Source organism: Nocardia sp. NPDC049526 (genome assembly GCF_044465765.1).
GTDB lineage: Bacteria > Actinomycetota > Actinomycetes > Mycobacteriales > Mycobacteriaceae > Nocardia.
Map to the genome: position 1 here is coordinate 1 of NZ_JBITMA010000023.1, position 57,671 is coordinate 57,671.

Sequence of the window (57,671 nt, forward strand, 5' to 3'; positions counted from 1 at the left end):
AATGTCGCCACGTCCGCATGAACACGCACCTAAGATCGGCTGTTACACAAGGGAATTCGACTGTACCCCCGCATTCGTGCCGGTACTGTGGATTCGGGGATGTTTCCGGCCCGTGTTCAGCACTGACGTCCGGAGGGGGTACTGCATACTCCGGCGTTTCGGCCAACGCAGGTGCGCACCTGTCGATGTCTCGAATCCAAGGTTTCAAGACGGCCGGGCACGGGCGCCGGGACGGATCGGGTGTCAGGCTGGAGGAGGGGCCGGTCGGAGAGGAGTGTGTGATGTCGAAGCCGAAGATCTTGTTCATCGTGAGCGGGGCCACGTACTGGGTGCTCGAGGACGGCACGAGGTACGCGACCGGTTACTGGGCCGAGGAGTTCGCGAACCCCTACAAGATGCTTACTGACGCAGGCTACGAAGTCGTCGTCGCCACTCCGGGCGGCACCACACCGAACGTCGACATGATGAGCCTGCGCCCCGCGATGGCAGGGGGCGAACAGGGCGCGCTGGACCTGGAGGCGATCATCCGCGACGCGGAGGCCATACGTCGGCCGCTCGAGCTGTCGGACGTGCGCCTGGAGGACTATGTGGCGGTCTACTTGCCCGGCGGCCACGGCCCCATGGCCGACCTGGCGTTCGACGCCGATGCGGGCCGCCTGCTCACGGCGCAGCTGGAGTCGGGCAACCCGCTGTTCATCGTGTGCCACGCGCCGGCCGCGATGCTGGCCACCAGGATCCACGGCGTCTCGCCCTTCCAGGGCTACAACGTCACCGGCTTCTCCAACGAGGAGGAAGAGGCCGTCGGCCTCGCCTCACGGGCCACGTGGCTGCTGGAGACGGACCTGAAGGAGAAGGTCAAGGTCAACTACAGCCGCGGCCCCATCTGGGAGCCCTACATGGTCGAGGACCGTAACCTCGTCACCGGCCAGAACCCCCACTCCGCCGCGGTTCTGGGAGGGCGGATGCTCGAAATCCTCGAGTAGGAACGCGGACCCGCCGCGCGGCCACCCCACCACCTCATCGACCTGCTCCTGTGATACTTCGGATTGCCCGAGAGCATCTCAGCCGAGTTATCGGTCGATGCGCGACCGGACCGGCATTACGACGCCGAAGGCACTGCGCTCGTTCACTTTTCGTACGAGAAGTGGCCTCTCTGGTTCGCTACTGCTCTCGCGGTTCATCGGGCCGAAGACCTCCACACCGTGCGCTGCCGATCGCCGCTACGGGGTGGCGGGGGCCTGCCGTCAGTGTGCGTACACGTTGGAACACTCTGCGGGGCAGTCGCATTTGGAGCGATGCCCTCCGGCCGTGGTTGTCAAGGTCCCGTCGCGCCGGTCTGCGCGAGCGAAGCGGAATTCGGTCTGCCCACTACGAGATGGAGGTATTGAGCAGACTGAACGCCCATGCGTCGACCACGTGCGTGTCGGTGGGGATCGGTAGCGTCGGGTGCTGTGGACACTGGGGAACGTATCCAAGAGCTCGCGGAGCGCATTGTGGTGCTGCGCGACGCCTACTATCAGGGCTCGCCGCTGGTAGCGGACGCCGAGTACGACGCGATCGAGGACGAGCTACGTGGCCTGATCGAGGCGCACCCCGACCTCACGCCCGACCCGAATCCGCTGGAGCAGGTCGGCGCGCCCGCAGTGCTGCACGCCCCGATCCGGCACTCGCGGCCGATGCTGTCACTCGAGAAGGTGACCAAGCCTGAGCAGGTCGCGGCGTTCTTCGATCGCTTTGCCGGCCAGTCGGTGGTGGTGATGCCGAAGCTCGACGGCTTGTCCCTGGCCCTGGTCTTCGAGGACGGACGGCTGGTGCGTGCGGCGACCCGAGGTGATGGCACCACTGGGGACGACGTGACCGTGCTGGTCCGCGCGTTGGTCGATGGTGTTCCTGAGCGAATTGACGTCCCGGGGCGGGTGGAGGTGCGTGGTGAGGCGGTGATGCTGCGTTCGACCTTTCTCGCCTACAACACGGCACATCCGGACAAGCCGCTGATCAATCCGCGCAACGCCGCGGCGGGCACGCTGCGGGCGAAGGACCCGGCCGCGGTCTCCGAGCGCCGCCTGCGGTTCTTCGGCTTCGACTTGGATACCTCTGCCGGCGGCGGTGCGGTCGACCTGGGGGAGGGGCTGCGGGCAGTGGGGGTCGCAGGTGCGCAGATGCGGCTTTGCGCCGACGCCGAGCAGGCGCAGGCGGCGATCGCCGCGATCGAACAAGATCGCAATGAGTTGGATTACGACCTCGACGGCGCGGTGCTGCGGCTGGCCGACCGTGATGCCTACGCGGCGGCCGGGACTCGGTCGAACTCGCCACGTGGCGCGCTGGCGTTCAAGTTCGCCGCCGAGGAGAAGACCACTTTGCTGGCCGAGGTGGTCTGGGACGTCGGCAAGACAGGCAAGATCGTCCCGGTCGCGTGGCTGGAGCCGGTGTTCGTGGGCGGAACGACGGTCACGAAGGCCACGCTGGCCAACCAAGAGGTGATCCGCGCCCGCGACATCAAGGTCGGTGACACGGTACTGGTGCGCCGCGCGGGCGACGTGATTCCGTTCGTGGCGGGAGTGCTCGATGCCTCCAAACGCACGGGCTCCGAGCGCGAGATCGTGCCGCCCACCGTGTGCCCCTCATGCGAGCAACCGGTGACCGAGCAGGGCAACAGCCGGGAGTTGTTCTGCACCAACGTATCCTGCCCCGCGCAGACGGTGCGCAGGCTCATCCACTGGGCGTCGCGGGCGGCGGCCGACATCGATGCCATCGGGCAGGTGTGGATCGAACGCCTGGCCGAGGCGGGCATCCTGGAGCGCCCGTCGGACTTCTACGCGCTGACAAAGGAACGCCTGCTCGGGTTCGACCGCATCGGCGAGGTCTCGGCCGCGCGCATGATCGACTCGATCGATGCCAGCCGCCAGGTCGGCCTGCGCCGCGCGCTGATCGGCCTGGCGATCCCGATGGCCTCCGACGGCACCGCCGCTCGCCTGGCCCGGGCGGGATTCGGCTCCCTGGAGGAGATCGCCGACGCGGGCGAGGAACGGCTCGTGGCGGTGGAGGATGTCGGACCGAAAGTCGCTGCCTCCCTGGTCGCGCACCTGGATCGCCTACGTCCAGAACTGGAGCGGCTGCGAGAGGCGGGCGTCTGCCTGGACGTGCGCGAGGAGGACCTCCCCCCGGTCATTGCGGCCGGCGCGCCCCTGGCAGGCAAGACGGTGGTAATCACCGGCGCTATCAGCGACCCGCGCTCCGGCGAGAAGGTCGCCCGCCCGACGTTCCAACGCCTGTGTGAGAAGGCAGGCGCGACGGCAGCATCCTCGGTCTCGGCGAACACCGACCTGCTCATCACCGGAGCGGGAGTCGGTGAGAGCAAGCTGACCAAGGCGGAGAAGCTCGGCATCGAGGTCATCGACCAGGGCGAGATCTGGAACCTCCTGATCGCCGCCAAGGTCATCTAGACTCGGCGCGCCCGGCCGCACCGACCGGAACATGCCGAAATGACTCGTGGCTGACATCGTGCCCACGTGTTCTCGCCAGGGCCGTTTCGGCCACAAGCCTCACCGATCTCCATACAGCCGATAGTTCCGCGCCGAACTGGGCAAGAACTCGAGATCCACGCACTCATCGGCATCGTGGTGCGTTCCCAATTTGCACGGTCAGTCGCTTTCCATGCCGACTGGCCCGCTCGCGAGCGAGCGGAGTTCGACTGTCCCGCAACTGATTTACCTGTACCCGGCGGTCGCCGAGGACAACGGTGCCCGATCGCAGATGGTCCGACAGCAGTCGCAGCGACCGTTCGTCCAGCGGGCCCCAGATTCGGGGCAGGGTCCTCAGCCATGGCTGAGAAACGTCGATCTCGAAGACGGACTGCGTGTTCCGCAGGATTCGCACCAGCCGTTCCAGATCACGGTGGTTGCTCCATCGGATTGCTCCCACTCCTCGTTGCCGGTGTCGGCCAGCGCCGCGCCGACCATCGCGGTGACAATCCGATCGCGCGTCGATTCCGGAGCGCCCAGGTAGGCGCGGATGTCGTCGACGAACAGGTCGGGAACTTCGAACGCGGGGAGATGCCCGCCTTCGGTGTGCTCCCGGAAGAAGGCAACGCTGTGGTCCTGTGTGCTGGTGTTCGGCCTGATCTTGATATCTCGGGTGCGGGGCGGAGGTCAGACCAGGTTGATCGAGTCGAGGAAGTGTTCGGCGAGTTCGGTGTCGCCGGTGATGGCGACGCTATGGGATCGCCAGGGCGTGCGGGTTGTCGCCCAGGACGGGAAATCCATCGCAGCACTGGTAATTTGCGCGGCGGTCTGGTCATCGGAGCCGACCACCACGCGCAGCCGTCCGTGCCCGATGGGCTCGAGTCGCCATGTGCCGCCGCCGGTTCCGGTCAGCGTCAACCCGATCGGCCGGTCGAGCCAGTTCCTGTCGTTCGCACCGAAGTCGGCCAATAGAGCCAACATCCATTCCAGTATCGAACTCATCCGGTCGGTGTCGGTGGCGGGGATCTGTTTGTCGAGTGCGGGCGCGATGTCGTGGCGCAGGTGCGTGTGGAAGTCGAAGGTCAGCAGCGACGGTAGCAAACGCAGTGGGTAGGAACCGAGTTCGCCGATCGGAATGCGGATCGATGCAAGCGGCCACCGTTGGGTCGTGCAAGCCGCGGTGGCGATCCGCGAACTCCATCTCGCCATTTCCCCGACCACGCGATCGTTGTCCCAGTCGGCGCGTCGGGCGACGAAATCGTCGTTGAGTCGCTCGATATTTCGGGAGCGTAGGACCTTGACCAGATCCGGGGTGAAGTTCAGGTGGCACTCCGACCCGAGATGGGCGATGACATCGCGTACCCGCCAGCCCGCGGCCCGGCTCGGCGCCGCCCATTCCGCTGGCGTGAGCTGGGCGCAGAAGTCCAAAACGGTATCCCGCTCGCGACGGAACGCCGCGATATGGTTGGTCACCCCCGTGATGCTGCCACGTGCGCAAACCTCTGTCACCGATCAGCCGAATCCGCGCGTTTTGCGTCGTCGCGGGTTGGGAGTTCGGTCAGCTCTGGTCTTGGACGAGGTTGTGGTGGTGCGAGTCGAGCGCTCCGTCGTCCGGGACATGACGGTCCAACGAACAGTTGCCGTTCCATATGGTGTTCGGCTACATGATCGTGCAGCGGCTGCTCATCTTGGTCCGTGTGTTCGGGCGGCTGCTCGATCCTGTAGGGCGCGGCTTCGCCCGAGTCCTCAATGCGGCGACACCACTATTCCATGCGATCAACTACTAGGGTTCCTGCCTGGCCGCGCGCGTCTATTACCGTCGGCGGCTGGGCGCCGAGTTCGACCGGGTGATCGGCTCGTTGCTGCGATCACTGAACGGTCAGCGCGACAGCGACTTTCAGCGCGGAATGCACTATCCCACGCGGTGGGATCCTTATTTCGCTGACTACGTGACACTCGCCGATATCCACCGCTATCCGGGGCAGCACTACGACCACCACCGCGCGCAACTGAACCTTGTGGCCTGACTCGTACCTGCCGAGGGTGCTTCATGCCGAATAGACGGATCAGCGCACGGGGCCGCGGCGTTCGAGCAGGACCGTGTCCCGCCAGACCTCGTCGAGTCGGGCGATGCGCTTGCGCGCGCCGATGGCGCGGTAGCTCATCGACGCACTCGGCGATATCTCAGTCGGTCCTCGCCGCAAGCCCGGATCCGACAAGGCAGACCTCTACCAGAACCTGCAATTTCACATACAGTTTCGGCCCTCGTCGCGAACTGCTTTCGGCGTGCGCGCCAACGCACTTGTGCCAGGATTCATCGGCACCACGCACGTCACCGACGCGGCGTTCGACGGGAACACCCTGGGCCCCGCAGTGATCGAAAACACACCGCCGCCACAACGGATCTCGCGCGGCGTCGCTGTCCGCCGAGCGCAGCAGCGCCGACAGAATGGCGTACGAAGATGTCGTCGTCGTGTCGTCGATCAGCCGGCTCAACCGGTCCCGGTCAGCCGGATCGCAGCCGTAGGCCGGCCGACTTGATATTTCCGCGCCGTTATTGCCGGGTATTTCCATACCGCGAAACCCTCAGGGTATTCAGCAATTCCCGCGTGACCCGACGTGGGACATCTGGTTCGAAGGAATGTGCCAGGCCAGGCCGGTCCGCGCTACAGATAGACGGCGACCCACGGCTGGGAAGAGCTCCGTGAGCACATCTCCAGTTGTCGTGACAGGATGCGCCTGTCCACGGAGCCATCCGGCCGCCTCGACACCCCAACGCAGCTTCGACACAACGCAGGGCAGCTATGACCAACCACAAGACACTTAACTGGGTTCGTGATCTTGTGCCTGGTATCCGGCAGCGAGCCGAGCAGGCCGAACAGCAACGGCGCGTACCGGAACAGACGATTCGTGACCTGGTCGAAGCGGGCGTCTTCCGCATGTTGCGGCCCGGGAATTCGGCCGCGACAAATCGTCACCGGTGGAATTCTTCGAGATCGTTCGGACCATCTCGGCGGCATGCCCGTCCACCGGGGTCGCCGCGCCCGCACTCGGCGCCGCGCAGGGCGCCTATGTGGCCTTCGTCGAGCGGATGCGGGAGCGGACCGTCGCGGTGCGCCTTGCCCGCGCCGCCTCGGAGATCGACGCCGCGATCCTGCAGATGGATCGCAATCTGTCCGAGGAACTGCGCTATGCCGAAGCGGGCGAGGACATTCCGCTCGAACTGCGGCTACGCGCCCGCCGCGACCAGGTCCGAGCCACCGAGCGCGCGATGGACGCGGTCGAGATGTCAACCCGGATCGCCGGTGGTCGCTCGGCCCGGACTCCCGGTGTGCTGGAACGACATTGGCGTGACGTGCATACGGCCGACCGGCCCGCATCTGGCCAACGCCGCCGAGCACGCGCTGGCGAACTTCGGCCATGGCGAACTCGACATGGCCGTGGAAGACCGGATTCTCTGAGTGGACGCCGCCGACCGGCGCCGGTAGCCGTGGATAGAGGTAGTACAGCATGATCACCACCGTGATAGATCCCCACCAGCCATCGGGGCCAGTGTGCGGCACCGCGCCGGGTTCGGCAGCGCGAGGCACACCATATTGAGCGCAGCGTTGGCTGCTATGCGGATATTCCTGTCCGGTACGGCGGATGTTTCGATACATACCACGCCATAGCATCCGTATACAGGTCGAAGCTCGATACACCACGAGCCGAAACCCCTGCGCACAGTGAATCCCGCTAGAGCTTTGGGGCCGCATCATGACAACTCCGCATACTGGTCCGAACCAGTCCGGCCAGGAGAGGCCGCGGCCCATTCCGTGACGCTGTCTCGATCTTGACCCGGCCCTCTCCCAGCGGAATCGCCCATCACCCGCTTCGGCCGTCGAATACAACGAAACGGTCGGCGTCCTATCGGTGCACCCGCGCGACGTCGCCAGTTGGTTCGCGAAAGTCTGCCGAATTCGTGCCGGGGCCAGAAATAGGTACGTCGTATAAGTTTCACAGTGCTGTCCCGGAAACCATGCGAAGAATAGTGACGCCGATCGCTGCCAGTTTGCTGTGATAGCAGGGTGGAATTGCTGGTTCAGAATGACTGCAGGTCGTTTTGGTCATCGCACGGTTACAATTCCAAAAGCATTATGATATGTGCGTAAATATCACGTTCATCGGTAGAGGCCGTTCCCTCCGCGGCATTATATTCGACCCACCAGGCGCTGGCGCCGGACGTTCGTGCGCTTGCCGGACACGGCTGGATGGAATGGGCTGAAAGAAGGAGGTGGATGTCGATTCGATGGATAATGCCAGGTGACAGCGGCATGTAAGGCGAATCGCCGATTTTCTTCGTGACGAGTGACGTTTCGTCGTGCATTTGTGGAGCGACGATTGACAGTGATACCGGATTCGCATCGACAGCGCTCGCGTCCGGTGTGAACGCGACGCTGTTTCCGGCGTGACTGCGACAGGTTGTCGGCCTGACCACGGCCGTCTGACCGCCGAATATAGCCGATAGAAGAAGCGTCAACAAAAAGGTCGCCCATCGGTTGCGAGAACCTGACCAGGCTGGCAGGCTACTGGACGAGCGAGTTGCTCGGCGGCTACTCGAGCACAATTCGAGGGGCCGGCCTAGCGAGAAGAGATGTCGAGTGAGTACTGATTTCATTGTCGGGGTGGGGGATGTAGGCCGCTGGTCGCGGGTGTCGAGTGTGCTGATACCGACGGCGTCGTCGCGAGCTCACCTTTCACCGCGGTAGAGGGAAGCGTTCGCATGGACTACGTTTTGGTAGCAGTCGAGCACCCTGTGCCTGCTGAAACGCGCTTTCGAGCCGTCATCCACCAGGGACTGTCGGAAATAACAGAGCTCGCCACCGAGGGGCTTCACGTATCGGATACCGTCCGATCTGCGGGAGTGAATCCTCGACACGTCGCCCTGCTCGCGCAATTACCCGGACCGCCGCCGCCGATTGTCGTGCATCGCGCCACCATGACGGTGATCGATGGCGTCCACCGCCTGATGGCCGCGCGTCGGCGGCAGGCGGCCACGATCAACGCCGTCTTTTTCGACGGTGAACCGCGCGAAGCGTTCGTACTCGCCGTCGAACTCAACAGCGCCCGCGGTCTCCCCTTGTCGCTGGCGGATCGAAAGGCCGCGGCCGCACGGATGCTCGTCGATTTTCCCGAATGGTCGAATAGGCGGCTCGGGGCAGTCGCCGGGCTCTCGGATAAGACCGTCGCAGCGCTGCGACGGCGGCCGGGTGCGGAAATTCCGCACCCGCCCATGCGGCGGATCGGACGCGCCGGCGCACCGTTTCCGGTCGACGCCGGGGAGCGCCGCCGTCGGGCGCGCGAGTTCCTGCAAGCGAATCCGACCGCCTCGACCAGGGAAATCGCGTCGGCCGCAGGGGTATCACCGACCACCGCCAAGGACGTGCGGCGGTGTTTGCGAACGGAATCGGCTGCCCTGCCCCACGATCGACGGCACGATCGTGTGACGTCCGGGCCGGCCGCGCCCGCATCCGCGGGTTCGTCCCCCGATCTCACGACATCGGTGCGCCGACTGCGCGCCGATCCGTCGCTGCGCTTCACCGAGTCCGGTCGAAAGCTGTTGCGATTGTTGGAGTTCTCTGGACCCGACGCGGTCGACTGGCCATCGATGGCCGAAAGTCTGCCGACGCACTGCGCACCCGCGGTGGCCGAGCTGGCGAGACATTACGCAGCGAACTGGCTGTCGCTGGCTGACTCGTTGAGTCGCCGCGTCCGCACCGACCTCTGACCGAACCCTGACGGTAGCGCATTGAGCCCGTGTCGCCGCTCGCGACACCGGGTTCCTTTGTCAACCTCGAAATACCTGGATGTGACACGTGGACACAAGCACTGGCGATTCGTCCGATCGCATGTTGGAGTACCTGAAAAAGGTCACTGTCGAGCTCATGACGACGCGCGACGATCTGACGCAGCTGCGGGAGAAGATCGACGAGCCGATCGCCATCGTGGGCATGAGCTGTCGCTATCCGGGCGGTATCGAATCACCGGAACAGCTATGGGATCTGGTCGCCTCGGGTGCGGATGCCGTCGGCGAGTTTCCGCTGGACCGGGGTTGGGACGTGGAAGGGCTGTTCGATCCCGACCCGGACCGGTTCGGGAAGGTCTACACGCGCGAGGGCGGCTTCCTGCGCGGTGTCGGGGATTTCGATGCCGGGTTCTTCGGTATCGGTCCGCGTGAGGCGTCGGCGATGGATCCGCAGCAGCGGTTGCTGCTGGAGGCGTCGTGGGAAGCGTTGGAGGACGCGGGAATCGACCCGGCGACACTGCGGGGCAGCGACACCGGCGTCATGGCCGGAGTGATGTACGCGGACTACGAGCACACGGCCAGAGCGGCAGGTCCGGTGGCCGAGGGCTACGCCGGTACCGGTTCGGCGGGCAGTGTGGTGTCGGGTCGGGTGGCGTACACGTTGGGGCTGGAAGGCCCTGCGGTGACGGTGGATACGGCGTGTTCGTCGTCGCTGGTCGCGATTCATCTGGCGTGTCAGGCGCTGCGGCGCGGGGAGACGTCGCTGGTGCTGGCGGGTGGGGTGACGGTGATGTCGACCCCGTTCCTGTTCATCGAGTTCTCCCGGCAGCGCGGGCTGTCGCGGGATGGGCGGTGTAAGGCGTTTTCGGCGTCGGCTGATGGTGTGGGCTGGGCTGAGGGTGTCGGTGTGCTGGTGTTGGAGCGGCTCTCGGATGCGAAGCGGTTGGGCCACAATGTGCTTGCCGTGGTCCGCGGATCGGCGGTGAATCAGGACGGCGCTTCGAACGGACTCTCGGCGCCGAACGGTCCGTCGCAGGAGCGGGTGATCGCGGCCGCATTGCAGGCCGCGGGCCTGAGTCCGGCGGACGTGGACGCGGTCGAGGCGCACGGCACCGGTACGACGTTGGGTGATCCGATCGAAGCGCAGGCGTTGATCGCTGCGTATGGGCAGGGTCGTACGGAGCCGTTGCGGGTCGGTTCGTTGAAGTCGAATATCGGGCATTCGCAGGCGGCTGCGGGTGTGGGTGGGGTGATCAAGGTTGTGCAGGCGTTGCGGCATGAGATGTTGCCGAAGACGTTGCATGTGGATGCGCCGTCGCCGCATGTGGATTGGTCGGCGGGGTCGGTACGGATCTTGACCGAGGCGGAGCCGTGGTCGGGTTCGGTGGAGCGGGTGCGGCGGGCGGGGGTGTCGTCCTTCGGCATCAGTGGCACCAACGCCCACATCGTGCTCGAGGAAGCGCCTGCGACTGTCGCACCGTCCGACGGCGAGACCATCGACAATGGGGTTCCCGTCCGGGCGGATCTGGTCCCGTTGCCGGTGTCGGCCAAGACCGCCGACGCGCTACCGGGCCAGGCGAAGCGGTTGCGGCAGTGGCTGATCGACAATCCCGATGCGGACCTGTGGAGCGTGGCCTCTGCGCTGATCGAAACCAGGGCACAATGGGACCGGCGCGCGGTGGTGCTCGGCCGCGATCGCGAGCAGTTGCTTGCTGGGTTGGCGGATCTGACATCCGGTTCGGTGGTGCCGGGTGCGTCTGTCGTGGGCCGGACGGCCTTCCTGTTCACGGGTCAGGGTGCGCAGCGGGTGGGTATGGGGGCGGGGTTGTATGCGGCGTTCCCGGTTTTCGCTGCGGTGTTCGATGAGTTGTGTGTCGAGTTCGATCGGTTGCTGGGGGAGTCGTCGCCGGGTGTTTCGTTGCGCGACATCGTGTTCGGTGTCGGTGATGGTGAGTTGTTGCATCGGACGGAGTTCACGCAGCCTGCGTTGTTCGTGTTCGAGGTGGCGTTGTTCCGGTTGATCGAGTCGTTCGGTGTGTCTGCGGATGTGTTGATCGGGCATTCGATCGGTGAGTTGGTGGCGGCGTATGTGGCGGGGGTGTGGTCGCTCGAGGATGCGTGTGCGCTGGTGGTGGCGCGTGGTCGGTTGATGGGTGCGTTACCCGAAGGCGGCGCGATGCTCGCGGCGGCCGTGACCGAGGAGCGGGCCGCCGAACTTGTCGCGACATATGGGAATCGCCTGTCGGTCGCGGCGGTGAACGCTCCGGCCTCGGTGGTGCTGTCCGGTGATCTGGACGTCGTCGAGGCGGCGGAGCTCGAGTTGTCCGACGCTGGCATCAAGACCTCGCGGTTGCGGGTGAGTCATGCGTTCCATTCGGCACGGATGGATGCCATGCTGGCCGAATTCCGCGCTGTCGCCGCCGGGTTGACGTATCGGACACCCGCGATCGCGATGGTGTCGAACGTCTCCGGTACCACCGCGGGCGCCGAGGTGACCGATCCGGAATATTGGGTCGCCCAGGTGCGCGGATGTGTGCGATTCGCGCCCGGCGTCGACGCTCTCGTCGCCACCGGGGTGCGGCGGTTCGTCGAGATCGGCCCGGACGCGGTGCTGGCGTCGCTGACACGCCAATGCCTGGCCCGGCACCAGGACGTCGAGGCGGATGTGCTGGTGGCCGCCGCGTCTCGGCGTTCGGTCGACGAGGTGACGCAGTACCTGACGATGTTGGCGCAAGCGCATACCGCCGGCATCCGCGTCGACTGGCGCGCCTTGTTCGCAGGCCGTTCGCTGAGCCGAGTGCCCTTGCCCACGTACGCGTTTCAGCGTCAGCGGTACTGGCTGGAGCCTTTCGCCGGTGCTTCGTCGTCGGCGGGAGCGTCCGACCATCCGATCTTGACCGGCGTCGTGCCCTTGGCGGGCAAGGACGAATGGCTGTTCACCGCCAGCGTGTCGCTGCGGACGCAGCCATGGCTCGCCGATCACACGGTTTTCGGCTCGGTGCTGCTGCCGGGCGCAGGATTCGTCGAACTGGCGCTGAGCGCGGGTGCGCGGCTCGATGCCGGTTTCGTCGAGGAACTGCTGCTCGAAGGACCGCTGATGCTCGAGGGTGATACCGCCGTCGATATCCAGGTCGCCGTCGAACCCGCCGATGACGCGGGCCGACGCCGGTTCGTGATCTACTCGCGCGGCATCGCCGAACCGGATGCTGCTGCGGCCGAATGGATTGCGCACGCCAGCGGGGTACTGGCCCGCACCGCGTCGGCAGTGCCCGCGTGGGTCGAGGCGGGACGGCACGGCTCGGCGGACGAGTGGCCGCCCGCCGGGGCGGAACCGGAGCCGCACGACGGGCTCTACGCCCGCCTGGCGGATCTGGGATTGGGCTACGGTCCAGTATTCCAGGGGGTCACCTCGGTCTGGCGCGACGGTGACGACCTCCTCGCCGAGGTCGCCGTCGGCGACGAAAACGGCGCTCCCACCGCGTTGTTCGGGATTCACCCGGCACTGCTCGACGCCGCCTTCCACGCCGCCGTCGCGGGGCTGGCGCAGGACATGCCGTCGGGTCGGTTGCCGCTGCCGTTCTCGTTCGCCGGAGTGCGGTTGTACCGCGCTGGTGCGACGGCGGTCCGGGTTCGACTGACTCGGTTGAGCGCCGGTCGGATCCGGGTCGCCGCGTTCGACGAAACGGGTGAGCCGGTATTGAGCCTCGAATCGCTCACCGCCCGCCCCGTCGATGCCAAGGCGTTGAACAGCGGGGCCGGTCGGCGTGCGTCGCTGTCGGACGTCGAGTGGGTGCCGGTGCCGACCGGAACTACCGCGGCGACATCGGTGGCGGTGCTCGGCACCGAACACGTTGCGGGCGTGGCTCATTCGTATGACGGGCTCGCCGAACTGCTCGAAGCCGATCAGACTCCGGAGATCATCGTATGGTCACCGGCCGGGGACGCCGATGCCGATACCGCAACGCGCACTCGTGCGTGGGTGCGCGCGGCATTGGAGTTCTTGCAGAGCTGGCAGGCGCAGGAACGGTTGAACGATTCCCGGCTGGTGGTGCTCACGCGCGGTGCTGTCGGCGTATCGGGCGAGGCGCCGGATACGGCCGCAGCGGCGGTGCGGGGCCTGGTGCGCAGTGCGCAGTTCGAGCACCCGGAGCGGTTCGTGCTCCTCGATGTGCGCGCCGACGTCGATCCCACCGCTGATCTGATCGCCGCTGCCGTGCGTTCGGATGAACCGCAGCTCGCCGTCCGCGACGGCGGTTTGCTGGCGCCGCGGTTGCGGCGGCAGTCCGGCCCGGCCGCCACCGTCGAGGACGCATTCGGTACCGGTGCGGTGCTGATCACCGGTGGCACCGGTGGTTTGGGCGCGCTGGTGGCGCGCCATATCGTCGAAACACACGGTGTGCGGCGGTTGGTCTTGGTGTCGCGGCGCGGTGAGCGTGCCGACGGCGCAATGGATTTGGTGTCGGAGTTGACCGCTGCCGGTGCGCAGGTGCGGGTCGCGGCATGTGATGTCGGCGACCGTGCGGCCTTGGCGGCGCTGCTGACCGAGTTATCCGGCGAATTCGCGCCGAGCGCGGTGATCCATTCGGCCGGCGTGCTCGACGACGGCACCATCGAGACCCTGTCCGTCGAACAGGTGGACCGAGTACTCACGGCCAAGGCCGATGCCGCCTGGCACCTGCATGAGCTGACCAGCGAGCAGGATCTGTCGGCGTTCGTGCTGTTCTCCTCGATCGCCGGGGTGATCGGTTCGCCGGGCCAGGGCAACTACGCGGCGGCCAACGCGTTCCTGGACGCGCTGGCGGCGGACCGGCGGGCCGCGGGGCTGCCCGCCGTATCGATCGCGTGGGGCTCCTGGAACCAGGCCAGCGGAATGACCAGCGGTCTCGGCAGCGCGGCGATGGCGCGGTTGGGTCAGCTGGGCGCGCGTCCGTTGGAGACGGCGGACGGCTTGGCACTGTTCGATCGCGCGCTCGCGGCGAGCGCATCGACGGTGGTCGCAACCGAATTCGATACCGAGACCTTGGCGGCGCAGGCCCGCGACGGCTCGCTGCCCCGGATGTTGCACTCGATCGTCTCGGTGCCCGTGCGGCGCATCGCGGACGCGAGCGGCACGTTGGCGCTGCGGCTGGCCGCCGCCCCCGTGCAGGAACGCGAGACGATCGTGCTCGACGTGGTGCGCGAGCAGGTCGCCGGAGTACTCGGACATATCTCGGGTGAGGCCATTGATCCCGCCGCGCCGTTCAACGAGATCGGGTTCGATTCGCTGGCGGGGGTCGAGTTTCGCAACCGTCTCGCCAAGGCCACCGGGGTGGCGTTGCCCTCGACGCTGGTATTCGATTATCCAACGGCCGCGGCCGTGGCGTCGTTCGTGCGATCGCGCGTCGGCGACGTGGACATCGATGCGAACCGCGTCGCCAAACGTCCCGCGCGCCGTATCCGTACCGACGAGCCGATCGCGATCGTGGGGATGAGCTGTCGTTACCCGGGGGGTATCGAATCACCGGAGCAGCTGTGGGATGTGGTCGCGTCCGGAACCGACGCGATCGGCGAATTCCCGACCGATCGCGGGTGGGATCTCGAGCGGTTGTTCCATCCCGATCCCGACCACTCGGGCACGTCCTACCTGCGCCACGGCGGATTCATCTCCGGTGTCGGGGATTTCGATGCCGGGTTCTTCGGTATCGGTCCGCGTGAGGCGTCGGCGATGGATCCGCAGCAGCGGTTGCTGCTGGAGGCGTCGTGGGAAGCGTTGGAGGACGCGGGAATCGACCCGTTTACCCTGCGCGGCAGTGATACCGGCGTCTTCGTCGGCGTCTCCTATCAGGACTACGAGCAGATTGCCAAGGCGGCGGGTCCGGTGGCCGAAGGGTACGTCGGTACCGGTTCGGCGGGCAGTGTGGTGTCGGGTCGGGTGGCGTACACGTTGGGGCTGGAAGGCCCTGCGGTGACGGTGGATACGGCGTGTTCGTCGTCGCTGGTCGCGATTCATCTGGCGTGCCAATCCCTGCGTCAGGGGGAGAGTTCACTCGCCTTCGCCAGCGGCGTCCAACTGATGGCGACGCCGTTCATGTTCATGGAGTTCTCCCGGCAGCGCGGGCTGTCGCGGGATGGGCGATGTAAGGCGTTTTCGGCGTCGGCTGATGGTGTGGGCTGGGCTGAGGGTGTCGGTGTGCTGGTGTTGGAGCGGCTCTCGGATGCGAAGCGGTTGGGCCACAATGTGCTTGCCGTGGTCCGGGGTTCGGCGGTGAATCAGGACGGCGCTTCGAATGGACTCTCGGCGCCGAACGGTCCGTCGCAGGAGCGGGTGATCGCGGCCGCCCTGGCCGCCGCCGGACTGGATCCGACCGATGTCGACGCGGTGGAAGCACACGGGACGGGCACCCCGTTGGGTGATCCGATCGAAGCGCAGGCGTTGATCGCTGCGTATGGGCAGGGTCGTACGGAGCCGTTGCGGGTCGGTTCGTTGAAGTCGAATATCGGGCATTCGCAGGCGGCTGCGGGTGTGGGTGGGGTGATCAAGGTTGTGCAGGCGTTGCGGCATGAGATGTTGCCGAAGACGTTGCATGTGGATGCGCCGTCGCCGCATGTGGATTGGTCGGCGGGGTCGGTACGGATCTTGACCGAGGCGGAGCCGTGGTCGGGTTCGGTGGAGCGGGTGCGGCGGGCGGGGGTGTCGTCCTTCGGCATCAGTGGCACCAACGCGCACATCATCGTCGAAGAAGCACCCGAAGGACCGGAACGCGCTGTGGCACCGCTCCCGTCGGGTACGCCGCTGGTGGCCGCGGGCAAGGTACCGCTGCTGGTATCGGCGAAATCCGAACCGGGACTGCGTGCCCAGGCGGCTCGACTCCATGCCTGGATCTCCGCGCATCCGGAGGCGGAGCCGGTGGACGTGGCCCATGCGCTGCTGACCACCCGGGCCCGATTGGAGCACCGAGCGACGGTCGTCGCCGCCGATCGAGACGCCATGCTGGCGGGGTTGGCCGAGGTGGCGGCCGGCTCGGCCTCGTCGAACGTGGCCGAGGGCACGCCGGTGCGCGGGAAGATCGCGTTTCTGTTCACGGGGCAGGGTGCGCAGCGGGTGGGTATGGGGGCGGGGTTGTATGCGGCGTTCCCGGTTTTCGCTGCGGTGTTCGATGAGTTGTGTGTCGAGTTCGATCGGTTGCTGGGGGAGTCGTCGCCGGGTGTTTCGTTGCGCGACATCGTGTTCGGTGTCGGTGATGGTGAGTTGTTGCATCGGACGGAGTTCACGCAGCCTGCGTTGTTCGTGTTCGAGGTGGCGTTGTTCCGGTTGATCGAGTCGTTCGGTGTGTCTGCGGATGTGTTGATCGGGCATTCGATCGGTGAGTTGGTGGCGGCGTATGTGGCGGGGGTGTGGTCGCTCGAGGATGCGTGTGCGCTGGTGGTGGCGCGTGGTCGGTTGATGGGTGCGTTACCCGAAGGCGGCGCGATGCTGGCCGTGGCGACCACGGAAGACCGGGTGGCAGAGTCCATCGCACCTTTCGGCGAGAAAGTATCGATCGCGGCGGTGAACGGGCCGTCCTCGATCGTGGTTTCCGGCACCGAGGCGGCCATCACGGAATTGGCGGCGACCTTCGCCGCGGCGCAGATCAAGATGTCGCGGTTGCAGGTCAGCCACGCCTTCCATTCCGCGTTGATGGACCCGATGCTGCCGGATCTCGAAGCGGTCACTGTCGGGCTCACCTACCGCACCGCGCTGCTGCCGGTCGTATCGAACGTCTTCGGTGTCGTCGCGGGCGAGGCGCATGCCGAACCGATCTACTGGGTCGGCCACGTGCGCGATACGGTTCGTTTCGCCGAGGGCGTGCATACCCTGGTGGACTCGGGTGTTCGCCGATTCCTCGAAGTGGGCCCCGACGCCGTGCTGACGGCGATGACCGGTCAGTGCCTGCCGGCCGACATCGAAGCCAAGTCGCTGGTGGCCGCGTCGGGCCGGCGCGGCGCCGACGAGGTGACGCAGGTGCTGACCTTCCTCGCGCAGGCCGACAACGCGGGCATCGACGTCGACTGGTCGCCGCTGTTCGACGACCGGTCCCCGGCGCGAGTGTCCTTGCCGACGTACGCGTTTCAGCACGAGCGTTACTGGCTCCAACCGAATCGCTCGGTGGTGTCCGGCAATTCGGAGCATCCGATTCTGACGGATGCAGTCCCAGTGGCGGGCAAGGACGAATGGCTATTCACCGGAAAGCTGTCCGAGGCGGCGCACCAGTGGGTCGCCGATCACCAGGTCTTCGGGACCGCGGTCGTCCCGGCGACGACATATCTGGAACTGGCCTCGGCCATCGGGGTCCGGCTGGGCCTCGGACTCGTCGAGGAGATCTCCCTGGATATTCCGCTGGTGCTCGGCGCGGACCCGGTCGATCTGCAGATCGCGGTCGGCGAGGCCGAGCCGGAAGGGCGCAGACATTTCACGATCTTCTCCCGGACCGAGCGCACCGATGAGGTCGAGGCATGGGTGCCGCATGCCCGTGGCATGCTCGCCGACACAGCCGAGGCACCGCCGATCTGGGATGAATTCGACTGGCCGCCCGCGGATTCCGAGCAGCTCGACGAGCAGGAGCTGTATCGGCGGATCGCCGATCTCGGTCTCGAGTACGGCCCGGCCTTCCTCGGCGTGCGCGCGATGTGGCGGCGCGGCGACGAGGTATTCGCGGAGGTGTCGCTGGACGAGACCGCTGCCGGGCAGGTGGCCGGGTTCGGCATTCATCCGGCGTTGTTCGACGCATGCCTGCATCCTGCGCTCGACTTCGTCATGGACGATATTCCCGAGGGCAGGTTGCCGTTGCCGGTGTCGTTCACCGGTGTGCGGATGGCGCGGACGGGTTCGGGACCGGTCCGCGTGCGCGCCGAGCGTTCCGGCGGCTATCGGATCCGGCTGGACGTGGTCGATGTAACGGGCGAACCGGTGCTGAGCACGGATTCCCTTGTGGTGCACCCGGTCGAACGCCGCACCGTGGCACGGGTGCGCGCCGGAGGCGCACTGCCCGTGCTCTATGGCGTCGAGTGGGCGTCCGTGCCGCCGGTGTCCTCGACGCCGGTGGCGTTGATGGCGGTACTCGGTGACCAGATCGTGGCGGGGATCGACGATCACTTCGGGGGCGTTGGCGAACTCGCCACCGCCGATGTTGCCGCGGACGCGGCTGTCTGGCTGGTCGACGCCGCCGAATCCGGCGGTGCGGATGTCGCGCAGGCGGGTCGCCGATCGGTGAAAGCGACCATCGAGTTGTTGCGCTCATGGCTGTCGGACGCGCGGCTCGCCGAGACCAGGCTGATTGTGGTAACGCGCAACGCCATTGGCCTGCCGGACGAGTCACCCGATCCGGTGGCCGCCGCCGTGGCCGGATTCGTGCGCAGCGCCCAGGCGGAACACCCTGGCCGGATAGTGCTGCTCGACCGCGATGACGAGATCGACGCCGAGGTGGTGTCGGCCGTGCTGGCGACAGGGGAACCGCAGGTGGCGGTGCGATCCGGTCGCTTGTCGATGCCGCGGTTGCGGCGCGAGCCCGCATCGGATGCGGCAGCGAAGTCCTTCGGCGCGGGGACAGTCCTGGTGACCGGTGGTACCAGCGGGTTGGGCGCGCTCGTGGCGCGGCACCTGGTCGCCGAACACGGCGTGCGCCGGTTGCTCCTGGTCTCGCGGCGAGGTCGTACTGCCGAGGGTGTGGCGGAACTCGTCGCGGAGATCTCCGCGCTGGGTGCCGAGGTCGACGTGGCGGCCTGCGATATCTCCGATCGCGCCGCTCTGGAGACAGTGTTGGCCGCGATCCCCGCGGCGTTCCCGCTCTCCGGTGTCGTCCATTCGGCGGGTGTTGTAGACGACGGAACCATCGAGACATTGACCGGCGAGCAGGTGGACCGGGTCTTCGGACCGAAGGTGGACGGGGCGTGGCTGTTGCACGACCTGACCCGCGCCGCGGAATTGTCCGCGTTCGTGGTGTTTTCCTCGGTCGCTGGCGTCGCGGGTTCCCCCGGGCAGGGTAACTACGCGGCGGCGAATGCCTTCGCGGACGCGGTGGTCCGGTTGCGGCGTCAGGCGGGCCTGCCCGGTGTGGCGGTGGCCTGGGGGCCGTGGCACGCGGGTAGCGGTATGACCGGCGAACTCGGTGCGGCCGGACTGGCGCGATTGCGGCGGTTGGGTTTTCGCCCCATCGCCGATGCCGAGGGCCTCGCGCTGTTCGACGCGGCGCTCACGGCCGGCGCGGGCGTAGTGGTCGGCGCACAGTTCGATTCGGCCGGATTGGCGGCGCAGGCCGAGGCCGGTGCACTGCCGAAGATCTTGAGTCCCTTGGTCACCGCGGCCGCGCCTGCCCGCAGGCAGACCGGCACGCCGGTGGGCCGGCTGGCATCGGCGTCGGCCGCCGAACGTGCCGAGGTGGCCCTGGCGATAGTCCGGGAACAGGCGGCGGCCGTGCTCGGTCACGCCTCCGATGCCGCGATCGATGTGGCGCTTCCGTTCACCGAGCTCGGCTTCGACTCACTGGCCGGGGTGGAGTTCCGCAATCGGCTCACCAAGGCCACGGGTCTGGCGCTGCCCTCCACCCTGGTCTTCGATTACCCCTCCGCACATGCCGTTGCGACGTTCATCGTGTCCAAATTGGATGATGCGCCCAGTACCGAACGCCGGCCGAAGCGCAGCGCCCGCCGAGCGCGGGCGGACGAGCCGATCGCCATCGTCGGGATGAGCTGCCGCTACCCCGGTGGTGTCGCATCGCCGGATCAGCTGTGGGAACTGGTGGCCTCGGGCACGGACGCGATCACGCCCTTCCCGTCCGACCGTGGCTGGGACCTCGAGCGCCTGTTCGACTCGGACCCGGACAAGCCGGGTACCACCTATGTCCGCGAAGGCGGATTCCTCACCGACGTAAGTGCTTTCGATGCCGGCTTCTTCGGCATCAGCCCACGTGAGGCCACCGCCATGGACCCACAGCAGCGGCTGTCCCTGGAGGCGGCTTGGGAGGCCTTGGAAGACGCGGGGATCGACCCGGTGGCATTGCACGGCGGCGATACCGGAGTGTTCGTCGGCGCCACCCCGTCCGGCTATGTCGAGCGGGTGGTCGGCGAGCACGAGGGTTTCCGGATGACCGGCAACTCGGACAGCGTGATCTCGGGCCGGATCGCCTACGTGTTCGGTCTGCAGGGACCGGCCATGACGGTCGATACGGCGTGTTCGTCGTCACTGGTAGCGCTGCACCTGGCCTGTCAAGCCCTGCGCAACGGCGAAACGTCGATGGCACTGGCCGTCGGCGTCACCATCTCGGGCAGTCCGGAGCTCTACATCGACTTCGCACGTCAGCGTGGTCTTTCCCCCGACGGGCGATGCAAGTCGTTCTCCGCCGACGCCGACGGGGTCGGTTGGTCCGAGGGAGTGGGTGTCCTGGTCGTCGAGCGTCTTTCCGACGCACGGCGAGCGGGCCACAATGTTCTCGCCGTGATCCGGGGTTCCGCGGTGAATCAGGACGGCGCCTCGAATGGTCTGACCGCACCGAATGGTCCGTCCCAGGAGCGGGTGATCGCGTCGGCCCTGGCGGCCGCCGGGTTGGAGCCCGCCGATATCGATGCCGTGGAGGCGCACGGGACCGGTACCCCGCTGGGTGACCCGATCGAGGCGCAGGCATTGATCGCGGCCTATGGCCAGGATCGAGCCGAGCCGCTGCGGATCGGCTCGCTGAAATCGAATATCGGCCACGCGGTCGCCGCATCGGGTGTCGGTGGCGTGATCAAAATCGTGCAGGCGTTGCGGCACGAGATGTTGCCGAAGACATTGCATTTGGATACGCCCTCGCCGCATGTGGACTGGTCCGCGGGCGCGGTGCGGCTGCTGGCCGAGGCGGAGCCGTGGCGAGCGGGGCCGCGGGTGCGCCGCGCGGGCGTCTCGTCCTTCGGCATCAGCGGCACCAACGCGCATGTGATCGTCGAGGAAGCACCCACACTCACCCGGTACGAGGACGTAGCGTCCGGAGAGCCGGTACTTCCGGACACCGAGGTGGTGGCATGGCCGGTTTCGGCGAAAACCGAGGGCGGTCTGCGGGCCCAGGCGGACCGGCTGCGGACGTGGCTGCTCGACCACCCGGATGCCGACGCGCTGAGCGTGGCGCGGTCGTTGATCGATACGCGTGCGCAGCTGGAATGGCGCGGCGTCGCCGTCGGCCGGGACCGCGAGCAACTGCTCGCCGGATTGGCGGACCTCTCGTCCGGTTCAGCGTCGGCGGTAGCCGGCGGACCCGTCGGGGGTCGGACGGCATTCGTGTTCACCGGCCAGGGGGCACAGCGGATCGGTATGGGTGCGCAGCTGTATCAGGCGTTCCCGATATTCGCCTCGGCCTTGGACGAAGTGTGCGCCGAGTTCGACCGTCTCGTGGGCGGGTCGTTGCGGGAAGTGATGTTCGCTGATCCCGAAGGCGTGCTGGATCGGACGGAGTGGACCCAGCCCGCGCTATTCGCGTTCGAGGTGGCGTTGTTCCGGTTGGTGGAGTCGTTCGGTGTGTCACCGGATGTGTTGATCGGACATTCGATCGGCGAGTTGGTCGCGGCTTATGTCGCCGGGGTGTGGTCGCTGGGGGATGCGTGCGCGTTGGTGGCGGCGCGTGGTCGGTTGATGGGTGCGCTACCCCGGGGCGGCGCGATGCTCGCGGTCGCGGTGTCCGAAGCGGAGGCGGTGCGGGTACTCGCGGATTACGGCGATCGGGTGTCGCTGGCGGCGATCAACGGCCCCGACTCGGTGGTGGTCTCCGGTGCCGCCGACGCCGTCGATGACGTCGAGCGGGTGTTCTCGAGCGCCGGTCGCACAACGACGCGACTGCGGGTGAGTCACGCGTTCCATTCGGCACTGATGGAACCCATGCTGGCCGAATTCCGTTCCGTGGCGGCGGGAGTGACCTACCGGCCGCCGTTGCTGCCGATCGTGTCGAATGTGACCGGCGCGATGGGCGAGGCATTCACCGACCCCAGCTACTGGGTCGGGCAGGTGCGCGCCGCGGTCCGGTTCGCGCCCGGCATCCGGTTGCTCGCCGGCACCGGCGTACAGCGCTTCCTCGAGTTCGGCCCCGACGCCGTGCTGACAGCCATGATCCGTCAGTGTCTGGACGACGATGCCGATACTTCGCCCGCCCGACTGGTGTGCGCGGCGAGTCGTCGCGGCGCCGACGAAGTGGTCCGGTTGGTGACCTTCCTGGCCCAGGTGTACACCGCGGGCAGCGGTGTCGACTGGCGCTCACTGTTCGGTGAGCGTACGACGCGACGAATCGCCTTGCCCACCTACGCGTTCCAACATCAGCGCTATTGGCTGGCCGCTGCTCCCGACGCCGGGGACGTCCGCGGCTCCGGTCTGGACAGTGCGGCGCACCCGCTGTTGAGTGCGGCGGTATGGCTGCCGGACTCCGAAGGGGTGGCGCTGACCGGACGGCTGTCGTTGTCCAGCCACCCCTGGCTGGCCGATCACGTGATCGGTGGGACAGTGCTGCTGCCGGGAACCGGATTCATCGAACTGGCACTGCACGTCGCAGCGATGGTGGGCAGTCCGCGCTTGGCCGAACTGGTCGTCACGGCACCGCTGATCGTGCCGCCGAACGGAGCGGTGGAATTGCGGGTCATGGCGACCGGACCGGATACCACCGGCGCGCGGGTCGTGTCGGTGTACTCACGTCCGCAACGAGACGGCGCGCCGGAATCGGCCGAATGGGTTCGTCATGCGACCGGAACGCTGGTCGCGCAGCCGGATTCGGCTGCAGTCGATTCGGTGATGGCGAACTGGCCGCCGGCCGGAGCGCAGCCGGTGGATATCAACGACTTCTATCCCGATCTGGTCGAGCGCGGCTACGGGCACGGGCCGCTGTTTCAAGGGCTCACCGCGCTGTGGCGCGGTGACGGTGAGGTCTTCGCCGAGGTGAACCTGCCGGAGCAGTCATCGGCCGGCCGGTTCGGAGTGCATCCGGCGCTGCTGGACGCGGCACTGCACGCCATTCGGTTCACCGGATTGACCGCGGCGGGCGCCGATGGCGAAATCGTCGTGCCCTATTCGTGGGAGAACGTGGATCTGCGTGCGGTCGGAGCCGGGTCGGTCCGGGTCCGGCTGCGCGCGGCCGATCCGGATTCGAGTGAGTCGGACAATCAGCGAATCGCGATGACGCTCACCGATTCCCGTGGTGTGCCGGTGCTCGAGGTCGCGGCACTGACCATGCGCCCGATTCCGATCGCCGCGCTCGACGCCGCAGGCGCCGCTGCGGCGGGTCGCGGCGGTTACCAGCTGCGGTGGGTCACGGCGACCGCCGCACCGGCCGGTACCGACGAGCAGTGGGCATTCACCGACGACGGCGAAACTGTGGCCGTCGCGGGCAGTTCGGTCGCCGTGGTCCGGCTGCTCGAAGCGATCGAGGATGCCGACCTGCCCGAATCCGTGCACAGTCGGCTCGCCGAGGTAACGACGCGCGTCGGCACCCTGCTGATGCGATACGAGCGCGTCGTCGTGGTCACCCACAACGCGGTCGCCGTGCACGCGGACGAGCCGGTGGATCTCGGCGCCGCCGCTGTCTGGGGTCTGCTGCGCAGCGGCCAGCACGAGAGCCCCGGGCGCATCGCGATCGTGGACGTGGACCGCTGGGCGGATTACCGCATCGGCGTCGCCGCGGCGCTGGCCGACACCGATGAATCACAAGTGGCGTTGCGCCAGGGCATTTCGTACGTGCCGCGTTTGAGTCGCGGCCGCACCGACACTGCGTCGGCGATCGTCTCGACGCCTCGGCCCGACGGCACGGTGTTGATCACCGGCGGCACCGGCGGATTGGCCGCCGTGGCCGCTCGGCACCTGATCGCCGAATATGGTGTGCGCAGGCTTGTGCTGGCGGGTAGGCGCGGTCCCGCCGCGCCGGGCGCGGCCGATCTGGTGGCCGAGTTGACCGCGCTGGGCGCGCAGGTGGACGTGGTCGCCTGCGATGTCGCCGACCGAACGGCGCTGGACGAATTGTTGTCGGCCATCGCGCCGGAACATCCGTTGACCGGCGTCGTCCACGCGGCGGGCGTACTGGCCGACGGTTTGCTCGCCGATTTGACCCCGCAGCGGCTGGCAACGGTGCTGCGACCCAAGGTCGACGCGGCCTGGCATCTGCATGAGGCCACCAAGGGTCTGGATCTGTCGATGTTCGTGCTCTACTCCTCGTTCGCGGGGACGATCGGCAGCCCGGGCCAGGCCAACTATGCGGCGGCGAACGCGGTCCTCGACGCGCTGGCGCGGCGGCGGAACCGCGACGGCCTGCCCGCGACGGCCGTCGCGTGGGGACCATGGCGCGGCACCGACGGTATGACCGGCACCCTCTCGGCCGCCGATTTCGCCAGAATGCGCCGAGAGGGCCTGGTTCCGGTCGATGATCGGTACGGCATGGCACTGCTCGACACGGCCATGGCCGCCGGTGTCCCGGCGATCGTCGGTGTGCGTTTCGACATGTCGGCCCTCGCCACGCAGGCCGCCTCGGATGCATTGCCCAAAGCGCTCAGCTCGCTCGTCAGCGCGGCGCCCCGCCGCGCCGAGAGCGGGGAGTCGCTGGCACAGCGGCTGGCCGGGACTCCCGAATCCGAGCGTGCCGGGGTAGTGCTCGCCGTCGTCCGGGAGCACGTCGCCGCCAGTCTCGGACATGGGTCGGGGGACATGATCGATCCGACAGCTCCGTTCACCGAGCTGGGTTTCGATTCGCTTGCGGGAGTAGAGTTCCGCAACCGGTTGACCAAGGCCACCGGGTTGGCGTTACCGTCCACGCTCGTCTTCGATCACCCGACCGCCCGCGGACTGGCCGAGTACCTCGGCTCTCGGATGACCGAAATCCTGGACACCGCTGTCGAGGCGTCCACGACGGTTCGCGCCGCGGCCGCGGCTCCCCGGACATCCGGGACGCGCGGCGGGCTCACCGATCTCGTACTGGCAGCGCACCGGCGTGGGCGGGTCGGCGCGGCATTGCCGATGCTGCGGGAGAGCGCCATGCTCGTCGAAACCTTCGCGACCGCCGTCGAATTGCCCGTCCGGCCCACGCCGATACCGCTGAGCAGGGGCACCTCCGGCCCGGCGATCATCTGTGTGCCGTCGTTCGTGGTCGGCACCGGGCCGCACCAATTCGGCGGACTGGCACGCGAATTGGGCGCCGACCATACCGTCGCTGCGCTGCGTCTACCGGGCACCCGCCCGGGGGAGCCGCTGCCCGCTTCCTGGAACGCGTTGCTGGACAGCCTGGCCGCGACCGTCGCGGACATCGGTAATGCCCGGCCGATCGTGCTCGTCGGCTATTCGGCGGGTGGTGCGATCGCGCACGCGCTGGCGCATCGGCTGGAAAGCGACGGCCGCGCGGCCGCTGCGGTGATATTGCTCGACACCTATTCGCCCGCCGATCCAGAGCAGAGTCGCGAAGTGCTGGTCAGCGCGATCGGCGCGGTGCTCGAACTCGACAGTGAGATCACCGAGATCAGCGATCACGGCCTGATCGCGATGGCGAAGTATGCGCAGATATTCGACGAACGGCAACCGTTGCCGATTGCTGCGCCGACGTTCGATCTGCGGGCCGCGACCCAACTGCCCGGGTTGAATCTCGCCGAACCGGTGGCCGCGTGGCTGCATACCTGCCAGACGGTCGAGATCGACGCGGATCATTTCTCGATCATCGGCTCGGCCTCGGCCGCGGCGGCGGCCGAGATACGGCGCTGGCTCGCCGAGCGAACGCGTGCTGAATCGCCATCCCTGGCATCGAATACGGCGAGATAGAGGAATCCCATGTTCGAACCTTCCCAAGAGATCGCCATTGTCGGCATGGCGTGCCGGATGCCGGGCGCTGCCGATGTCGAGCAGTTCTGGCGGTTGTTGCGCGATGGCCGTGACGCTGTCGGTTCCGCTCCGGCGGACCGGCCCGGTATCGACGAGACGGCCGGTTTCCTGTCTACCGCAACGGAATTCGATGCCGACTTCTTCGGTGTGCCGCCCAATGAGGCACGTTCGATCGATCCGCAGCAGTTGCTCGGGCTCGAGTTGAGCTGGGAGGCGTTGGAGGACGCGGCTTATCGCGATCGCGCTGGTGCGCGGGCGGGTGTCTTCCTGGGCAGCACGGGCACCGATTTCGCTGAAATGCTTGCCACACAGGGGAAAACGGGTATCGGCAGGCATTCGCTGTGGGCCGTGGGGCGAGGTGTCGCCGCCAATCGCATCTCCAATTACTACGGCTTCACCGGTCCGAGCCTGGTGGTCGACAGCGGGCAGTCGTCATCGCTGGTCGCTGTGCATCTGGCGGGCGAATCGCTGCGCACCGGTGCGTGTGAGGTGGCGCTCGCGGGTGGATTGAATCTCATCCTCTCGCCATTGAGCGGTGAGCGCTACGAACAGTTCGGCGCGCATTCACCGTCGGGTAAGTGCCATACCTTCGACGAAACTGCCGATGGCACGGTGCGCGGTGAGGGCGGCGGCATCGTCGTGCTCAAAACACTGGCGCGGGCCCTCGCCGATGGGGACCGGATCTATGCGGTGATCCGCGGCAGTGCGGTCAACAACGGCAATGAGCGCCAAGTGTTGAGCGCGCCGAGCGTCGCGGCGCAGACGGCGGTCATCCGGGCCGCGCTCGCGGCGGCGGCGGTGGAGCCGAGATCGGTGCACTACGTCGAGTTGCACGGCACCGGCACGCCCGCCGGTGATCCGGTGGAGGCGGCCGCGCTCGGCGAGATCTATGGTGGCGGCCGTCGCGCGGGTGAGTCGCTCGCGGTCGGTTCGGTGAAGACCAATATCGGGCATCTCGAAGCTGCGGCGGGTATCGCCGGGCTCATCAAGACCGCGCTGTCGCTGTGGCATCGAGAGTTGGTGCCCAGCCTGAACTTTCGCCGAGCGCATCCGGGTATTCCGCTGGACGCGTTGGGCCTGCGGGTACAGACCGTCGCGCAGGACTGGCCGGTCGCGCCCGAACCGGTCAGTGCGTCGAATACCGCACTGAACGAGGACGCGGCGCCAGCCGAAGCGGCATTGCGCCGTGCCGCCGTGTCGTCGTTCGGTATGGGCGGAACGAACGCGCACGTGATTCTGGAAGAAGCGCCCGTCGCGGCCGCCGCTGCGGAGGTGGACGACTCGATTCCCGTGGCGTGGCTGTTGTCCGGCCGAAGCCCGGAGGCGCTGCGCGACCAGGCTGCTCGGTTGCGGGAGTGGTTGAGCGTCCATCCCGAAGCCGGTGCCGCGGAGGTGGCGTACTCACTGGCCACCGCTCGCACACCGTTGGAGTGGCGGGGTGCTGTGGTCGGGCACGATGTGACAACGCTCGCCGACGGCTTGTCGGCGCTGATCGATCCGACCCCGGCAGCGGCCGAGGCCGAGCGCTACGCGGTGACCGCTCGTAGCGCATCCCGCCGGGTCGTCTTCGTCTTCCCGGGACAGGGGAGTCAATGGGTGGGTATGGGCGCGGAGTTGTTGTCCGCGGGTGGGGTGTTCGCGGAGTCCATCGCGGACTGTGAGGCGGCGCTCGCGCCGTGGGTGGACTGGTCGTTGACCGAGGTATTGCGCGGGACGCCGGGAGCCGCGTCGCTGGATCGGGTCGACGTGGTGCAGCCGGTGCTGTTCGCGATGCTGGTGTCGCTGGCGCGGATGTGGCGTGCGGCCGGAGTGGAACCCGCTGCGGTGGTGGGTCATTCGCAGGGCGAGATCGCGGCGGCGGTGGTGGCGGGCGGACTGTCGCTGGCCGATGGCGCGCGGGTCGTCGCGATACGGTCGCGGGCGGTCGCCGACGTGCTGGCGGGATCGGGCGGCATGGCGTCGGTCGGTGCCACCGCGGCAGCCGTCGCGGACCGCTTGGCCGGGTTCGGCGATCGATTGTCGGTCGCCGCGGTGAATGGACCGGGACAAACGGTCATATCGGGTGAGTCGGCCGCGTTGGACGATTTTCTCGCCGCGTGTGCGGCCGACGGGCTGTGGGCCAAGCGGATTCCGGTCGATTACGCGTCGCATTCGGCGGCGGTTGAGCGCATTCGGGATCGCGTGCTGGCCGAGTTGGCGCCGATCGAGCCGAAAACCGGTTCCATTCCGTTCTTTTCGACAGTGACCGCGCGATTCGAGGATACGGCCGGGCTGGATGCCGGGTACTGGTATCGAGGACTGCGGGAACCGGTGCGGTTCGCCGAGGCCATCGAGGCGCTGCTGCGCTCGGAGATGAACGCCTTCGTCGAGACGAGCCCGCATCCGGTGGTCGCCACTGCGGTCGAGTTGACCGCTGATTCGATCGGCATGGCCGATCAGGTGGTCGCCATCGGGACCCTGCGGCGTGGCAACGGCGGTCCGGCACAGTTCGCGGCCGCACTGGCCCGCGCGCACTGTGTGGGCATCGACGTGGCATCGGAGATGTTGGCTCCGAAGGCTTCTCGGGTCGAGCTCCCGACGTACGCGTTCCAACGCAGGCAGTGCTGGACGCCGGTGGCCGGGACAGGTATGGGACCGGGCGATGTGAGCCGGGCCGGACTGATCGCGGCCGACCACCCGGTGATCGGCGCTGCGGTCCCGATGGCCGACGGTGACGATTGGCTGTTCACCGGCCGCCTCGCGCTCGACACCCACCCCTGGCTCGCCGACCACGTCGTCTTCGGGACACCGGTGGTGCCCGCGAGCGTTTGGCTCGACATCGCAGTGAGCGTCGGCGCGCATGTCGGAGCCGGTGCGGTGCCAGAACTGCGGCTCTCCACGCCGCTGACATCGCCTGTCGCGGCGTGGCACATTCAGGTGCGCGTGGCGGCCCCCGACGTTCGAGGACGGCGGAGCTTCACGATCTACGCCCGCCCCGACAGCCCGGTGTTTCCTACCGAACGTCGGTCGGGCGGCGCGGTCTCCGAAGGCGGCCGAGAATGGCGGCAGTTCGCGACAGGTGTGCTTGCCCCGCAGCCGGATCCGGCACAGCCTGCGGCGGACGCCGAATGGCCGCCGACGGCAACCGAACCCGTGTCCGTCGATGAACTCTACGACCGGTTGGCCGAGCGTGGCTCGGATTACGGTGTTGCGTTCCAGGGGGTGACGGCGTCTTGGCGGCGTGGCCATGAGGTGTTCGCCGAGGTATCGCTCGACGAGTCCGTTCGTGATCGCGGCGCCCGCTACGGCGTTCACCCGGCACTGCTGGACGCGATGCTGCACACCGCCGCCGATCAGCTCGGCGACGTCGCCGTACTTCACATGCCGTTGTCTTTCAACGATATTCGACTGCATCGCGCGAGCGCCGAAGCGGTACGGGTCCGCGTCGACCAGGTGGGCGCGGACAGCATCCGGGTCATGGCGGTGGCCGAGGACGGCGCGCCGATCCTGACCATCGCGCGACTGGTGCTGACGTCGGTCGAACCGCTGGCGTTCACCGTCGTGGATTCGCCGCCGCGCAGCGCTTCTCCCGCACGCAGGCGGCACGCAGGCGTGGCGGGCCCGCTGGCGCCGCGGCTGCTCGCCGCACCCGAATATCAACGGGACGCACTGGTTTTCGCGGTCGTGGCCGAACAGGCCGCGGCGGTGCTCGGCCATGATTCGTCCGAGGCGGTGCATCCGGATCTGCCGTTCACCGCCATCGGATTCGATTCGCTGAGCGGCCAGCAATTGCGCCATCAACTGGTGCGCGCCACCGGCGTCGAACTGCCGACGACGCTGATCTTCGACTATCCGACACCGACCGCGGTGGCCCGGCTCGTCCGCTCGCGGCTCGAAGGCGTCGACCTCCACACGCGGCGGGTCACCCGCCGCACCCGCTCCGACGAGCCGATCGCGATCGTCGGCATCGGCTGCCGCTTCCCCGGTGGCGTCGGATCGCTCGACGACCTGTGGGAGCTCGTCGCGGCGGAACGGGATGTGATCACCCCCTTCCCGTCCGACCGTGGCTGGGATCTGGAGCGGTTGTTCGATCCGGATCCGAGCAAGCCGGGCACCGTCTACACCCGAGAAGGGGGATTCCTGGCCGAACCGGGCGCCTTCGACGCGGGCTTCTTTGGCATCGGCCCGCGCGAGGCGGCCGCGATGGATCCACAGCAGCGGTTGATGCTGGAGGTGTCCTGGGAGGCCCTCGAGGATGCCGGTATCGACCCGGTCTCGCTGCGCGGCACCGATACCGGGGTGTTCGTCGGCGCGAGCTCATCCGGTTACTCCCGTGGCGTGACCGGCGAGTACGAGGGCTTCCGCCTGACCGGGACCGCGCAGAGCGTGATATCCGGCCGTGTCGCTTACCTTTTCGGTTTGGAGGGTCCCGCGGTAACGGTCGATACCGCGTGTTCGTCGTCGCTGGTCGCCTTGCATCTCGCCTGTCAGGCGCTGCGCCAGGGCGAGGCATCCCTGGTGCTCGCGGGCGGAGTGAGTATCGGTGCGAGCCCGACCCTGTATGTCGATTTCGCCCGCCAGCGCGGGCTCGCGGCCGATGGCCGGTGCAAACCTTTCGCCGCCGCGGCGGACGGTGTGACCTGGTCGGAGGGCGTGGGCGTGCTGGTCGTCGAGCGCCTTGCCGACGCCCGGCGCCTCGGCCACGACGTCTTGGCCGTGGTGCGTGGCAGCGCGATCAATCAGGACGGTGCGAGCAATGGTCTGACCGCGCCGAACGGTCCTTCCCAGGAGCGGGTGATCGCGGCGGCGCTGGCCGACGCGGGACTGAAGCCCTCGGATGTGGACGCGGTGGAGGCGCACGGCACCGGAACGACGTTGGGTGATCCGATCGAAGCGCAAGCGCTGATCTCGGCCTACGGATCCGACCGCGAGCAGCCGTTGCGGATCGGCTCCTTGAAGTCGAATATCGGCCACGCGGTCGCGGCCGCGGGCATCGGTGGTGTGATCAAGATGGTCGCGGCCCTGCGGCACGAGTCGCTGCCCAGAACACTGCATGTCGACGCGCCGACCCCGCATGTGGATTGGTCGGCGGGTTCGGTTCGGCTCTTGACGGAGTCGGAGCCATGGGCCGCCGGTGACCGGGTGCGTCGTGCTGGTGTCTCCTCGTTCGGGATGAGCGGCACCAACGCGCACCTGATCCTGGAGGAGGCGCCGCCGTCGATCCGCCCGGAAACAACGGTGGCAGAGCCTGATTCGGGTGCGGACGGTTCACGCCCGCTGTCCTGGACCTTGTCGGGCGCGAGCCCGGAGGCGGTGCGCGAACAGGCCGCCCGGCTTGGACAATGGCTGGCCGCGCACCCGGAGTCGGCGGCGGACGTGGCGTATTCGTTGCTGCGTCACCGCGCGCAGTTGGAGTGGCGTGGCGCGGTGGTCGGACGGGATTCGGCCGAGCTGATGGCCGGGCTCGCCACTGTGGCCGAGTCGGCGGAACTACCCGCCAAGGGCGTCGAGGACGTGGTCCTCGGTCGCGCGGTCGCGCGTCGCGTCGCATTCGTGTTCCCTGGTCAAGGCAGCCAATGGCCCGGAATGGCCGCCGAATTACTGGCTTCTGACGGGGTTTTCGCCGACGCGATCGCCGAATGCGAGGCGGCGCTCGCCCCCTTCGTGGATTGGTCGCTGGCTGCGGTGCTGCGCGGCGAGCCGGGTGCGGCGTCGCTGGACCGGGTGGACGTGGTTCAGCCCGTGCTGTTCGCGGTGATGGTGTCACTGGCGCGGATATGGCGCGCCAATGGCGTGGAACCCGCCGTGGTGATCGGGCATTCGCAGGGGGAGATCGCGGCCGCGGTGGTCGCGGGTGGACTGTCGCTGGCCGATGGTGCGCGGGTGGTCGCCCTTCGCTCCCTGGTCGTCGCCGAGGAACTCGCCGGCGCCGGCGGTATGGCGTCGGTGGGCGCGGCCGTCGAGACGGTCGAGCAGCGGTTGACCGGCTTCGGTGATCGGCTGTGCGTCGCCGCGGTGAACGGACCGGGTCTGACCGTGGTGTCGGGGGAGTCCTCGGCAGTGGACGAGTTCCTGGCTGGTTGTGCGGCCGACGGCGTCTGGGCGAAACGGATTCCGGTGGACTACGCATCGCATTCGCATGCGGTGGAGTCGATCCGGGACCGAGTGCTGAGGGATCTGGAAAGCATTGCCCCCCAGCGTGGTTCGGTGCCTTTCTACTCAACGGTATTCGCGGACTATGTCGACACCGAGACGCTGGACGCGGGCTATTGGTATCGCGGACTGCGGGAACGGGTGCGCTTCGCCGAGTCGGTGGAGGCGCTGCAGCGCGCGGGGGTGAACGCTTTCCTCGAGATCAGCCCGCACCCGGTGCTGACCATGGGTGTCGAGTTGACGGCGGGTTCGATCGCGATGGCCGATCGAGTGGTCGTTCTCGGCACACTGAAGCGCGAGCACGGGGGCACGCGACAATTCGTCACCGCATTGGCGCGGGCGCACTGCGCCGGCGTCGATGTGGCGCCGCGCGCATTGACTCCGCTCGCCACACGAGTGCCGCTGCCGACGTACGCCTTCGCGCACCAGCGGTATTGGCTGCGACCGGTCGACGGCTCGCAGGGGCGGCACCCGGGCCTCGACGATGCGGGACATCCGCTGTTGGGCGCGATGGTGCGGTTGCCGGACTCCCTGGTGTGCACCGGCCGGTTGTCGCTGGCCGGACACCCATGGCTGGCCGATCACGCCGTCGCCGGGGTGGCCTTGCTGCCCGGCGCCGCGCTGGTGGAGCTGGTGCTGCACGTGGGATCGGTGGTGGACTGCCCGTGGGTGGCCGAGCTGATGATCGAGGCGCCGCTTGTGGTGCCGGCCACCGACGCGGTGGAACTGCGGGTGGTGGCCGGCGATCCGGATGCGTCCGGCGCGCGGACGGTGTCGGTGTACACGAGTTCGGGCGGCGCGGACTCCGAGCGCAATGACGATGCGTCACAGTGGATTCGCCACGCCGTCGCGACGATCACCGCCGAATCGGCGACGACGGCCGTCGAGCCGAGCCCGGTCAGTTGGCCGCCGATGGGGGCGACCGAGATCCCGATCGATGACGCGTATGCGGAGCTGGCGGAATCGGGCTACGACTACGGCCCGGTGTTCCAGGGTTTGACCGCGCTGTGGCGGGGTGACGGCGAGATATTCGCGGAAGTGGTATTGCCGGAGCCCGCGCGTTCGGAGGTCGCGGGGTTCGGTGTGCATCCGGCGCTGCTCGATGCCGCACTGCACGCGATCCTGCTCGGCGGCTCCGTACCTGCGACGCCGGCCGGCCAGGTGGCCGTCCCGTTCCTGTGGGAAGACGTGGCGCTGTACGCGACGGGTGCGACGACGGTGCGGGTGCGGGTATCCGCCACCGGGGCGGAGCGTAGCGCGGTGACCCTCACCGACGGTTCGGGAACCGTTGTGGCTCAGGTGGGTTCGCTGACGATGCGTCCGATGGCTACCACGGGGCTCGGTGCGGCGCGGCGGCAGACCGACAGCGCCGGTTACCACCTCGATTGGATCGCACTGGCTCCGGCGGTCGATGATCCCACCGCATCGGCAGTCTGGGGTCGGACCGACGACGCGGAGACCGTCACGATCGCGGGACGGGTCGCCACGGTAGTGCGGCTCGACGGACACGCCGCTGACATGGACTTCGACGGCGATCTCCCGATGATAGTTCGGGATTCGGTGACGGAGCTGATGACGCGTGTGCAGCGGCGGCTGGCCGGCGACGGTGCGGTCGTCGTCGTATCGCGGCAGGCCGTGGCGGTGCATCCCGGTGAGCCGGTAGACCTGCCCGCGGCGGCGGCCTGGGGGTTACTGCGCGCCGCGCAGAGCGAGCACCCGGACCGCATCTTCCTGGTCGATATCGACGACTGGTCGGAGTATCGGCGCGGTGCGGCGATGGTTCTGACGACCGAGGGCGAGCCGCAGCTCGCCGTCCGACGTGGGACGGCGCACACACCACGGCTTGACCGCGGCGCGGAGAATCTCCACGGCGCCGCCGCAGTGCGTACGAGCTCGGCGTGGTCGCTCACCCTGCTCGACAAGGGGACGTTGACCAGTGACAACTTCAGCCTGATCGACAACACGGGCGAGCCCGCCGACCGACTCGAATCAGGGCAGGTCCGGGTGAGTGTGCAGGCGGTCGGTCTCAATTTCCGTGATGTGCTGATCGCGTTGGGCACCTATCCCGATGCGGACGCCGGGATCGGCAGTGAAGGCGCCGGAATCGTGCTCGAGGTAGCACCCGATGTGACCGAATTCGCGCCAGGTGACCGGGTTTTCGGGTTCGTCACCGGCATCGGCTCGGTCGCGGTGGCTGACCGCAGGCTGCTCGCGCCGATGCCGAGCGGCTGGTCCTTCGCCCGGGCCGCCGCTGTCCCGGTGGTGTACGCGACGGCTTATTACGGTCTGGTCGATCTGGCCGCTGCGCAGCCCGGTGAAACCCTGCTGTTGCACGCGGCCACGGGTGGTGTGGGTATGGCTGCGATTCAGTTGGCTCGGCATCTGGGCTTGCGGTTGTTGGTCACCGCGAGTGAGCCGAAGTGGGATGTGTTGCGGGAGTTGGGTTTTGCCAACGATGAGATCGGCGATTCGCGGTCATTGGGTTTCGAAGGGAAGTTCCTCGAGGTGACCGGGGGGCGTGGCGTGGATATTGTGCTGGATTCGTTGGCGGGTGAGTTCGTGGACGCATCGTTGCGCTTGTTGCCGCGCGGTGGTCGGTTCATCGAGATGGGGATGATCGACCGGCGTGATCCTGCTGTGGTGGCCGCCCAACACCCAGGTGTGGACTACCGCAACTTCATGCTGTTGGAGGTGGATCCGGCTCGGCTGCAACAGATCCTGCGCGCCCTGGTCGAACTGTTCGAATCCGGCGCGTTGACGCCCTTCGCGACTACCGCGTGGGATGTGCGGCGCACACCGGAGGCGTTCCGGTATGTCAGCCAGGCCCGGCATATCGGCAAGAACGTGCTCACCGTGCCGACACCGCTGCGGGCCGACGGCACCGTCCTGATCACCGGCGGCACCGGCGGACTCGGCGCGTTGGCCGCACGACATCTGATCACCGAGTACGGTGTGCGCCGCCTGGTGCTGGCGGGCCGACGCGGCCTCGACACGCCCGGCGCGGCCGAACTCCGCGACGACATCGTCGCACTCGGCGCGCACGTCGACATCGTCGCCTGCGATGTGGCCGACCGTGCCGCGCTGGACGCGGTCTTGGCGGCGATTCCGGCGGAGCATCCGTTGACGGGTGTCATCCACGCCGCGGGTGTGCTGGCAGATGGCATGTTCGAGACGATGACGGGTGCGCGTCTCGCGGAAGTATTGCGGCCCAAGGTCGATGCGGCATGGCATCTGCACGAGGCGACCAAGGACCTCGATCTATCGCTGTTCGTGCTCTATTCGTCCATCGCGGGCGTCATCGGCAATCCGGGGCAGGCGAATTACGCCGCCGCCAACGTCTTCCTGGACGCGCTCGCCCAGCACCGGCAGTTGACCGGGCTGCCCGCGACCTCGGTGGCGTGGGGTCCGTGGCCGCAGCGTACCGGGATGACCAGTGTCCTCGACGCGGAGGACTTCGCCCGGCTGCGGCGCGAGGGTTTCCCGCCGCTGGACGACCGAGAAGGGATGGCGCTGTTCAACGCTGCGCTGACCGTCGGCAAGGCCGGATTCGTCGCCGCCAGAATCGACCGGACCGCACTGGCCGACGCACGTCCCGGTGGCCTGCGCCCGGTGCTGCGCGGTGTGGCGCGGCCGTCGCGGCGTCGCGTGGACAACCGGGTGCACGAGGATTCGGGCCTGGCTGTGCAGTTGCTCGGCCGCTCGGTCGCCGAACAGGACCGCGTCATCCTCGATGTCATCCGGACCCAGGCCGCGGCCGTGCTCGGGCACGAGGGGGCGGATTCGATCCCTGTGGACAAGCCGTTCCGTGATATCGGCTTCGATTCCCTCGGTGTCATGGAATTCCGCAACCGCCTGGCCAAGGCCACCGGACTGACATTGCCCTCGACCCTGGTGTTCGACCATCCGACCGTGGCGGCGGTGGCGAAACTGGTGCGCTCGCAGGTCGCGCCGACGACGGTGGTCGAGCCCGTCGCGGCGGCTCCGCGTGGGGTGCGAGCCGACGATCCGATCGCCATCGTCGGCATGAGTTGCCGATTCCCCGGTGGTGTCGAATCCCCGGACGAACTCTGGGAATTGCTCGCCACCGGAACCGACGCCATCGGCGATTTCCCCACCGATCGTGGCTGGGATCTGGACCGGCTCTTCGACGCGGACCCGGACAAGCCGGGCACCATCTACACCCGCAACGGCGGATTCCTCGACAACGCAGGGGATTTCGATGCCGGATTCTTCGGTATCGGCCCGCGTGAAGCGTCGGCCATGGATCCGCAGCAGCGGCTGCTGCTCGAGGTGTCCTGGGCGGCGCTGGAGAACGCGGGTATCGACCCGACGTCGCTACGCGGCAGCGACACCGGAGTATTCGCGGGCGCGTCCAATTCGGGGTACGTGGACCAGGTGACCGGCGAGCTGGAAGGCTTCCGGCTCACCGGCACCACACAGAGTGTGATCTCCGGCCGAGTGGCCTATGTCCTCGGTCTCGAAGGGCCCGCCGTCACCGTGGACACCGCATGCTCCTCGTCCTTGGTCTCGCTGCACCTGGCCTGCCAGGCGCTGCGCCAGGGGGAAAGCTCGCTGGTGCTGGCCGGTGGAGTGACGGTCTCGGCCAATCCGTATCTCTACGTCGATTTCTCCCGCCAACGTGGACTTTCGGCCGATGGACGGTGCAAGTCGTTCGCCGCCGCGGCGGACGGCGTCGCCTTCTCCGAGGGGGTCGGCGTCCTGGTGCTCGAGCGACTCTCCGACGCCGAGCGACTCGGACACAATGTCCTCGCCCTCGTCCGAGGCAGCGCTGTCAATCAGGACGGTGCGAGCAATGGCCTGACCGCCCCCAACGGTCCTTCGCAGGAGCGGGTGATAGCGGCGGCGTTGGCCAATGCCGGCTTACAGCCTGCTGATGTCGACGCGGTGGAGGCGCACGGCACCGGAACGACCTTGGGCGATCCGATCGAGGCGCACGCCCTGATCGCCGCCTACGGGCGCGACCGTGCGGGCGAACCGTTGCGCATCGGCTCGATCAAATCGAATATCGGGCACACCATCGCCGCGGCCGGCGTCGGCGGCGTGATCAAGATGGTGCAGGCGCTGCGTCACGAAACACTGCCAAAGACACTGCATATCGACGCGCCGAGCCCGCACGTGGCCTGGTCGGCGGAGGCGGTCGAGTTGTTGACCGAGGCGCGACCATGGCCCTCCGGTGGCCGCGTGCGCCGCGCCGGGGTGTCGTCGTTCGGCATCAGCGGTACCAACGCACACGCCATCCTGGAGGAGGCGCCCGCCCGTCCCGCCCCGGCGGCACCGGCCGAGCGTCCCCGGACCGAAGCCGCCATCCCGTGGCTGGTGTCGGCGAGGTCGGAAGCGGGCCTGCGGGCCCAGGCGGATCGCTTGCGCCAGTGGCTGATTCGCCATCCCGACCTGGACACGTGGGATGTCGCGCACACCTTGATGACCTCCCGTGCCCGGCTCGATCAGCGTGCGGCCGTTGTCGGCCGGGACCGGGCCGAACTGCTGGCCGGTCTGGCCGAGCTGTCCGCGGGTGCGCCTGGCACCATCGAGGCGAACGCCAATACGGGTATGTCGGCGTTCCTGTTCACCGGACAGGGCGCGCAGCGAGCCGGTATGGGCGCGCAGTTGTACGCCGCCTTCGACGTGTTCGCCGCGGCCTTCGACGAGGTGTGCGCGCAGATCGATCCACTGTTGGGTCGATCGCTGAAGGAATTGATGTTCGGCGAGAACGATGCGCCGGCAGACGATCCCAGCGGTGGCTCGTCGAGCGATGACGCGAACGACAGGGGTCTGCTGGATCGGACCGAGTTCACCCAGCCCGCCCTATTCGCCTTCGAGGTGGCATTGTTCCGGCTGGTCGAGTCGTTCGGCATCGAACCGGACATGGTGATCGGACATTCGATCGGAGAGTTGGCGGCCGCGTACGCGGCGGGGGTGTGGTCGTTGCCGGACGTGTGCGCCCTGGTGGTGGCCCGTGGGCGGTTGATGGGCGCACTGCCGGCGTGCGGGGCCATGCTGGCCGTGGCATTGCCGGCGGATCGAGCGGCACAGCTGGTCGCCGAATTCTCGGAGCGGGTGTCGATGGCCGCCGTGAACGGTCCGTCGTCGGTGGTCTTGTCGGGTACGACGGAAGCGATCGAGGCGATCGCGGAAAGACTGGCTGCCGACGGTGTGCGGACCTCGCGGCTACGGGTCAGCCACGCGTTCCATTCGGCGCTGATGGAGCCGATGCTCGATGAATTCCGCTCGGTGGCACAGGGATTGACCTATCGCCGCCCGAACATCCCTATGCTGTCGAATGTTTCGGGTCTCGTGGCCGAGGCCGAAGTGACAGATCCGGAGTACTGGGTCGAACAGGTGCGCGGTTGTGTGCGATTCGCACCGGGCATCGAGACGCTGGCGCGGGCCGGTGTGCGGCGGTTCCTGGAAATCGGCCCGGATGCCGTGCTGGCCGCGATGACTCGCGAGTGCCTTGCCGAGACTCCGGACGTCGAGGTCGAGTCGATGGTGATCGCGACCGCGCGCCGCTCGACCGACGAGCCGATCCAATTCGTCTCCGCGCTGGCGCAGGCCGCGGTCGCCGGAATGGAGGTGGACTGGACGCCGTTGTTCGTGGGCCGCTCCGCGGCCCGGGTGGACCTGCCGACGTACGCGTTTCAGCATCAGCGGTATTGGTTGCGCCCGGCCGGCGGGCACGATATTCGGCAGTCCGGTCTCGATGATGCGGGTCATCCGCTGCTGAGCGCGATGGTGCGAGTGCCGGATTCGCCGGACGCGGTATTCACGGGCACGTTGTCCCAAGCCGATCAGCCCTGGCTGGGTGACCACATCATCGGCGGTGTCGCATTGCTCCCCGGGGCCGCCCTGGTGGACCTGGCGTTGCATGTGGGCACGTTGGTCGACTGCCCGCACGTGGGGGAGCTGGTGCTCGAGGCCCCGCTGCTGGTGCCGTCCGTGGGCGCTGTCGAGTTGCGGGTCGTGGCGAGCGGACCGGATGAGACCGGCGCCGCCACGGTGTCGGTGTACTCCCGTCCCCGCATTGCCGCTGCGGCACAGGAGCATCCGGAACAGTGGGTGCGCCACGCCGTCGCGACGGTCGCCGCCCGATCGGATGCGCCGACGATCGGCTCGGATCATATGAGTTGGCCGCCGGTCGGTGCGACGGCCATCGCGCTCGCGGACGCCTATGCGGAACTGGCGGAATCGGGCTATGAGTACGGGCCGGTATTCCGCGGTCTGACCGCGCTGTGGCGGGGTGACGGCGAGCTCTTCGCGGAGGTCGAGCTGCCCGAGCCCGCCCGCTCGGAGGCCGCGGGATTCGGGTTGCATCCGGCTCTGTTGGACGCCGCGCTGCACGCAATCCTGCTCGGCGGCTCGACTCCCGCGCAGCCGAATGCGGTTGTCGTCCCGTTCTCGTGGGAGAACGTCGCGTTGTACGCGATCGGTGCGACATCGCTTCGGGTCCGTGTGACGCAACAGGATGCCGCCGCCGGGGACGAGCGGATTGCCGTGACCCTCACCGATACCGCGGGCATGGTGGTGGCCGAAGTCGGAGCGCTGACTTTGCGACCGGTGTCGGTCGACGCTCTCGGTGCTGCGCCGCGTCGCGGCGAGGGGCTCGGTTACGGCGTCGACTGGATCGCGCTGCCCACACCGGCGTCCGACCTGTCCACCGGCGTGTGGAGCGCTGCCGATGACGGGGAAACCGTCACAATCGCCGGACGGGTTGCCACGGTGGTGCGGCTCGACGCCGACCCCTCCGAACATCCCGCGGACTCGGTCGTCGCCGATCTCCCGATGGCAGTACGAGATTCGGTGACGGCACTGACGCGGCGGATACAGCGACTGCTGACTGCGGACGGCCCCATTGTCATTGCCACGCGGCATGCGGTCGCAGTGCATCCCGGCGAGGTCGTAGACCTGCCCGCCGCGGCGGCCTGGGGTCTGCTCCGCACCGCACAGAGTGAGTATCCGGACCGGATCTTCGTCATCGATGTCGACGACTGGTCCGACTATCGACGGTGTGCGGAAATGGTTTTGACGACCGAGGGCGAGACACAGCTCGCTGTACGCCGTGGAGCAGCTCATACACCGCGGCTGAGCCGGCTCGGTTCGGATGTCGTCGAGGTGGCCACAACACAGCACCCTGGCGCGCTCGGTGACGGCTCGATGTCCGACAGGTCGACCTGGGCACTGACCTTGCTCGGCAAGGGTACTTTGTCGGCGGACAACTTCCACCTGGCCGAGGATGCGAGTGCGGCCGAGCCGCTTGCGGCCGGGCAGGTCCGGGTGAGTGTGCGGGCGGTCGGTCTCAATTTCCGTGATGTGCTGATCGCGTTGGGCACCTATCCCGATGCGGACGCTCGGATCGGTAGTGAGGGTGCCGGAATCGTGCTCGAGGTGGCACCCGATGTGACTGAATTCGCGCCGGGGGACCGGGTTTTCGGGTTCATTCCTGGTCTCGGTTCGACGGTACTGGCGGATCGCAGGCTGCTCGCGCCGATGCCGAGCGGCTGGTCCTTCGCCCAAGCGGCCGCCGTGCCCGCGGTGTTCGCGACGGCTTATTACGGTCTGGTCGATCTGGCCGCTGCGCGGCGCGGCGAGACCCTGCTGTTGCATGCGGCGACCGGTGGTGTGGGTATGGCTGCGATTCAGTTGGCTCGGCATCTGGGCTTGCGGTTGTTGGTCACCGCGAGTGAGCCGAAGTGGGATGTGTTGCGGGAGTTGGGTTTTGCCAACGATGAGATCGGCGATTCGCGGTCATTGGGTTTCGAAGGGAAGTTCCTCGAGGTGACCGGGGGGCGTGGCGTGGATATTGTGCTGGATTCGTTGGCGGGTGAGTTCGTGGACGCGTCGTTGCGGTTGTTGCCGCGCGGTGGTCGGTTCATCGAGATGGGGATGCTGGACCGGCGTGATCCTGCCTTGGTGGCGGCCGAATATCCCGGCGTGGACTACCGCAGTTTCGTGCTGTTGGACGCGGATCCGCATCGGCTCCAGCAGATCCTGGGTGCACTGGTCGAACTGTTCGACGCCGGGACGCTGGCTCCTGCCCGCACCACCGCATGGGACCTGCGGCAGTTGCCCGAGGCGTTCCGCTATGTCAGTCAGGCCCGCCATATCGGCAAGAACGTGCTCACCGTGCCGACAGCGCTGCGGGCCGACGGCACCGTCCTGATTACCGGCGGCACCGGCGGATTGGCCGCCGTGGTCGCACGACACCTGATCACCGCGCACGGCGTGCGCCGAGTGCTGTTGGCGAGCAGGCGCGGACCGGACGCACCCGGCGCGGCCGAGCTATGTGCGGAACTCCGCGCGCTTGGCGCACAGGCGGACGTGGTCGCCTGCGACGCGGCCGATCGCACCGCGCTGGACAGGGTGCTGGCGCAGATCCCGCCGCAGCATCCACTGACCGGTGTGATCCACGCCGCCGGTGTGCTCGCCGACGGTTTGTTCGCGACCATGACATCCGAGCAGATCGCGAACGTGCTGCGCCCGAAGGTCGATGCGGCGTGGAATCTGCACGAGGCGACCAAGGATATGGATCTGTCCGCGTTCGTGCTCTATTCGTCGATCGCGGGTGTGATCGGCAGCGCCGGGCAGTCGAACTACGCGGCCGCCAATGTCTTCCTCGACGCATTGGCGCAATACCGTCGGGTCAGTGGCCTGCCCGCCACCTCGGTGGTTTGGGGACCCTGGCGGCAGAGCGCGGGGATGACCAGCGCCTTCGGTGCGGCCGACTTCGCTCGGCTGCGGCGCGAGGGCTTGGCACCCCTGGACGACGAAGAGGGGATGGCGCTGTTCGACGCGGCACTGGCGGGTGGTAGATCCGCGTTCGTGGCCGCTCGGGTCGATCGGACCGCGCTGGCCGAGATCGATCCCGGCGAGCTGCGCGCGGTGATGCGCGGTTTGGCGCGGCCGGGTCGACGGCGGGCAGCCGCCGCTGCCGCGCGGGATTCGTCGGACCTGGCATCGCAACTGCTCGGCCGCTCGACGGCCGAGCAGGAAACCGTCGTCCTCGAGGTGATCCGCACGCAGGCCGCGGCCGTCCTCGGTCACGATGACCTGGAGACGATCGCGCCGAAGAAACCGTTCAGCGATATCGGATTCGATTCGCTCGGCGTCATGGAGTTCCGCAACCGGCTGAAAACCACTGCCGGCGTGCAGTTGTCCCCGACGGCGATGTTCGACTACCCGACACCGGCGGCGCTGGCCGAATTCCTCCGGCAGGAGATCGCACCGGTCGAGAACCCTGTCGAGCGGATCGCGGCCGAGATCGACACCTTGGCGCGCAGGTGCGCCGCCGCCGATCTGTCGACCGCCGACCGTTCGGACATCGCCGGCAAGTTGATGGCGATGTGGCGACGGCTGGAGGGCAAGGACACCGACGAGATCGAGCTGGACGCGGGTGCCGACAGCCTCGAAACCGCCGACGACAGTGAACTTTTCGCATTCATCGACCACCTCAGCTGAACTGGCACGAGCAGGAGTCTCCACCGATGGCCGACAACGACGAACTTCGCAGATATCTCAGGAAGTCCGCGAAGGAACTGTACGAAACCAAACAACAGCTGCGCCGGCTCACCGACCGGTCGAACGAGCCCATCGCCGTGGTCGGTATGGCCTGCCGCTACCCGGGCGGCGTGCGCTCACCCGAGGACCTGTGGCGGATAGCGGCGGACGGCGTGGATGCTGTCGGGGATTACCCGTCCGACCGTGGCTGGGACCTGGACCGGCTGTTCGATCCCGACCCGGATGTGCCGGGGACGATCTACACCCGCCAGGGCGGATTCCTCGATTCCCCGGCCGATTTCGATGCCGCCTTCTTCGGTATCAGCCCGCGTGAGGCCGCAGCGATGGATCCACAGCAGCGGCTGATGCTGGAGGCGTCCTGGGAGGCGCTGGAGAACGCGGGTATCGACCCGGCATCGCTACGCGGTGGCGACACCGCCGTGTTCGCCGGTGTCAATCACCAGAACTACGGTCCACGAGTCGGCTCGCCCGCGCTCACCGCCGAGTCCGAAGGCCATGCGTATCTCGGCGTGACGGCCAGTGTGCTGTCCGGGCGGATCTCCTACACCCTCGGCTTCCAGGGTCCGGCCATCTCGATTGATACCGCGTGCTCGTCGTCGCTGGTCGCGCTGCACCTGGCGTGTCAGGCCCTGCGCCAGGGCGATGCCACCCTGGCGCTGGCGGGCGGCGTCACCGTGATGTCGGATCCGGCGCTGCTCATCGCCTTCGCGCGGCAGCGCGCACTGTCACCGGATGCCCGCTGCAAAGCGTTCGCGGCGGCCGCCGACGGCACCGGCTTCTCCGAGGGCCTCGGCTTGCTGGTACTCGAACGGCTTTCGGACGCACAGCGATTGGGGCACAACGTACTCGCCGTGGTGCGTGGCAGCGCGGTCAACCAGGACGGGGCGAGCAACGGGCTGACGGCCCCCAACGGTCCGTCCCAGGAACGGGTCATCGCCCAAGCGCTGGCCAATGCGGGCCTGGAACCGTCGGATATCGACGCGGTGGAAGCACATGGCACGGGCACGATGCTCGGCGATCCAATCGAGGCGCGGGCGCTGATCAGCGTCTACGGCACGGAACGTACCTCGGCTCCGTTGCGCCTCGGATCGCTCAAGTCCAATATCGGCCACACCTCGGCGGCGGCGGGCGTCGGCGGCGTGATCAAGATGATCGAGGCGATGCGCCACGGCATGCTGCCGAAGACGCTGCACGTGGACGCGCCGACCCCGCACGTGGATTGGTCGGCGGGCACTGTGCGGCTGCTCCAGGAGAGCGAGCCGTGGCCCGCGGGCGAACGGGTCCGGCGCGCGGGTGTGTCGTCGTTCGGGGCCAGTGGGACCAACGCCCATGTCATCCTCGAGGAGGCGCCCACCGCACCGGTTGCCGAGCAGAGCCCGACCGCCGGTGACGCTCCCGAGCGGGGCGACGCCGAGCAGCCGTGTGCGTCCGAATTCGTGCCCCTGCTGGTGTCGGCGAGTTCCGAGGTAGCGCTGCGCGCACAGGCGGATCGCCTGCGGCAGTGGATGATCGGTGACAGCGAGGCGGATCCGTGGGATATCGCTCATGCGCTGACCACCTCGCGGGCCCGGCTGGACTGGCGGGGCACCGTCATCGGACGCGATCGCACCGAGCTGCTGGCGGGTCTGGCGGCCCTGGCCGGTGGCGGGTCCGGACCCGATGTGGTTCGCGGTGTGGTCGGCTCGGGGCGCACCGCGTTCCTGTTCACCGGCCAGGGCGCGCAGCGACCCGGCATGGGTGCGCGACTGTATGCGGCGTTCCCGGTGTTCGCCGCGGCACTGGACGAGGTGTGCGCCGAGTTCGATCCGTTGCTCGGATGTTCGTTGCGGGAGGTGATGTTCGCCGAAGACGGCGCTACCGGCGACACGACCGGGCCCGCCTCGACGCCGCTGGATCGGACGGAGTTCACTCAGCCCGCGCTGTTCGCGTTCGAGGTGGCAATGTACCGGCTCGTCGCGTCATTCGAGGTGACCGCCGATGTGCTGCTCGGCCACTCCATCGGTGAATTGGTCGCGGCGTATATCGCCGGGGTCTGGTCGCTCCCGGACGCGTGCGCGCTGGTGGCGGCGCGCGGGCGGCTGATGGGCGCGCTGCCGTCGGGCGGGGCGATGCTGGCGGCGGCCGTATCCGAAGACGAGGCCGTCGCGCTGCTGGCCGGATACCGGAACCGGCTGTCGCTGGCCGCCGTGAACGGTCCGTCCTCGGTGGTGCTGTCCGGCGACGTGGACGCCGTCGACGATATCGAGCGGATGCTCGGCGATCAGGGCCGCAAGACCAACCGGTTGCGGGTCAGTCACGCGTTCCATTCGGCGCGCATGGAACCGATGCTGGCCGAATTCCGTGCGGTGGCGCAGAGATTGACCTATCGGATGCCGACCATCTCGGTCGTCTCGAATATGTCCGGTGCCGTCGTCGATCGTGAACTGACCGACCCGTCGTATTGGGCGGATCAGGTACGGGCGGCCGTTCGCTTCGCGCCGGGTGTGGTGGCGTTGGCCACGACCGGCGTCCGGCGGTTCCTGGAGGTCGGCCCCGACGCCGTCCTCGCGGCGATGACCCGGCAATGTCTGGCCGAGGAACCCGATCTCGAGGCGCGGTCGGTGGTGGCCGCCGCCGGTCGGCGCGATGCCGACGAGGTGGCGCAGTTCACCGCGTTCCTGGCCGCCGCGCACGCCGCCGGGCTCCCGGTTGATTGGCGGCCCCTCTACGCGGGCCGATCGACGCGCCGAATCTCGTTGCCCACCTACGCCTTCCAACGGCAACGGTATTGGGTGCCGCCCACCGACGGTCTCGGCGACGTGGGTCGTGCCGGTCTGCTGTCGATCGACCATCCCATGCTGGGCGCGGCGGTGGCCATCGCGGGCAAGGACGAATGGCTGTTCACCGGAAGGCTTTCGACGGCGTCGCAGACCTGGATCGCCGATCACCTGGTGTTCGGCGCGGTGCTGCTGCCCGGCACCGGTTTCGTGGAACTGGCGTTGGCAGCCGGTGCTCGCCTCGGTGTCGAGATCGTCGAGGAGTTGGTCCTCGAAGCACCACTGCGGATGGACGAGCACACCGAAATCGATATCCAGATCAGTGTGGAAGCCGCCGATGACGACGGCCGCAGGCGCTTCGTCGTGGTGTCGAAGCTTGTCGAGGACGCCTTCGTGATCGACGGCGCGCCGGAGTCGCGGACCGGCACGAGCGCGATCACGCATGCGCGCGGCGTCTTCGCGCCCGCGCAGTCGAACGACGCGCCGCTGACCGGCCGCGACCTCGGCCCGGCGACGCAGGACGATGTCGTCTCCGGCGAGCCGATGTACGATCGGTTGGCCGCGCGCGGACTCGGTTACGGCCCCACGTTCCAGAATGTCGCCCGCCTGTGGCGTGCCGGTGACGATGTCGTGGCCGAGGTGCGCCTGTCCACCGAACTCGATGCCGACGCCGGCCGCTTCGCCATCCATCCCGCGCTGCTGGATTCGGCACTGCACGCCGCCGTCGAGGAGCTCGGCGCCGAACTGCCGCAGGATCAGGCGCCGCTGCCGTTCTTCTTCACCGGCGTGCGGGTGTATCGCCGCGGTGTGACGGCCGCGTGGGCGCGCATCCGGCGTAGCGGAACCGACAGTGTGCGGCTCGAACTCGTCGACGAATCCGACGCTGTCGTGCTGACCATCGAGGCGCTGCAGGCCCGACCGGTACACAGCCGGGCCCTGCGCGATGATCGGACTTCGGCACGTCACGCGCTCTACGACGTGCAGTGGAGCGTCGTCGAATCCCGTACGCAGGCAGGCCAGGAGGGTCGGCGAATGGCCGTCGTCGGTGCCGCTTCGACGTCCGGATTCGACGAGAATTACCAGGATATGGCCGCCCTGGCCGAGGCGGTCGGCGACAACGTCCCCGACCTCGTGGTGTGGTGCGCCGATAACCTCGAGCCGTCGATTGATTCCGGACCTGGTTCGGCGGAACTCGTACGCCGGCGCGTGCACACCGTGCTGGAGTCGGTCAGATCGTGGTTGCGTCTGCCGACGGCCGAGGACGCACGGCTGATCGTGGTGACTCGTAACGGGGCTGGTCTCGTCGGTGAGGATCCCGATCTGGCCGCGGCCGCCTCCTGGGGTGTGGTGCGCAGTACCCAATCCGAGCATGTCGGTCGAATTGTCCTGGTGGACATCGACAATGCGGCCGCGGTCACCCCCGATCTCGTCGCGGCGGCCCTGCGGACCGAGGAGGCGCAGCTGGCCGCCCGCGCGGACGCGCTGTTCGCGCCGCGGCTGACCCGGCACGAGGTGTCCGCGACCGACACGGGCCAGGCGTTCGGCTCGGGTGCGGTGCTGATCACCGGTGGTACGAGCGGGCTCGGCGCCTTGGTCGCCCGACATCTGGCCGCTGTCCGGGGCGTGCGCGAACTGGTACTGGTTTCCCGGCGTGGCCCGCAGGCCGACGGCGTCGCCGAACTCGTGACCGAATTGGGTGAACTCGGCGCTCGGGCGCGGGTACTGGCCTGCGATGTCAGCGACCGTGCCGCCGTGGCGACACTGCTCAACGAGATCGCCGACGGTCCCGCGCTGACAGCTGTCGTGCACGCGGCCGGTCTGCTGGCCGACGGGACCGTCGAAACCCTCACCGCCGAGCAGATCGACCGTGTACTCGCACCGAAGGTCGATGCGGCGCTGCACCTGCACGAACTCACCCTGGACCGCGACCTGTCGGCGTTCGTCATGTTCTCCTCGATCGCGGCGGTGCTCGGATCGGCGGGACAGGCCAACTACGCGGCGGCGAATTCGGTCCTGGACGCCTTGGCGCGACGGCGTGTCAACGCGGGAATGCCCGCGGTGTCGGTGGCATGGGGACCGTGGAGTCAAGACAGCGGGATGGTGGCCGAACTGGGTGCGGCCGCCGTGGAACGCCTGTCGCGCATGGGCTTTCGCCCACTCGCGCCGGCCGACGGCCTCGCGCTGCTCGAGCTGGCGACCGATGCGGGCACTCCCTTCCTCGCCGCGGTCGACTTCGACCTCGCCGCACTATCGGTCCAAGCGCGCGCCGGCATGCTGGCGTCGCCACTGCAATCATTGGTGCCCTCCCCACGGCGCGTGCGCAGCGGAGGCGGGGACCTGACCCGGCGGCTGGCCGCGGCCGAGCCGGACAAGCACGACGCGATCGTTCTCGATTTCGTCCGAGAGCAGGTCGCCGCGGTGCTCGGGCATCCGTCGGGATCGGTGATCGACGCCGAAAAGCCTTTCAATGAACTCGGATTCGATTCGCTCGGCGCGGTGGATTTCCGCAACCGGCTGGCCAAGACCACGGGTCTGCGCCTGCCGTCGACGCTGGCCTTCGACTATCCGACAGCGAAGGCCATCACCCGATACGTGCGCGCGCAACTCGATGGTGCGGGCGCGGCGGCGAATGCCCAGCCCGCGCGCCGCCGGACGCGCGCCGACGAGCCGATCGCGATCGTCGGCATGGCCTGCCGTTATCCCGGCGGCGTCGAATCGCCGGGCGGGCTGTGGGATCTCGTGTCGTCCGGCACCGATGCCATCGGTCCATTTCCCGATGACCGGGGCTGGCCCCTGGAACGCCTGATCCATCCCGACCCCGACAACCCCGGCACGTCCTACACCCGCGAGGGCGGATTTCTGCCCGACGCGGCCGGTTTCGACGCGGCCTTCTTCGGAATCGGCCCACGCGAAGCGGTCGCGATGGATCCGCAGCAGCGGCTGCTGCTCGAGGTGTCGTGGGAGGCGTTGGAGCACGCCGGATTCGATCCGACCTCGTTGCGGGGCAGCGACACCGGCGTCTACACCGGCGTGATGTACCAGGACTACGAGGTGCTCACCCGCAAGGGCGGGCCGGAGGCCGAGGGCTATATCGGGACCGGTGCTGCGGCGAGTGTGGTCTCCGGACGCGTCGCGTACGCGCTTGGTCTGGAAGGACCCGCGATGACGGTGGATACGGCGTGCTCGTCTTCGCTGGTGGCACTGCACGTCGCGTGCCGGGCGCTGCGCCAGGGGGAGAGTTCGCTCGCGCTGGTGGGCGGCGCGACGGTGATGTCGACGCCGATGGTGTTCGTGGAGTTCTCCCGGCAGCGTGGTCTCGCGCCGGATGGTCGGTGCAAGTCCTTCTCGGCCGCAGCCGACGGGGTGGCCTGGGCCGAGGGCGCTGCCGTGCTCGTGGTGGAACGGCTGTCGGACGCACAGCGATTGGGCCACAACGTCCTCGCCGTGGTGCGCGGCACCGCAGTAAACCAGGATGGCGCGAGCAACGGCCTGACCGCGCCCAATGGTCCCTCGCAGGAGCGGGTGATCGCGGCGGCGCTGGCCGATGCGGGCCTGCGCCCGGACGAGGTGGATGTGGTGGAGGCGCACGGTACCGGGACGGCGCTCGGTGATCCGATCGAAGCGCAGGCCCTGCTTGCCACCTACGGGCAGGATCGCGCGGACCGGCCGCTGCGTCTCGGCGCGCTCAAGTCCAATATCGGTCACACCCAGGCGGCTTCCGGCGTGGGCGGCGTGATCAAGATGGTGCAGGCTTTGCGGCACGAGATGTTGCCGAAGACCCTGCACGTGGACGAGCTGTCGCCCCATGTGGATTGGTCGGCGGGCGCGGTGCGGGTGCTGACCGAGGCGGAGCCGTGGCCCGCGGGCGAGCGGACCCGCCGGGCCGGGGTGTCGTCCTTCGGGATCAGCGGCACGAACGCCCATGTGATCCTCGAGGAAGCACCGGCGCCACGCCCGACCACGACAGGCACGGCAGATGGTGAATCATCCTCCGTCGCATCGGGTTTCGCGGCCGATTCGACGATTGCGGTGGTGCCGCTGGTGCTCTCGGCGAAGACGGTGGCGGGGTTGCGCGGGCAGGCCGCGCGATTGCGGGACTGGCTGGCCGACCGTCCCGAGGTGGATTCGTGGGCGGTGGCGCGGTCATTGCTCGACTCACGGGCGTTGCTGGATCGGCGCGGGATCGTCGTCGGAGGTGACCGAACCGAACTGCTGGCCGGGCTGAACGCCCTGGCCGCGGGCTCGGGGTCGCCGGGTGTGGCCGAGGGCGCCGTCGGTTCGGGGAAGACGGCATTCCTGTTCACCGGTGGTGGCGCGCAGCGAGTGGGCATGGGTGCCGGGCTGTACGCGGCGTTCCCGGTATTCGCGGCGGCACTGGACGAGGTGTGCGCCGAGTTCGATCGGCACCTCGGCGGGTCGTTGCGGGAGGTCATGTTCACCGATTCGGCGGGTGTGCTGGACGCGATGGGCTGGATGCAGCCCGCGCTGTTCGCCTTCGAAGTGGCGATGTTCCGGTTGCTCGAATCGTTCGGCGTCGCACCCGATGTCGTCGCGGGTCATTCACTCGGCGAGCTGACCGCGGCCTACGTCGCGGGCGTGTGGTCGCTCTCGGACGCGTGCGAGCTGGTAGCGGCGCGCGGCCGGCTGATGGGGGCGGCTCCGGCCAGTGGCGCGATGCTGGCGGCGGCGGTCTCGGAGGCCGAGGCCGCCGAGCTGCTGACCGGATTCGGTGACCGAGTGTCGCTCGGCGCGGTGAACGGGCCGGAGTCGGTGCTGTTCTCCGGATACGCCGATGCCGTCGGCGAGATTCAGCGGCGGCTCGCCGACGCGGGCCGCAAGAATACGTTGCTGCGGATTTCGCATGCCTCGCATTCAGTGCTGATGGAACCCATCCTCGACGAATTCCGTTCGGTGGCAGAGCGATTGACCTATCATGAGCCGCTGCTGCCCATCGTGTCGAATGTGTCGGGGACCCCGGTGGGGGCGGAGGTTCGCGATCCGGCGTACTGGGTCGCGCAGGTGCGTGGCTGCGTGCGGTTCGCGCCCGGCATCGATAGCCTTATCGAGTCGGGCGTGCGTAGCTTCGTCGAGGTCGGTCCTGACGCGGCGCTCACCGCGATGACCCGGGAGTGTTTGGCCGAACACCCGGAGGTCGGCGCGGAGTCGATCGTGGTGGCCTCGTCCCGACGATCGATCGACGAGGTGTTCCAGTTCGTCACAGCCCTCGCGCAGGTGCATGTGGTGGGCACGCCGGTGGACTGGCCACTGCTGTTCGGCGCGCGTGGCACCGGACCGATAGAGCTGCCCACCTACGCCTTTCAACACAAGCGGTTCTGGTTGCAGCCGCAATCCGACGAGGTGGTCGGCTCGTTCGGACATCCGCTGGTCACGAATATGGTGCCGCTCGCGGGCCGGGACCAGTGGCTGTTCACCGGACGACTCTCGGTGCGGACCCATCCCTGGATCGCCGACCACGCGGTGTTCGGTTCGGTGCTGCTGCCCGGCACGGCCTTCGCGGAGTTGGCGTTGACGGCGGGTGCGCAGCTGGACGTCGCTGTCATCGACGAGTTGCTGCTGGAAGCCCCGCTCGTCTTCGCCGATGGTGCGGAGGTCGATCTTCAGGTGAGTGTCGAGGAGGCCGACGATGCGGGACGGCGCAGGTTCGCGATCTATTCGCGGGCCGACGCCGCCGATCGGGACGTGGCGGATCGGGATCCATGGGTGCTGCACGCCGGTGGTGTGCTGACCGCCGCCGACGGGGACGAAGTTCCCACCTGGAGCGAAGCGAACTGGCCGCCCTCCGGGGCCCAGCCGTCGGAAAGCGCTCTCTATGATCGATTGGCGGACAAAGGATTCGACTACGGTCCGGTTTTCCAGGGTGTCACGGCGATGTGGACGCGTGGCGAGCAGTCGTTCGCCGAAGTCTCCCTCGACGACTCGGTGAGTGGTTCCGCAGCCGCGTTCGGCATCCATCCGGCACTGCTCGACGCCAGCCTGCACGTGGCCATCGACGGTCTGCACAACGGTCTGTCTCCAGAGCAGCTGCCATTGCCCTTCTCCTTTACCGGCGTTCGGTTGTGGCGTTCCGGCGTCGCCGCGATGCGCGCACGGGTGAGCCGGGACGCCGACGGGCAAGTGAGCATCGCCGCGGTCGATGAGACCGGGGCGCTCGTGCTGACGATCGACGCGGTTGCCGCGCGTCCCATCGATGCCGCGGCACTGCACGCGGTGGCCGCGGTTCGGCGCTCATCGCTGCTGAGCTTGCGGTGGATCCGGTCGGAGCTGCCCGCACCGGCGGCGGGCGCAGTGCTCGCGACCCTGGGCGCGGTGCGGGTGCCCGATATCGAACTGCACTACGCCGACGTCGCGGAAATGATTGCGGCAGAGTCTGTTCCGGATGTGGTCGTCTGGTCGATCACCGAGCCGAGCGCCGCCGGACATGGTCGGATCGACGGCGATACGGCCGCCGCGGTGCGGAGCTCGGTCCACTCGGCCTTGGCCACCGTGCGATCCTGGCTTGCCAGCGAGCGGCTGGCCGATACCCGTCTGGTGGTGGCGACTCGCGGCGCGGCCGGTATGCCGGGGGAGTCCGTCGACCTGGCGGCCGCCGCGGTGACAGGGCTCATCCGCACCGCACAATCGGAATATCCGGGCCGCATCGTGCTGCTCGACCACGACGGCGATCTCGGTGACGCCGTCGTGCGCGGCGTGGTCGAGTCGGAACGAGCACAGGTAGCGGTCCGCGATGGCGTGCTGTGCGTGCCGCGTCTCGGCGCCATGGACAGTCTCGTCGGAAGAGCCGAAGCATTCGGCCGGACAGGCGCATTCGGCGATGGCACGGTCCTGATCACCGGCGGCACCAGTGGAATCGGCGCGGTGATGGCCCGTCATCTGGTCCGCACCCACGGCGTCGAACACCTCCTGCTGGTTTCCCGGCGCGGCGACGCGGCGGACGGTGTAGCGGAGCTGGTCGATGAACTCACGCGGCTGGGCGCCGAAACCCGGGTCGCCGCATGTGATGTCGCTGATCGGGCCGCCGTGGCGGCGGTACTCGATGCGATCGGGACCGAGCATCCGCTGACCGCGGTGATCCACTCCGCGGGCATGATCGACGACGCCACGATCGAAACATTGAGCGCGGAACAGCTCAACCGCGTGCTGGCCCCCAAGGTGGACGGTGCCCTGAATCTGCACGAGCTCACCCGCGAGCACGAGCTGGCGGCGTTCGTGCTGTTCTCCTCGGCCGCCGCGCTGCTGGGCTCGGCCGGGCAGGGCAACTATACGGCGGCGAACGCGTTCCTCGACGGTCTCGCCCGTGCCCGCAGGTCCGAGGGGCTGCCCGCCTTGTCGATCGCCTGGGGTCTCTGGAACGAAGACACTGGCATGGCGGGCACCATGGACCGATCCACGGTGGCACGGTTGGCGCGAATGGGCATCAAGGTACTCGGCGACGACGACGGGACCGCACTGCTCGACGCCGCGGTCGCCACCGACGAAACACTGGTCGCCGGTGTCGAGTTCGATAAACCGGCGCTCGCGGCGCAGGCCAGAGCGGAGCTACTGCCCGAGGTGCTCAGTGGGTTGGTCCCCGCGCGTGCTCGGCGCACGACGAGCGCAGCGGCCGGGGGCGGTCTATTGGCGCAGCAACTCGCCGCCACCCCGGAGGACGAGCACGATGCGCTGGTGCTCGGCTTTGTGCGCGAGCACACCGCGGCGGTTCTCGGTCACGCCTCGGCCGATGCCATCGATCCCGAAACTCCGTTCAGCGACCTGGGTTTCGACTCCCTCGGGGGTGTCGAGTTGCGCAATCGGCTCACCGAGGTGACCGGTATGAAACTGCCCACGACGCTGGTGTTCGATTACCCGACCGCCGCCGCCGTCGCGAAACTGGTGCTCTCGCGCTGGGCGGACACCTCGATCCCGTCGGCGATCGACGATCAGATCGCCGCCCTGCGCACGCTGTTGGCGACGATACCGTCCGCGGCGGACAAGGCTCGGCTGGCCGAGCGGGTCCGCTCCACGCTGGCCGAGGCATTGGCGGACCGGGAGGCCGCGGTCCCGAGCGACCGTGTCGCCGTCGAAGCGGCCAGCGCCGACGAGCTCTTCGCCCTCATCGACCAGCAGATATCGACATAGTTAGGGATTGTGATGACAGGCAACGATCTGGCGACGATCGAAATGTCCGGTGCGACGAGATCACTGCATCTGGAATGGGAGGATCCCGGCCTGGCCGTGCTCGCTCTGCTGCAACTGTCCCGCGACGAACTGCTGGAGCGGCTGGGCTCCGGTGACCTGCCGCAACCGCCGCTGGCCAAGTTGCTGAACATCGTGGTGATGGAAGCCGAGCCTGGTCGGATGGTCCTGAGTCTCACACCGGACGAGCGGCACGTGAACTACCTCGGTGTGGTCGGCGGCGGTGTGGTCGGCGCGGTCCTCGACGTCGCGATGTGGGGTGCGGTCCATCTGTCGATCGAAGAACCGGCCATGGTCACGACCACCAGCATGAATACGAATTTCGTGCGTCGGGTCGCCCACGGCCAGGGCACACTGCGCGCGATCGCCCACGCCGTGCACGTCGGCCGGACGACGGCGACCGCGGAAGCCCGTCTCGTCGACGCCGCGGACAAGATATACGCGACGGCGACCGCGACCTATATAAAGTTGAGCGGCTGATACAAAGGCCGGTGCTCGGGAGATCTCCTCGAGCACCGGCCCTCGTACTGTGACTCAGAGTTCGGCCGCCAGCCGCGTGCCCTGTTCGATCGCGCGTTTGGCGTCCAGTTCCTTGGCCTCCTCGGCACCGCCGATGAGATGTGCTCGCACACCGAGGGATTCGAGCCGGTCCGATAGATCGCGCACCGATTCCTGACCGGCGCACACGATCACGTTGTCGACCTCGAGTACCCGCCTGCCGTCCCGGTTCGAACCAAAACTGATGTGCAGGCCGCGATCGTCGATCCGCTCGTAATTGACCCCGCCGATCTGCTCGACGCCCTTCGCCTCCAAGGTGGCGCGATGGATCCAACCGGTCGACTTGCCGAGACTCAGCCCGAACGGTCCCGACTTCCGTTGCAGCAGTGTCACTTCCCGCAAAGCGGGAGTGTGCCTGCGCGCGGTCAACTGTCCCGGCGCGCGATGGTCGTGGGTGACACCCCACTCGGCCCGCCACTCGTCGAGTTCCAGCGCGGCCGGACCGTCGACGGCGAGGAATTCGCTGACGTCGAAACCGATTCCACCTGCGCCGATGACAGCGACGCGCGTGCCGACGGCTCGCTCCTGCCGGATCAGTTCCGGATAGGACAGGACCATCGGGTGGTCGATCCCGGGGATATCGGGTACACGAGGTCGCACGCCGGTCGCCAGGACAACCTCGTCCCAGCCGCCGCCGGCCAACTGCTCGGCGGTGGCGGGGGTGTTCAAATGCACCGTGACAGCGGCCAATTCGAGTTTGCGGCGGAAGTACCGGATCGACTCGTTGAACTCCTCCTTGCCCGGGATACGCCGTGCGAGGTCGAACTGGCCGCCGATGGTGTCGGACGCCTCGAAGAGTTCGACGTGATGACCGCGCTCGGCGAGCCCGATCGCGGCCGACAACCCCGCCGGGCCCGCGCCGACGACGGCGACGCGTTTGGCGTGCCGAGTGGGCAGCAACTGCAGCAGTGTTTCGTGACAGGCCCGCGGATTGACCAGGCAGGACACGGTTTGGCGGGTGAAGGTGTGGTCGAGGCAGGCCTGGTTGCAGGCGATGCAGGTGTTGATCTCGGCCACCCGGGACTCGGCGGCCTTGTTCACCCATTCCGGATCGGCCAGCATCGGGCGGGCCAGCGAGATGAGATCGGCCTGGCCCCGCTCCAGGATCTCCTCGGCGACCTCGGGCATGTTGATGCGGTTCGAGGCGCAGACCGGAATCGACACGTGGGTCTTGAGTTCGGCGGTATATCCCACGAACGCGGCTCGTGGCACCGAGGTGGCGATCGTCGGCACCCGCGATTCGTGCCAACCGATATCGGTGTTGATGACGTCGACCCCGGCGGCCTCCAATTCCTTGGCCAGCGCGATGATCTCCTCGAAGGTTTGTCCGTCCTCGACGAATTCGGCCATGGAAAGCCGGAACATGAGGAGGAAGTCTTCGCCCATCGCGGCCCGGGTCCGCGCCGCGATCTCGACCGGGAACCGTCGCCGGTTCTCGGCGGAGCCACCCCAGCGGTCGGTGCGGTGATTGGTGCGCGGCGCGAGGAATTGATTGATCAGGAAGCCCTCGCCGCCCATCAATTCGATGCCGTCATAACCTGCTACCTTCGCCAGCCGGGCGCAGCGCACGTGGTCGGCGATCGTCGATTCGATGCCCTCCTCGGTCATGGCCTTCGGCTCGAACGCAGTGAGCGGGGACGCCACCGCCGAGGCCGATACATTGATCGGGATATTCGAATCGCGCCCACCGTGCACGATTTGCAAAGCGATCTTGGCCCCCGCCTCGTGCACCGCGTCCGTGATGACCCGGTGGCGTTGCGCGTCGCCCTCGGTGATCATCGCGCAGGCGAAAGGCCACAGCCATCCTTCGCGGTTCGGCGAATATCCGCCGGTGACGATCAGGCCGACGCCGCCACGGGCCCGTTCGGCGAAGAACGCGGCCAGCCGGTCGATATGCCAATCCCGGTCCTCGAGCCCGGTGTGCATCGAACCCATCACCACACGATTGCGCAGCGTGACCCGCCCCACCCGCAGTGGCGACAACAAGTGCGGAAAAGCTGAACTCATGCATGGAACCTAATGACCACTCCGCACCCGCGCAACCGGGGTTGACCAGCCATCGGTCCGCGGGTGAGAGCGGTGTGGCGGGGCGATGAGCAATCGGTGCTCACGCTGGATCAGCGGGTGCGGCAGGCGCCATCGAGCGCGCTCCCGGACCCGGCCGGAATACCACGTCACGAGGGGAGTCGATGTGATGGCCGGCGGCGCAGACGAGTTCGACACCGACCTCGGCCCCACATTCTCGGTGCAGCGAGGTCACCGGCGGTCCCTCCGGATCCGCCAGGTAGCGGTCGCCCCATCGACGAACCGCCACCACTATCGGAAACACATCGAATCCCATTGGGGTGAGACGGTATTCGTGGCGCTTGCGCTCGCCGGGCTCCTGATACGGTCGGCGGACAAGCAAACCCACCTCACAGAGCCTGGCCAGGCGATTGGTCAGCACCTGTCTCGGCACGCCCGCGTGCTCGCGGATCTGGTCGAAACGCCGGATGCCGTTGAAGATTTCGCGCAGCACCACCACCGTCCAGCGTTCGCCGAGGATCTCCATCGCGCGGGAGACCGTGTCGTTCTCGGTGGACCAGTCCATGGCGGGTGGGTGTGGCTGCGTCATGGCAGCAGTCTAGATGCTGGATCTTATTGACAGACTCAGCTGTCGCTGCGAGGCTGCATCCATGTCTCGAACTCAGGTGGAACGTCCTGGTGCGGACCCACAACGCAATCCGTGGCCCGCGCTGATCGCGATGGTCGTCGGGTTCTTCCTGACAACTGCCGACATGATGATCGTCCTGGTGATCAATCCGGTACTCCTGCGTGCACTGGATGCCAGTGTGGCGCAGGTGATCTGGGTAACGAGCGCCTATCTGCTCGCCTTCGCGGTGCCGCTGCTGGCCTGCGGTCGTCTCGGTGATCGCTTCGGCCCCAAGTACATCTACCTCGCTGGGCTGGCGATATTCACGCTGGCCTCGCTGTGGTGCGGGCTGTCGCAGTCCATCGGCGTGCTGATCGCCGCGCGCGTGGTGCAGGGCCTCGGCGCGGCGCTGATGACACCGCAGACCATGGCCGTGATCAGACGCACCTTCCCGGCCGAGAAGCGGGGCGCGGCGATGTCGCTGTGGGGTGCGGTGGCGGGCCTGGCCCTGCTGGTCGGACCGATCCTCGGCGGCACACTGTCGGACGCGTTCGGGTGGCGGTGGATCTTCTTCATCAATATCCCCATCGGGGTCGTCGGTCTGGTACTCGGTCTGCGGTTGGTGCCGTCGCTACCGACCAACCCGCACCGCTTCGATATCGCCGGCGTACTGCTGAGCGCCGTCGGCATGTTCCTGCTGGTGTACGGCCTGCAGGAGAGCGATATCCGGAACTGGGACACCCTCATCTGGATTTTGATCGCCGCCGGGTTGGTGGTCCTGGCGATCTTCGTGGTGACCCAG

14 protein-coding genes (1 of these 14 running past the window's edge) are annotated in these 57,671 nt (G+C 67.9%); 10 read left to right on the forward strand and 4 right to left on the reverse strand.

Annotation, left to right across the window (positions count from 1 at the left end):
• Nucleotides 1-281: 281 nt before the first annotated feature.
• Together ACIBW7_RS40235 and ligA are read left to right on the forward strand one after the other, a co-directional pair.
• Nucleotides 282-983, forward strand: a complete 702-nt coding sequence (locus ACIBW7_RS40235) for a type 1 glutamine amidotransferase domain-containing protein (protein WP_397055907.1) — start codon at nucleotides 282-284, stop codon at nucleotides 981-983.
• Nucleotides 984-1,451: 468 nt separating this feature from the next.
• Nucleotides 1,452-3,443, forward strand: a complete 1,992-nt coding sequence (ligA, locus tag ACIBW7_RS40240; protein WP_397055909.1) for an NAD-dependent DNA ligase LigA — start codon at nucleotides 1,452-1,454, stop codon at nucleotides 3,441-3,443.
• Between the two features lie 705 nt (nucleotides 3,444-4,148).
• Here ligA and ACIBW7_RS40245 read toward each other — a convergent pair.
• Complete coding sequence (locus ACIBW7_RS40245) at nucleotides 4,149-4,934, reverse strand: maleylpyruvate isomerase N-terminal domain-containing protein (RefSeq protein ID WP_397055911.1); 786 nt, start codon at nucleotides 4,932-4,934, stop codon at nucleotides 4,149-4,151.
• 191 nt (nucleotides 4,935-5,125) lie between these two features.
• Between ACIBW7_RS40245 and ACIBW7_RS40250 the strand changes: the two genes are divergently transcribed.
• Nucleotides 5,126-5,248, forward strand: a complete 123-nt coding sequence (locus ACIBW7_RS40250) for a hypothetical protein (protein WP_397055913.1) — start codon at nucleotides 5,126-5,128, stop codon at nucleotides 5,246-5,248.
• A gap of 397 nt (nucleotides 5,249-5,645) precedes the next feature.
• On the opposite strand, the gene ACIBW7_RS40255 is transcribed toward ACIBW7_RS40250, so the two are convergent.
• The gene (locus ACIBW7_RS40255) at nucleotides 5,646-5,957 is read right to left on the reverse strand and encodes a hypothetical protein (RefSeq protein WP_397055915.1); all 312 of its coding nucleotides are present in this window, start codon (nucleotides 5,955-5,957) and stop codon (nucleotides 5,646-5,648) included.
• A 484-nt stretch (nucleotides 5,958-6,441) separates the two neighbouring features.
• On the opposite strand from ACIBW7_RS40255, the gene ACIBW7_RS40260 reads away from it, so the two are divergent.
• From ACIBW7_RS40260 to ACIBW7_RS40285, 6 genes are all read left to right on the forward strand, one after another.
• Nucleotides 6,442-6,975: a hypothetical protein gene (locus tag ACIBW7_RS40260; RefSeq protein WP_397055917.1), complete on the forward strand. Its 534-nt coding sequence runs from the start codon at nucleotides 6,442-6,444 to the stop codon at nucleotides 6,973-6,975.
• Between the two features lie 1,389 nt (nucleotides 6,976-8,364).
• Nucleotides 8,365-9,228, forward strand: a complete 864-nt coding sequence (locus tag ACIBW7_RS40265; RefSeq protein WP_397055919.1) for a transcriptional regulator — start codon at nucleotides 8,365-8,367, stop codon at nucleotides 9,226-9,228.
• Nucleotides 9,229-9,349: 121 nt separating this feature from the next.
• Complete coding sequence (locus ACIBW7_RS40270; RefSeq protein ID WP_397056015.1) at nucleotides 9,350-26,005, forward strand: type I polyketide synthase; 16,656 nt, start codon at nucleotides 9,350-9,352, stop codon at nucleotides 26,003-26,005.
• Between the two features lie 9 nt (nucleotides 26,006-26,014).
• Complete coding sequence (locus ACIBW7_RS40275; protein ID WP_397055921.1) at nucleotides 26,015-42,670, forward strand: SDR family NAD(P)-dependent oxidoreductase; 16,656 nt, start codon at nucleotides 26,015-26,017, stop codon at nucleotides 42,668-42,670.
• A 26-nt stretch (nucleotides 42,671-42,696) separates the two neighbouring features.
• Nucleotides 42,697-53,622, forward strand: coding sequence for a type I polyketide synthase (locus ACIBW7_RS40280; RefSeq protein WP_397055923.1), 10,926 nt, complete (start codon nucleotides 42,697-42,699; stop codon nucleotides 53,620-53,622).
• A gap of 12 nt (nucleotides 53,623-53,634) precedes the next feature.
• A complete protein-coding gene (locus ACIBW7_RS40285; protein ID WP_397055925.1) occupies nucleotides 53,635-54,159 on the forward strand; it encodes a PaaI family thioesterase in 525 nt (174 codons plus the stop codon).
• Between the two features lie 54 nt (nucleotides 54,160-54,213).
• Here the strand turns inward: ACIBW7_RS40285 and ACIBW7_RS40290 are convergent, their stop codons facing one another.
• Complete coding sequence (locus ACIBW7_RS40290) at nucleotides 54,214-56,244, reverse strand: FAD-dependent oxidoreductase (RefSeq protein WP_397055927.1); 2,031 nt, start codon at nucleotides 56,242-56,244, stop codon at nucleotides 54,214-54,216.
• A gap of 100 nt (nucleotides 56,245-56,344) precedes the next feature.
• Complete coding sequence (locus ACIBW7_RS40295) at nucleotides 56,345-56,851, reverse strand: winged helix-turn-helix transcriptional regulator (RefSeq protein WP_397055929.1); 507 nt, start codon at nucleotides 56,849-56,851, stop codon at nucleotides 56,345-56,347.
• Nucleotides 56,852-56,912: 61 nt separating this feature from the next.
• On the opposite strand from ACIBW7_RS40295, the gene ACIBW7_RS40300 reads away from it, so the two are divergent.
• A protein-coding gene (locus tag ACIBW7_RS40300; RefSeq protein ID WP_397055931.1) for a DHA2 family efflux MFS transporter permease subunit crosses the window boundary here: on the forward strand, nucleotides 56,913-57,671 show its beginning. It continues 786 nt past the right edge of the window; only the first 759 of its 1,545 coding nucleotides appear in the window; the start codon lies at nucleotides 56,913-56,915; its stop codon lies off the right edge, out of view.

What these genes read in the sequence shown, in the direction of transcription:
- ACIBW7_RS40235 (WP_397055907.1), top strand. Translation starts at nt 282, where the DNA reads ATGTCGAAGCCGAAGATCTTGTTCATCGTGAGCGGGGCCACGTACTGG.
- ACIBW7_RS40250 (WP_397055913.1), top strand. Translation starts at nt 5,126, where the DNA reads ATGATCGTGCAGCGGCTGCTCATCTTGGTCCGTGTGTTCGGGCGGCTG.
- ACIBW7_RS40270 (WP_397056015.1), top strand. Translation starts at nt 9,350, where the DNA reads ATGTTGGAGTACCTGAAAAAGGTCACTGTCGAGCTCATGACGACGCGC.
- ACIBW7_RS40275 (WP_397055921.1), top strand. Translation starts at nt 26,015, where the DNA reads ATGTTCGAACCTTCCCAAGAGATCGCCATTGTCGGCATGGCGTGCCGG.
- ACIBW7_RS40280 (WP_397055923.1), top strand. Translation starts at nt 42,697, where the DNA reads ATGGCCGACAACGACGAACTTCGCAGATATCTCAGGAAGTCCGCGAAG.
- ACIBW7_RS40285 (WP_397055925.1), top strand. Translation starts at nt 53,635, where the DNA reads ATGACAGGCAACGATCTGGCGACGATCGAAATGTCCGGTGCGACGAGA.
- ACIBW7_RS40290 (WP_397055927.1), bottom strand. Translation starts at nt 56,244, where the DNA reads ATGAGTTCAGCTTTTCCGCACTTGTTGTCGCCACTGCGGGTGGGGCGG.
- ACIBW7_RS40295 (WP_397055929.1), bottom strand. Translation starts at nt 56,851, where the DNA reads ATGACGCAGCCACACCCACCCGCCATGGACTGGTCCACCGAGAACGAC.